General features: G+C 27.8%; 57 protein-coding genes (1 of these 57 only partly in view). 31 read left to right on the forward strand and 26 right to left on the reverse strand.

The window, feature by feature from the left end; genetic code table 11:
* Positions 1-775: 775 nt before the first annotated feature.
* The 7 genes from C4S76_RS08190 to hemG all read right to left on the reverse strand — a co-directional run bounded on the left by C4S76_RS08190 (position 776) and on the right by hemG (position 5,883).
* Positions 776-1,213 (reverse strand): putative signal transducing protein, encoded by a 438-nt coding sequence (locus tag C4S76_RS08190; protein ID WP_105193989.1) that lies wholly within the window; start codon positions 1,211-1,213, stop codon positions 776-778.
* Between the two features lie 57 nt (positions 1,214-1,270).
* Positions 1,271-1,843 carry a phosphoribosylglycinamide formyltransferase gene (purN, locus tag C4S76_RS08195; RefSeq protein WP_105193990.1) on the reverse strand — a complete coding sequence of 191 codons (573 nt, stop codon included), beginning with the start codon at positions 1,841-1,843 and terminating at the stop codon, positions 1,271-1,273.
* 7 nt (positions 1,844-1,850) lie between these two features.
* Positions 1,851-2,837 carry a phosphoribosylformylglycinamidine cyclo-ligase gene (gene purM / locus C4S76_RS08200; protein ID WP_105193991.1) on the reverse strand — a complete coding sequence of 329 codons (987 nt, stop codon included), beginning with the start codon at positions 2,835-2,837 and terminating at the stop codon, positions 1,851-1,853.
* A gap of 121 nt (positions 2,838-2,958) precedes the next feature.
* The gene (locus C4S76_RS08205) at positions 2,959-3,702 is read right to left on the reverse strand and encodes a uroporphyrinogen-III synthase (RefSeq protein ID WP_105193992.1); all 744 of its coding nucleotides are present in this window, start codon (positions 3,700-3,702) and stop codon (positions 2,959-2,961) included.
* Between the two features lie 20 nt (positions 3,703-3,722).
* Positions 3,723-4,352: a DUF4271 domain-containing protein gene (locus C4S76_RS12205; RefSeq protein ID WP_105193993.1), complete on the reverse strand. Its 630-nt coding sequence runs from the start codon at positions 4,350-4,352 to the stop codon at positions 3,723-3,725.
* A gap of 21 nt (positions 4,353-4,373) precedes the next feature.
* The gene (locus tag C4S76_RS08215; protein WP_105193994.1) at positions 4,374-5,249 is read right to left on the reverse strand and encodes a carbon-nitrogen hydrolase; all 876 of its coding nucleotides are present in this window, start codon (positions 5,247-5,249) and stop codon (positions 4,374-4,376) included.
* Between the two features lie 85 nt (positions 5,250-5,334).
* A complete protein-coding gene (gene hemG, locus C4S76_RS08220) occupies positions 5,335-5,883 on the reverse strand; it encodes a menaquinone-dependent protoporphyrinogen IX dehydrogenase (protein WP_105193995.1) in 549 nt (182 codons plus the stop codon).
* A gap of 209 nt (positions 5,884-6,092) precedes the next feature.
* Here hemG and trhA point away from each other — a divergent pair, with 209 nt between their 5' ends.
* The gene (gene trhA, locus C4S76_RS08225; protein ID WP_105193996.1) at positions 6,093-6,719 is read left to right on the forward strand and encodes a PAQR family membrane homeostasis protein TrhA; all 627 of its coding nucleotides are present in this window, start codon (positions 6,093-6,095) and stop codon (positions 6,717-6,719) included.
* Between the two features lie 7 nt (positions 6,720-6,726).
* Positions 6,727-7,314: a dephospho-CoA kinase gene (gene coaE / locus C4S76_RS08230; RefSeq protein ID WP_105193997.1), complete on the forward strand. Its 588-nt coding sequence runs from the start codon at positions 6,727-6,729 to the stop codon at positions 7,312-7,314.
* A gap of 252 nt (positions 7,315-7,566) precedes the next feature.
* Here the strand turns inward: coaE and C4S76_RS08235 are convergent, their stop codons facing one another.
* Positions 7,567-8,772, reverse strand: a complete 1,206-nt coding sequence (locus tag C4S76_RS08235) for an RsmB/NOP family class I SAM-dependent RNA methyltransferase (RefSeq protein ID WP_105193998.1) — start codon at positions 8,770-8,772, stop codon at positions 7,567-7,569.
* A 129-nt stretch (positions 8,773-8,901) separates the two neighbouring features.
* Between C4S76_RS08235 and C4S76_RS08240 the strand changes: the two genes are divergently transcribed.
* The 7 genes from C4S76_RS08240 to C4S76_RS08270 all read left to right on the forward strand — a co-directional run bounded on the left by C4S76_RS08240 (position 8,902) and on the right by C4S76_RS08270 (position 15,838).
* Complete coding sequence (locus C4S76_RS08240; protein WP_105193999.1) at positions 8,902-9,603, forward strand: alpha/beta hydrolase; 702 nt, start codon at positions 8,902-8,904, stop codon at positions 9,601-9,603.
* A gap of 206 nt (positions 9,604-9,809) precedes the next feature.
* Positions 9,810-10,766 carry a PorP/SprF family type IX secretion system membrane protein gene (locus C4S76_RS08245; RefSeq protein ID WP_105194000.1) on the forward strand — a complete coding sequence of 319 codons (957 nt, stop codon included), beginning with the start codon at positions 9,810-9,812 and terminating at the stop codon, positions 10,764-10,766.
* A 23-nt stretch (positions 10,767-10,789) separates the two neighbouring features.
* A complete protein-coding gene (idi, locus tag C4S76_RS08250) occupies positions 10,790-11,311 on the forward strand; it encodes an isopentenyl-diphosphate Delta-isomerase (protein ID WP_105194001.1) in 522 nt (173 codons plus the stop codon).
* Positions 11,312-11,411: 100 nt separating this feature from the next.
* A complete protein-coding gene (gene galU, locus C4S76_RS08255; protein ID WP_105194002.1) occupies positions 11,412-12,311 on the forward strand; it encodes a UTP--glucose-1-phosphate uridylyltransferase GalU in 900 nt (299 codons plus the stop codon).
* 71 nt (positions 12,312-12,382) lie between these two features.
* The gene (locus tag C4S76_RS08260; RefSeq protein WP_105194003.1) at positions 12,383-12,706 is read left to right on the forward strand and encodes a hypothetical protein; all 324 of its coding nucleotides are present in this window, start codon (positions 12,383-12,385) and stop codon (positions 12,704-12,706) included.
* A 90-nt stretch (positions 12,707-12,796) separates the two neighbouring features.
* On the forward strand, positions 12,797-15,217 hold the full coding sequence (locus tag C4S76_RS08265) for a TonB-dependent receptor (RefSeq protein ID WP_105194004.1): 2,421 nt from the start codon (positions 12,797-12,799) through the stop codon (positions 15,215-15,217).
* Positions 15,218-15,232: 15 nt separating this feature from the next.
* Positions 15,233-15,838: a hypothetical protein gene (locus C4S76_RS08270; protein WP_105194005.1), complete on the forward strand. Its 606-nt coding sequence runs from the start codon at positions 15,233-15,235 to the stop codon at positions 15,836-15,838.
* Positions 15,839-15,969: 131 nt separating this feature from the next.
* Here C4S76_RS08270 and C4S76_RS08275 read toward each other — a convergent pair whose 3' ends face one another.
* Entirely contained in the window at positions 15,970-17,214 is a 1,245-nt protein-coding gene (locus tag C4S76_RS08275) for a D-alanyl-D-alanine carboxypeptidase (RefSeq protein WP_105194006.1), read from the reverse strand.
* A 241-nt stretch (positions 17,215-17,455) separates the two neighbouring features.
* Positions 17,456-18,193 (reverse strand): hypothetical protein, encoded by a 738-nt coding sequence (locus C4S76_RS08280; RefSeq protein ID WP_105194007.1) that lies wholly within the window; start codon positions 18,191-18,193, stop codon positions 17,456-17,458.
* Positions 18,194-18,728: 535 nt separating this feature from the next.
* Between C4S76_RS08280 and C4S76_RS08285 the strand changes: the two genes are divergently transcribed.
* The 6 genes from C4S76_RS08285 to C4S76_RS08310 all read left to right on the forward strand — a co-directional run bounded on the left by C4S76_RS08285 (position 18,729) and on the right by C4S76_RS08310 (position 24,215).
* Positions 18,729-19,388: a CBS domain-containing protein gene (locus C4S76_RS08285; RefSeq protein WP_105194008.1), complete on the forward strand. Its 660-nt coding sequence runs from the start codon at positions 18,729-18,731 to the stop codon at positions 19,386-19,388.
* Between the two features lie 23 nt (positions 19,389-19,411).
* Positions 19,412-20,287, forward strand: a complete 876-nt coding sequence (locus tag C4S76_RS08290; protein WP_105194009.1) for an NAD kinase — start codon at positions 19,412-19,414, stop codon at positions 20,285-20,287.
* Between the two features lie 283 nt (positions 20,288-20,570).
* On the forward strand, positions 20,571-21,545 hold the full coding sequence (locus C4S76_RS08295; protein WP_105194010.1) for a ribonucleotide-diphosphate reductase subunit beta: 975 nt from the start codon (positions 20,571-20,573) through the stop codon (positions 21,543-21,545).
* Positions 21,545-21,838: a hypothetical protein gene (locus C4S76_RS08300; RefSeq protein WP_105194011.1), complete on the forward strand. Its 294-nt coding sequence runs from the start codon at positions 21,545-21,547 to the stop codon at positions 21,836-21,838. The genes C4S76_RS08295 and C4S76_RS08300 overlap by 1 nt, the downstream gene beginning before the upstream one ends.
* Positions 21,839-21,847: 9 nt before the next feature.
* Complete coding sequence (locus C4S76_RS08305) at positions 21,848-23,497, forward strand: ribonucleoside-diphosphate reductase subunit alpha (RefSeq protein WP_105194012.1); 1,650 nt, start codon at positions 21,848-21,850, stop codon at positions 23,495-23,497.
* Positions 23,498-23,594: 97 nt separating this feature from the next.
* Positions 23,595-24,215 carry a J domain-containing protein gene (locus C4S76_RS08310; RefSeq protein ID WP_105194013.1) on the forward strand — a complete coding sequence of 207 codons (621 nt, stop codon included), beginning with the start codon at positions 23,595-23,597 and terminating at the stop codon, positions 24,213-24,215.
* Here the strand turns inward: C4S76_RS08310 and C4S76_RS08315 are convergent.
* Entirely contained in the window at positions 24,212-25,027 is an 816-nt protein-coding gene (locus tag C4S76_RS08315; protein WP_105194014.1) for a galactosyltransferase-related protein, read from the reverse strand. The two genes, C4S76_RS08310 and C4S76_RS08315, sit on opposite strands and share 4 nt — an antisense overlap.
* A 210-nt stretch (positions 25,028-25,237) precedes the next feature.
* On the opposite strand from C4S76_RS08315, the gene C4S76_RS08320 reads away from it, so the two are divergent.
* From C4S76_RS08320 to C4S76_RS08340, 5 genes are all read left to right on the forward strand, one after another.
* Entirely contained in the window at positions 25,238-25,825 is a 588-nt protein-coding gene (locus C4S76_RS08320; RefSeq protein ID WP_105194015.1) for a hypothetical protein, read from the forward strand.
* A gap of 21 nt (positions 25,826-25,846) precedes the next feature.
* The gene (locus C4S76_RS08325; RefSeq protein WP_105194016.1) at positions 25,847-27,514 is read left to right on the forward strand and encodes a glycoside hydrolase family 3 protein; all 1,668 of its coding nucleotides are present in this window, start codon (positions 25,847-25,849) and stop codon (positions 27,512-27,514) included.
* 388 nt (positions 27,515-27,902) lie between these two features.
* A complete protein-coding gene (locus C4S76_RS08330) occupies positions 27,903-29,450 on the forward strand; it encodes a type I restriction-modification system subunit M (RefSeq protein WP_105194017.1) in 1,548 nt (515 codons plus the stop codon).
* Positions 29,447-30,649 (forward strand): restriction endonuclease subunit S, encoded by a 1,203-nt coding sequence (locus C4S76_RS08335; RefSeq protein WP_105194018.1) that lies wholly within the window; start codon positions 29,447-29,449, stop codon positions 30,647-30,649. Before C4S76_RS08330 ends, C4S76_RS08335 begins: the two co-directional genes overlap by 4 nt.
* Positions 30,646-33,786 carry a type I restriction endonuclease subunit R gene (locus tag C4S76_RS08340; protein WP_105194019.1) on the forward strand — a complete coding sequence of 1,047 codons (3,141 nt, stop codon included), beginning with the start codon at positions 30,646-30,648 and terminating at the stop codon, positions 33,784-33,786. The genes C4S76_RS08335 and C4S76_RS08340 overlap by 4 nt, the downstream gene beginning before the upstream one ends.
* Positions 33,787-34,041: 255 nt before the next feature.
* Here C4S76_RS08340 and C4S76_RS08345 read toward each other — a convergent pair whose 3' ends face one another.
* The 3 genes from C4S76_RS08345 to C4S76_RS08355 all read right to left on the reverse strand — a co-directional run bounded on the left by C4S76_RS08345 (position 34,042) and on the right by C4S76_RS08355 (position 36,876).
* Positions 34,042-34,533, reverse strand: coding sequence for a DUF7000 family protein (locus tag C4S76_RS08345; protein WP_221405000.1), 492 nt, complete (start codon positions 34,531-34,533; stop codon positions 34,042-34,044).
* A 144-nt stretch (positions 34,534-34,677) separates the two neighbouring features.
* On the reverse strand, positions 34,678-35,997 hold the full coding sequence (locus C4S76_RS08350) for a dihydrolipoamide acetyltransferase family protein (RefSeq protein ID WP_105194021.1): 1,320 nt from the start codon (positions 35,995-35,997) through the stop codon (positions 34,678-34,680).
* Positions 35,998-36,084: 87 nt separating this feature from the next.
* Entirely contained in the window at positions 36,085-36,876 is a 792-nt protein-coding gene (locus tag C4S76_RS08355; RefSeq protein ID WP_105194022.1) for a DUF2797 domain-containing protein, read from the reverse strand.
* 343 nt (positions 36,877-37,219) lie between these two features.
* Here C4S76_RS08355 and C4S76_RS08360 point away from each other — a divergent pair, with 343 nt between their 5' ends.
* Positions 37,220-37,636, forward strand: coding sequence for an META domain-containing protein (locus C4S76_RS08360; protein ID WP_181044090.1), 417 nt, complete (start codon positions 37,220-37,222; stop codon positions 37,634-37,636).
* A 375-nt stretch (positions 37,637-38,011) separates the two neighbouring features.
* Positions 38,012-38,527, forward strand: a complete 516-nt coding sequence (locus C4S76_RS08365) for an endonuclease V (protein WP_105194024.1) — start codon at positions 38,012-38,014, stop codon at positions 38,525-38,527.
* A gap of 196 nt (positions 38,528-38,723) precedes the next feature.
* Here C4S76_RS08365 and C4S76_RS08370 read toward each other — a convergent pair whose 3' ends face one another.
* Positions 38,724-39,431, reverse strand: coding sequence for a VanW family protein (locus C4S76_RS08370; RefSeq protein ID WP_105194025.1), 708 nt, complete (start codon positions 39,429-39,431; stop codon positions 38,724-38,726).
* Between the two features lie 110 nt (positions 39,432-39,541).
* Between C4S76_RS08370 and C4S76_RS08375 the strand changes: the two genes are divergently transcribed.
* The 3 genes from C4S76_RS08375 to C4S76_RS08385 are packed head-to-tail and all read left to right on the forward strand — an operon-like array spanning position 39,542 to position 42,362.
* Positions 39,542-40,543, forward strand: coding sequence for a hypothetical protein (locus C4S76_RS08375; protein ID WP_105194026.1), 1,002 nt, complete (start codon positions 39,542-39,544; stop codon positions 40,541-40,543).
* Complete coding sequence (locus C4S76_RS11925) at positions 40,536-41,447, forward strand: glycosyltransferase family 2 protein (RefSeq protein ID WP_221405001.1); 912 nt, start codon at positions 40,536-40,538, stop codon at positions 41,445-41,447. The genes C4S76_RS08375 and C4S76_RS11925 overlap by 8 nt, the downstream gene beginning before the upstream one ends.
* Entirely contained in the window at positions 41,448-42,362 is a 915-nt protein-coding gene (locus C4S76_RS08385; protein ID WP_221405002.1) for a glycosyltransferase family A protein, read from the forward strand.
* A 5-nt stretch (positions 42,363-42,367) separates the two neighbouring features.
* Here the strand turns inward: C4S76_RS08385 and C4S76_RS08390 are convergent, their stop codons facing one another.
* The 4 genes from C4S76_RS08390 to C4S76_RS08405 are packed head-to-tail and all read right to left on the reverse strand — an operon-like array spanning position 42,368 to position 47,444.
* Positions 42,368-43,654: a glycosyltransferase family protein gene (locus C4S76_RS08390; protein ID WP_105194027.1), complete on the reverse strand. Its 1,287-nt coding sequence runs from the start codon at positions 43,652-43,654 to the stop codon at positions 42,368-42,370.
* A 1-nt stretch (position 43,655) separates the two neighbouring features.
* On the reverse strand, positions 43,656-46,175 hold the full coding sequence (locus C4S76_RS08395) for a YfhO family protein (protein ID WP_105194028.1): 2,520 nt from the start codon (positions 46,173-46,175) through the stop codon (positions 43,656-43,658).
* Entirely contained in the window at positions 46,162-46,392 is a 231-nt protein-coding gene (locus C4S76_RS08400; RefSeq protein ID WP_105194029.1) for a hypothetical protein, read from the reverse strand. The genes C4S76_RS08395 and C4S76_RS08400 overlap by 14 nt, the downstream gene beginning before the upstream one ends.
* Positions 46,393-46,412: 20 nt before the next feature.
* Positions 46,413-47,444, reverse strand: coding sequence for a DUF6263 family protein (locus C4S76_RS08405; RefSeq protein WP_105194030.1), 1,032 nt, complete (start codon positions 47,442-47,444; stop codon positions 46,413-46,415).
* Between the two features lie 177 nt (positions 47,445-47,621).
* On the opposite strand from C4S76_RS08405, the gene C4S76_RS08410 reads away from it, so the two are divergent.
* Positions 47,622-48,188 (forward strand): RNA polymerase sigma factor, encoded by a 567-nt coding sequence (locus C4S76_RS08410; RefSeq protein ID WP_221405003.1) that lies wholly within the window; start codon positions 47,622-47,624, stop codon positions 48,186-48,188.
* Positions 48,185-49,351: a hypothetical protein gene (locus tag C4S76_RS08415; protein ID WP_105194032.1), complete on the forward strand. Its 1,167-nt coding sequence runs from the start codon at positions 48,185-48,187 to the stop codon at positions 49,349-49,351. Before C4S76_RS08410 ends, C4S76_RS08415 begins: the two co-directional genes overlap by 4 nt.
* A 13-nt stretch (positions 49,352-49,364) precedes the next feature.
* Here C4S76_RS08415 and C4S76_RS08420 read toward each other — a convergent pair whose 3' ends face one another.
* From C4S76_RS08420 to C4S76_RS08435, 4 genes are all read right to left on the reverse strand, one after another.
* A complete protein-coding gene (locus C4S76_RS08420) occupies positions 49,365-50,156 on the reverse strand; it encodes a DUF3108 domain-containing protein (RefSeq protein WP_105194033.1) in 792 nt (263 codons plus the stop codon).
* Positions 50,157-50,251: 95 nt separating this feature from the next.
* Positions 50,252-50,488, reverse strand: coding sequence for a NifU family protein (locus tag C4S76_RS08425; RefSeq protein ID WP_105194034.1), 237 nt, complete (start codon positions 50,486-50,488; stop codon positions 50,252-50,254).
* Between the two features lie 10 nt (positions 50,489-50,498).
* Positions 50,499-51,578 (reverse strand): Mrp/NBP35 family ATP-binding protein, encoded by a 1,080-nt coding sequence (locus tag C4S76_RS08430; protein WP_105194035.1) that lies wholly within the window; start codon positions 51,576-51,578, stop codon positions 50,499-50,501.
* Positions 51,579-51,747: 169 nt separating this feature from the next.
* Entirely contained in the window at positions 51,748-52,332 is a 585-nt protein-coding gene (locus C4S76_RS08435; protein ID WP_181042845.1) for a porin family protein, read from the reverse strand.
* 658 nt (positions 52,333-52,990) lie between these two features.
* On the opposite strand from C4S76_RS08435, the gene C4S76_RS08440 reads away from it, so the two are divergent.
* The 3 genes from C4S76_RS08440 to C4S76_RS08450 all read left to right on the forward strand — a co-directional run bounded on the left by C4S76_RS08440 (position 52,991) and on the right by C4S76_RS08450 (position 55,479).
* Positions 52,991-54,004, forward strand: coding sequence for an SDR family oxidoreductase (locus C4S76_RS08440; protein WP_105194037.1), 1,014 nt, complete (start codon positions 52,991-52,993; stop codon positions 54,002-54,004).
* Positions 53,997-55,052 carry a diphosphomevalonate/mevalonate 3,5-bisphosphate decarboxylase family protein gene (locus C4S76_RS08445; RefSeq protein WP_105194038.1) on the forward strand — a complete coding sequence of 352 codons (1,056 nt, stop codon included), beginning with the start codon at positions 53,997-53,999 and terminating at the stop codon, positions 55,050-55,052. The genes C4S76_RS08440 and C4S76_RS08445 overlap by 8 nt, the downstream gene beginning before the upstream one ends.
* A 154-nt stretch (positions 55,053-55,206) precedes the next feature.
* The gene (locus C4S76_RS08450) at positions 55,207-55,479 is read left to right on the forward strand and encodes an HU family DNA-binding protein (protein ID WP_105194039.1); all 273 of its coding nucleotides are present in this window, start codon (positions 55,207-55,209) and stop codon (positions 55,477-55,479) included.
* Positions 55,480-55,543: 64 nt separating this feature from the next.
* Here the strand turns inward: C4S76_RS08450 and C4S76_RS08455 are convergent, their stop codons facing one another.
* The 3 genes from C4S76_RS08455 to C4S76_RS08465 all read right to left on the reverse strand — a co-directional run bounded on the left by C4S76_RS08455 (position 55,544) and on the right by C4S76_RS08465 (position 56,587).
* Positions 55,544-55,915 carry a hypothetical protein gene (locus C4S76_RS08455; protein WP_146105717.1) on the reverse strand — a complete coding sequence of 124 codons (372 nt, stop codon included), beginning with the start codon at positions 55,913-55,915 and terminating at the stop codon, positions 55,544-55,546.
* A complete protein-coding gene (locus C4S76_RS08460) occupies positions 55,899-56,237 on the reverse strand; it encodes a phage holin family protein (RefSeq protein ID WP_105194041.1) in 339 nt (112 codons plus the stop codon). The genes C4S76_RS08455 and C4S76_RS08460 overlap by 17 nt, the downstream gene beginning before the upstream one ends.
* 68 nt (positions 56,238-56,305) lie before the next feature.
* Positions 56,306-56,587, reverse strand: a complete 282-nt coding sequence (locus tag C4S76_RS08465; protein ID WP_105194042.1) for a YtxH domain-containing protein — start codon at positions 56,585-56,587, stop codon at positions 56,306-56,308.
* A gap of 290 nt (positions 56,588-56,877) precedes the next feature.
* Between C4S76_RS08465 and murB the strand changes: the two genes are divergently transcribed.
* Positions 56,878-57,671, forward strand: the 5' portion of a protein-coding gene (murB, locus tag C4S76_RS08470; protein WP_105194128.1) for a UDP-N-acetylmuramate dehydrogenase. It continues 229 nt past the right edge of the window; 794 of the gene's 1,023 nt are visible here — the first part of the coding sequence; its start codon is at positions 56,878-56,880; the stop codon falls past the right edge of the window.

Consider the following 57,671-nt stretch of genomic DNA (forward strand, 5'->3'; position numbering starts at 1 on the left):
CAAATTTACTCTTTTTTGTGTGAATGTAAAAAGTACTAAATTATCAATAAATAATTATTTATGTAAATATTGTTATTTTTTTATTTCAATGATGATATAAAAATATTTAGGAGAGTAAATAACACAAATATTTATATTTAATTAGAATAGTATTAATTTAAAATACAATGAACGACAAATATTTATAATTATAAAGTTAACAATATGAGTATATCTTTTTTATTAAGATGTTTAATTAGTTTATTGTTCTAATAGAAATAAAAATTATTTTTAGAAAGATCTTATTAAGATTAAGGATAAAACAAAGTTATCCAAAAACAATATTTATTTAAATAAATGATACATGAATTAATTTGAAAATTATCATTTATTACAATTCAAAAAATGAAGGCTTATATTTTCTACGAAAAATATTTTTTTAAACAGTAAAGTTAGTGTGATAATATAATCATTCATTTGATTATTAATGTAGAATAAACTAGTTTGTATTTTATGTTAATGGGTAAGTTGATTATTGTTTTATTAATAAAATTTAATAAAATTTAAAATAATTGCGAAAAAATATATTTTTTTATTGTAATTACGGATTTCCGTAATGAAATTCTATCACTTAATCGTAATTTTATATCAGTTAATCAGAATAATAATTTCAAACATATTATTAAGCAACTAGTGTTAATTAAGCCTCTTTTTATAAGAGGCTTTTTCTTTTATAAATTAAATAGCTAAATTTTAGTATTTAATATTTTGTAATTAACTAATTATTAGATTTCAGTTAAATATCCTTCCATACATTTCCACAATAATAACAATGAAACTTAGAATTTTTTACTTTTATAGGAAAGCCTAAAAATAATATACTTAAACCAAAAATTCCGTTGAGGTTTTCATCTTGATATATATGATTTGAACCACACTTAGGACATGTTTTATCTCCATATTTAGAATTTTTAATTGTATATTCTACTTTTACATTATTTTCTGTAGTTTTTATTTGTTCTTCATGTAATTGAATAACAGATTTTGCTTTTTCCAAATCATTTTTAAATACCTGTAGTTCTATTCCCCCAATAGCTTGACTTAGCAACCAATCAGATTGTACGGTATATTCATTTGCTATATATCCGTAAATTCCATATTCTTCTAGTAATTGAAGGGTTTGAGAAGCTTCAATATAGTTATCATACTTCTTTAAGCTAACTAACTGATTCATATTTTTATGGTTTATACAAAAAAGAATTTTTTGGCAAAAACCTGTTACATATAGAATTTAATTTTTAATACCGGAAGAGATTTTGTTTATTGCTTCAATTAAAATTTTTTGTTCCGTATGCATAACCTTTTGTTGTAAATCTGTGACAGTATCTCCTTTTTCAACAGGGAAATTTCCCTGTACAATAATATCTCCTTCATCTACTTCGGGCGTTACGTAATGAACTGTAGCTCCGGACTCTGTTTCTCCTGCATCTAAAACAGCCTGATGAACTTTTGCTCCATACATTCCTTTTCCACCAAACTTAGGTAAAAGAGATGGGTGTATATTAATTATTTTTCCTTTCCATCTTTCACAAAAATTAGCAGATAATATAGATAAAAAACCAGCAAGTATTATTAAATCTATATTTTCAGAAGATAATAATATATCTATTTCGGAAGATAAGTCTTTGTTTCTTTCCACTAAGAACGTGTTTATATCCCTGTCTATAGATCTTTCTAGAGCATAACAATCCCTATCAGCAATTACAATACAAATTCTAGTATTTTGTAACTCCTTTGAATCTACAGCATCTATAATACTTTGTAAGTTTGTTCCATTTCCGGAAACTAAAACAGCTAGATTCATAGAATTATTAAATTAGTGCAATTTTTTCTTTTCCATGTTTAATAGAACCTAAAAACATACTACCCTCAATAAGTTGTAAAATATCTAAGACATTTTCAGGATTTACAATAATACACATACCTACTCCCATATTAAAAGTTCCAAACATTTCCATTTCTTTAATATTTCCTCTTCTTTGGAGTTCTTTCATTATAGGAGGTATATTTATTTTTGAAGTTTCTATTTTTGCACATAAACCTTCTGGAATAATTCGAGGAACATTTTCTAATAATCCACCACCGGTTATATGTGCAATTCCAAAAATAGGAAAATTTTCTTGTATTTTTAGAATGTCATTTTGATAAAGACGAGTAGGAGCGAGTAAAGTTTCATAAATAGGTTTATTGTCATAAATTTCATTAATATCGGTAAATATTTTTCTGATTAATGAAAATCCATTGCTGTGGAACCCGCTGGAAGGAAGACCTATGATAGCTTGGTCTTCAGTTATTTTTGAGCCATCAATAATTTCATTTCTTTCTACAACACCTACACAAAATCCAGCCAAATCGTAATCTCCTGTTTTATACATTCCTGGCATTTCGGCAGTTTCTCCTCCAATCAGAGCTGTTCCTGTTTCTTTACATGCTTTTACAATACCTAAAATTATTTCGGCGGCTATATCTGAATTTAATTTACCACATGCTAAATAATCCAGAAAAAAAAGAGGTTTTGCTCCATGGCAAAGAATATCATTAGCACACATAGCAAAACAATCAATTCCTACAGTATTATATATGTGAGAATCTAAAGCTATACGAAGCTTTGTACCTACTCCATCAGTCCCTGATACTAATATTGGATTTTTATAACCAGATAATTCATAAAAAGCACCAAAACTACCAATTTCATTTAGTACATGAGTATTGTAAGTTTGACTTACAGCATTTTTAATTTTAGATACAGTTTGGTATCCTTCTTCTTTATCTACTCCGGATTCTTTATACGTTACCATATAGTTTAATTTTTTAGTTGTATTACAAAAATATTAATTATAAATTATAATTATATATTTTTATGAAAAATGCCCAAAAATTTATATTAATTTTTGGGCATTTATCTATCTATAGTTTAATTTATTGATCGTTAAGAAAATCTTCCAAAGCTTTAGTCATAGAAGGTTTTTCTTTAGTCGGAGCAAAAAATTCTACTTTTAAACCGGCATCTTCAGCAGCTTGTTTAGTAGAATGTCCGAAAGTTCCTATAATCAAATTTTCCTGTTTTAATCCAGGATAATTATCCAATAAAGATTTTATGCCTAAAGGACTAAAGAAAACTAAAACATCATATGTATGTATATCTTTAATTTTAGCAGCAACATTACAACTTACGGTACTAAATAAAACAGCTCGAGTCCACGTAATTCCTGCTTTATTTAAAGCATCGGGAATGTCTTGATTTAAAACATCAGATGTGGGTAACAAATACTTTTCATTCAGATTTTTTTTGAAAAGAGGAATCATATCTTCAGCTTCTTTTTCTCCAAAATATATTTTACGTTTTCTATAAACAATATATCGTTGAAGGTAAAGTGCTATTGCTTCTGATTGACATACATATTTCATTGAATCAGGTACACTAAAACGCATTTCTTCAGCTAAACGAAAAAAATGGTCAATTGCATTTCTACTTGTAAAAATAATTGCAGTAAAATGGGAAAAATCAATTTTTTGTAACCTAACATCTTTGGCATCAGCCCCTTTTACTTGGAGAAAAGGATAGAAATCTATATTAATTTTATGCTTTTTCTCTATTTCAAAATAAGGAGAACTATCACCTATTGGTTTGGGTTGTGATACTAATATAGATTTAACTTTCATAATTTAAAATAAAATTTTTCTTATAAGAACACTAATTTTAATATACATAGTGCAGGTAATATTTCGAAAGTGCAAAGGTACAAAAATTCGTAATATGTTGAAATATTTATTCGTTTTTTGATGAAAAATATTAACCATATCCATTCTAATATTAACAGCGTAAATAGTGTTCCAATTGTTATATAGGTAAGATATTCTTTTGGAATATTTGAATAATAAATAGCAAAACAAAGAAATATAAATATAAATAATTTTAGAAATAAGAAGATGTAACGATTTTTATAATTTTCTTTATATTCTTTGTTTTTTCCGAGAATAAGAAAAAAGGCATTTCCTAAAATATAAGAAAATACATGATAGATTAAAAGTATAATAAATAAAATAATAAATTTTAAAATTTCTGATTGATAAAAGGGTATAACAATATCAAAAAAAGGAAACAAAACTAAAGCTAAAATTACAGTATATACAAAACTGCATATTGCAATATAAAGAGTAAAATTTTCACTTTCAAATGATAGAGAGGAAAACTTAAAAATAGGTTCACTTTTAGGAATAAGTATAAATCTAGATAAAACTAACAACAATAAACTACCTAAAAAGGTAAAATTAATTAAATCATCTCCTAAAGAGGATCGTAAAACTTCCAAAACTTAATAAATTATTTAAATTCAATCATTATCAATCCATCTATTTGTAATCGGTTGATAAGAATCTATTCTTCTGTCTCTTAAGAATGGCCAGTGTACTCTATAATTATCAGATTCTTGAGTGTCTATATCCACTACAATAATTTCTTCATCAGTATGGGAAGCTTGATATAAAATAGACCCTAAGGGATTAGAGACAAAAGAACCTCCCCAAAATTTCATAGCTCCGTCTTGTTCAAAACCTACACGATTTACACTTACAGTATGCACACCATTCGCTATTGCATGACTTCTTTGTATAGTTTGCCAAGCATTATATTGTTCCTGATTAGTAACCTCGTCTTGAGAAATAGCCCAGCCTATAGCTGTAGGATAAAATAAAATTTCAGCACCCATTAAAGAAGTAATTCTTGCAGCTTCAGGAAACCACTGATCCCAGCAAATGAGAACCCCTATTTTTGCATATTGGGTTTGAAATGTTTTATACCCTAAATCTCCGGGAGTAAAATAAAATTTCTCATAAAAAGCAGGGTCATCTGGAATATGCATTTTCCTATATTTACCCAGATAAGTCCCATCAGCATCTATTACAGCTGTAGTATTATGATAAATACCCAGTGAACGCTTTTCAAATAAAGAGGCAATAATAACTATATTGTTTTCTTTTGCAATTATAGAAAGTAGCTCAGTTGTAGGTCCAGGAATGGGTTCTGCAAGTTTAAAATTATTATAATCCTCTACATCACAGAAATACAATGAAGTAAATAATTCCTGTAAACATACAATTTGTGCCCCTTGCGAAGCGGCTTTTTTAATGCCTTCAATTGCTTTTTTTAAATTGTTATCTACATCTTTAGAACAACTGGATTGTACTAAACCAACTTTAATTTTTGCCATCTAATATTTTAAAAATTGTAATTAAATTTATTTGCAAAAATAAGTCTTTATTTTAATATATATATTTTTCAGCTATAAAAACTCATTATAATCCCTGATTAAAATCCAAAGCAAATTTTTTAACATCATTCCAATTTGTGTATTCTATCACACTACTTAAATCAGTAGGACCATGAGTTATATTCATAATAAATTTAATCATATACTTATCAAGAATCGAATATTCTGGATAATTTAACACTCCTCCGATAATAGACAGTTTTTGAGGTTTCCATTTAATAGATGATAAAAATTTTTTAACATATGGATTACATTCAATGGTTCTTCTTTCTTCTTTTCGAGCAATTAACGAAATTGAAAAAAAGGCATTTGGTTTAGACTGAATTTCTTTATAATGTGAATTTATATATTTTTTTACTAATGAATTATGTTTACCATAACGAATGCTTGCCCCAATAATAATTCCATCATAAAAATTTAAGTCTGGAATTGTCTCTTTTATAGATATAACATCTACATTAGCATTTAAATATTGTTTGATGAAATTTGATACTTTTAAACAATGACCATTTGTAGTTGAATATATAATTAATACTTTTTTCTTTTTAGGATTTAATTCATGTGTTTTTTGCATATTTTAGCATTAGTTCCTACAAAAGTACTGCGAATAATAAGGGAATTCTTATTCAGTTTGTCTGTTTTTTATCATGTAAATTTTTTTTCAATAAATTCTGCTAAGACAATATAAAGCTGCAATGATAATAAATAATTTTATTCTCTTGTTTATTTTAAGATAAAAAGGTAAATTTGTTAAAGACTTATTAAAATACAACTAAAATAAAAATGATAAAAATAGCAAAAGATAAGTATGAATTACTTAATACAGTTTCCCATGCTACAGGGATTGTATTAGGTATTGTTGGTCTTATTTTTTTATTAATTAAAAATAGAAGTATAACTGCGTATAGTACTTTAAGTATATGGATGTATGGAATATCAATAATAATTTTGTATACTTCTTCTACTATTTATCATTTATTTTCCAATGAAAAAATGAAAAGAAAAGCTCGAATTTTAGATCATATGAGTATTTATCTTTTAATTGCTGGAACATATACACCAATATGCTTGATTACTTTGGCTAATAATTCGGGGTGGACCTTATTTTTTATTGTATGGACTATAGCTACAATAGGTGTTATTATGAAAGTATTCTTAACGGGTAAGGTAGACAAACTTTCTTTATTTCTGTATTTAGCTATGGGATGGATGATCATTTTTGATATTAAAAATGTTATAGAGTTAATGGCCTCCTATGCTTTGTTGTATTTAGTAATTGGTGGAGTTTTTTATACTTTAGGAACGATTTTTTATGCTATTGAAAAAATTCCCTATTCACATTTTATTTGGCATTTATTTGTTTTAGGAGGAAGTACAGCTCATTATGTAATGGTATATTCTATTGTTTAAAATTTATATGGAAATATTAGGAGTGACCGGTGGAATAGGAGCTGGAAAGTCAACAGTTATTAAGATATTTAAAGAGAAAGGATACTCGGTATATAATTCAGATATAAGAGCTAAAAAACTTATGGAAGAAAACGATTCTTTAAAACAAGGGATTATAAATTTATTAGGGAAAAAGGCTTACCTTAATGGATCGTTAAACAGAAGTTTTATAGCCCAGAAAATTTTTACAAATCATGAGTTATTAAAACAACAAAATAAGTTAGTTCATGCAGAAGTTAAAAAAGATTTTAAAAATTGGGTATCTGAACAAAGTGGGAAGTTTTGTATTAAAGAAACTGCAATATTATTTGAAAGTGAATCCTATAAAGATTGTAATTATACACTCGTGGTAACAGCACCCGAAAGATTAAGAATAAAGAGAGTTATGAAAAGAGATAATATTCCGGAAGATAAAGTTAAATTAAGGATTAAAAATCAATGGCCTCAGGAAAAATTAATTAAATTATCTGATTTTCATATATCTAATGATTCAAGTATCGAAAACTTGAATAAGCAGGTAAAATCAATTATAAATATACTTGAGAATCAAATATAATTTAAAAAAAGTAGGGAAAATAATAAATAGAATAGCAAAATTTATTTCTAATAGAATAGTTTAGGGAATAATAATACTATTGATTATATTTTTCAATAAAATAAATATTCTGATAAAATTAAAGAATTGCTAATATGCATATTTTATTTTTATTCATAAAAATATAGGATAGAAGAATGCGAAAAATAGGAATTCAATTCCTGTTGAAATTAATAAATTATTTGAAAAATATATAAAAATATATAAAAAATATTAACTGATTCGTGCTAATTTTGCCATATAGAATCCGTCAAAATTACTGTTAGAAGGTAAAATAGATACTTCTTCTTCCAATTTAAAATTTTTATTATTCTCTAAAAAATTTAGAACTTGTTTTGTGTTTTCTGAAGGCATTATGGAACATGTAGCATAAACCATTATACCTCTATTTTTTACTAATTTTGAATTATTTTGCAAAATTTCCCGTTGTTCTTTATAAATTCTTTCCATAAATTCGGGGGTAAGTTTCCACTTAGCATCAGGATTTCTTCTTAGTACACCTATGCCACTACAAGGAGCATCAATTAAAACTCTATCTGCTGTATTTTCAAGTCTTTTAAGGGTTTTAGAATCCTCAATTACTTTTGTTTGAATATTGTGAGCCCCATTTCTTCGTGCTCTTTGTTTAAGAGTTTGTAGTTTCCATTCATGTATATCTAAAGCAATAATATGACCTTTGTTTTGCATTAATGCTGCTAACTGTAAAGTTTTTCCTCCAGCACCTGCACAAGAGTCAATAACCCTCATGCCTGGTTTTGGATTTAGAAACTGCCCGACAAGTTGAGAAGATGCATCTTGAATCTCAAAAAGCCCATCTTTAAAGGCTTGAGTTTTAAATACATTTTTTTTGTATTCAAGAATTAAAGCATCTTTATAACCCTTAATAAAATCTACAGATATTTGTTCTTCACTCAAAATATTTTTTAAATCCTCAGCGGTAGTTTTTAAAGTGTTAGCTCTTAAAATAGTAGAAGCAGGAATATTTAAAGCCTTCATTTCTTTATACCAATTTTCTCCTAATTCTTCTTTCATAAGTGTTTGCATCCAGTCAGGAATTGAATATTCAATAGCCTTAGAGGGGAAAGCAAGTTTAAAACGATCTTTTATTTTTTTTATATATATTTTTTCAAATTCCGGGAATAATGGGAGTTCTATTTTCTTTAATAATAAATAAGTGGCTATTATAGAATAAATATTATCGGGAGCCATTTTTTTATTTGCATAAAATTCAAGTTTTCTTTTCCATCTTATAATGTCATAAAACGACTCGGAAATAAAAGATCGGTCTTTACTTCCCCATTTCTTATTATGTTTAAGAGTTCGTTCAAGTACTTTATCTGCATATTTATTTGGCTCAAAAAAACTTTCTTTAAGAGCTTTTTCCAATCCTTGAATTAAATTTCTATGTAATATTTTCATGTGATTAATAAATGTAAATGGAGCAAAAAATAATTGCAAATATAAGTGTTATTGTATTAAATTTATTAATATAAAAAAAGAACGTTTTTTTAATAATTTTATCTTTGTTAAATTGTTAAATAATTGAATATGAAAGTATATTTTATTCCAGGATTAGGAGCGAATTGTAAGTGTTTTAAGCATATAAAATTACCTGATGGTTTTGAAAAAGTATATATAGAGTGGTTTACTCCTAAAGGTACTGAAACTATAGAAGAGTATACTCATAAAATGGCAGAAAAAATAGATACCACGGAACCTTTTATTTTAGTAGGATATTCATTTGGAGGAATAATTGTGCAGGAGATGAATAAATTTATGAATCCAGAAAAAACTATTCTTATAGCAAGTATGAAAAATGATATACAAACTCCGCAATTATTTAAAATATTAAAAAGAATAAAGTTTACACATTGGTTTCCTATGACATTTTTTACAAGTAAAAAATTTTTATCTTATGCTTTTTTAAGATCAGTTTATTTTAAAGTGCGACCTCCCCGGATAAAAGATAAAGAAGATTTAAAAATTGAAGAATATATGACTCAGATGAATCCCCAATATTTAAAATGGTCAATTAACCAGATTATAAATTGGAAATCTGAGAAAGAATGTAAAAATATATATCAAATACATGGTACAAAAGATATTATATTTCCATATAAAAAAATTTCAATAAAAACTAAAAAAGATGATATGCAAGATAATTTATATACAATTGATAAAGCTTCACATATTTTAGTTTTAGAATATCCACATAAAATAAATAAAGCTATTGAAAAAATATTATTATAATTGTAATATTTATTTCATTTAAAAGTGTAAATTTATAATAATTTAAAATAGATAATTAATGGATAAGAATTTATTTCTTTTGTTATTAAATGCATGTAATTTTAGTTATTTTCATATAAATAGTTTTTTAAAAATATACAGATGAATACTTTTTTTCTTAAGTTTGCATTTTCTATAAACAGTAACTATTAGATAATTAATTGCTAATGAATTATTTAAAAAAAATTTTATCGGTATTTATTTTAATTTATTATTGCGCTTACGGACAACAAAGTATTCCTTTTGATCAGCAATACTTATTATCTGATAAAGTTTTAATAAATCCTTCTTATACAGGATCAACAGATGAAATAGTATTAAAATCTACGTACCATCAACAATGGAATGATTTTAATGAGAGTCCTAATACTCAAACTATCAGTGCTCATTTTAATGCTTTTGATAGAGTAGGTTTAGGAGCCTATTTTTTCCGAGATGAGAATGGACCTATTACTTTAACCGGATTGAATATTTCTTCTGCTTATCATATACCTTTAGGAGATGAAGAATTTAGATCAGAAAGTCAATTCTCTTTCGGATGTTCTGTTAGCCTATTTTCTCAATCATTTGATTATAATAAATTAAGGCCAGAAGATCAGAATGATCCGTTATTATATGGTGATAAATCTATATTTTTGCCTTATTTCAATTTAGGCACATCAGTAGTTTATTCTGGTTTTTTTGCAGGTGTATCTGTTTTAGATATTCCATTAGGTAGGAATAGACCGGTTGTAAATTCAATAGAACCTTCTCCGACTTGGTATTATCTTAATTTGGGTTACAATTGGGAGTTGGTAGATAAAATTTCCCTTGAGCCCTCATTCCTTATGTCATTAAATACTAATTCGGAACGAATTATGGATTTTAATTTGAAAGCAAAATATAAAGATGATTTTAATGCATTTGCAGTAGGAGTTAGTTATAGAACAGCAAAAGATTCACAGCAAAGTGGTGGTCTTTCTTTTACTCCTTTTTTCCAGGCAGATTTAGGAAAACTTAATTTTACTTTTGGCTATAATTTTGGTATATCAGATATTTATAAAGAAGGAGGAGACGGTCTTATGGTAGGTTTAGGTTACAATTTAGATAATTTTATCAATCCTAACGGCTTTAGGTATAGATAATCATTTTATTATTTTTATTTAATATGGAATTTGTAGTTTTAGTAAGTGAACTTGATGAGGTTATTGGAGAGATGGAGAAACAGGAAGCTCATATAAAAGGATTACTTCATAGGGCTTTTTCAATTTTTATTTTTAATAAAAAAAAGCAATTACTTCTTCAGCAAAGAGCTGGAACTAAATATCATTCCCCTTTAAAATGGACTAATACTTGTTGTAGCCATCCCAGAAAAAATGAATCCTATTTAGATGCTACACATCGAAGGCTAAAAGAAGAATTAGGGTTTGATTGTCATCTCACTGAAAAATTTCATTTTATATATAAAGCAGAGGTAGGTGATGGTTTAATAGAACATGAATTTGATCGTGTTTTTATTGGAACATATGAAAATGAAGTATATATTAATGTACAAGAAGTGCATGCTGTGAGATGGGTTAGTATAGAAGATTTAAAAAACGAAATAAAAAATTATCCAGATAACTTTACTGAATGGTTTAAAATTATTTTTGATAAATATGAAAATGAAATAGAAAACTTATTTCAGTAAATTATTTAATAAAATTATAAAAAATAAAACAAATAGCCTTATATTATACTGAAATAATAACAATTAAAAAAAATTATTTTAGGTGAACAAAATTTAATTTATGAAAAAAGTTAAAAAAGCCGTAATACCTGCAGCAGGATTAGGAACTCGTTTTTTACCTGCAACAAAAGCTATGGCTAAAGAAATGCTGCCGATTGTAGACAAACCTACAATACAATTTATAGTAGAAGAAGCTATAAAGTCAGGAATTGAAGATATTCTTATAGTTACAGGAAAAGGAAAACGTCCGATTGAAGATCATTTTGATTCAAACCCTGAATTAGAAAATAATTTAAGAGAGAAGAACAAAACAGAATTATTAAAAGTTGTAGAAGAAACTACAGATATTAACTTACACTTTATACGTCAGTCTCATCCAAAAGGATTAGGGCATGCTGTATTACAGGCTAAAGCCTTTGTAGGTAATGAGCCTTTTATAGTGATGTTAGGAGATGATTTAATGGAAGATAAAATACCATTAACAAGGCAGTTGATACTAGACTATGAAAAGACTCATGCAGCAACTATTGCCGTAATGAAAGTACCTCATGAAGAAACTTATAAATACGGAATTATAGCTCCCGAAAGTATAGTAGAAAAAGGGTTGTATAATGTACATAGTTTTGTTGAAAAACCACAACCGGATGTTGCTCCAAGTGATTTAGCAATTATTGGAAGATACCTTTTGACACCTGAAATTTTTGAAATATTAGAAAATCAAAGTCCGGGTGCAGGAGATGAAATTCAACTAACAGATGCTATAGATACATTAAATAAAACCCAAAGGGTATTTGCGAGAGAATTTTGTGGAAAACGATATGATGTAGGAGATAAATTTGGCTTTTTAAAAACAAGTATTCAGTATGGATTATCTCATCCTGAAATAAAGGAAAGTTTACATAACTACATTATAGAATTAGGACAAGAACTTATTAAAAAAGATTCTTCTAAAAAGAAGTAAATCAATAAAAATAGATAGATGTAAAAATCTCCTTCATTTAAGGAGATTTTTTTATTTTTGCACAGATTTGCATGAAGTATTTATATAAACATAAAACAAAAATAAATTATATTCTTTTTATAGTAGCCTTTATTTTTAAGTTTGCTGTAATTCAGGAATATGTTCATATAGAGCAACATAATAAAGAACATTCACATCATGTAGATTGTCAGGTTTGCCATAATATTTATTTAATAAGTAAATATCAGGCATTTGAAATCCCTGAAATTTTTGATTTTGCTTTATTCAAACATTCAATTCAATTACATTTATTTACCTGTGCATACAGTAATATATTTTTTAAAAATATAATTAGTTCAGAGCTGTATAATCGCCCTCCTCCTCAAGGGGTTTAAAATAAATAATCATTTTTCAACTTTTTCTTTTTTAATAATGCATAAATCATTATTAAAAAAAGAAATCTATTTATCTTATAAACCCTTTTTATGTCTAAAATATTTATATTACTATCGCTAACTATAGTAATAGTTATACAAGCGCAAAATGTTTGTAATTATTCACTATCAGGAAAAATTAAAGATATACATTCAGGAGAAACCATAGAAAATGCCGAGGTCTTAGTATGCAATACTATGGGACAAAAAATATATTCAACATTCACAAATGAAAAAGGAGAATATTTAATTTCTAATGTTTGTGCAGAAACTTATAACGTTATTATTTCACATTTAGGATACATTTCTAAAACTTTTCCACTTTCTATTAATAAGAACATTATAAAAAATTATTCTTTAGAGCATCATGAAAAAGAGATTCAGGAAGTAATAACAATAAGTAAATCTCATAATAATACAAAAACTTCATTAGAAAATAAAATTTCTAAAAGTCAAATTAATTCCTATTCAGATACAAATTTAGGAATGGCTTTAACTTCCATAGCCGGAGTAAATTCATTAAGTACAGGAAATAATATTGTTAAACCGATTATACATGGTTTACATAGCAGCCGTGTGCCTATTTTGAATGAAGGAATTAGGCAGGAAGATCAACAATGGGGAATAGAACACGCTCCGGATATAGATGTAAATCTTGCCAATTCTATTTTTATTATTAAAAGTGCAGGAGCTTTGCAATATGCTGGAGATGCTATAGGAGGGATTATATTGGTGGAACCTAAAAAACTAACAAGGCAAGATACTTTGTTAGGAAATATACTAACTTCTAATATTTCAAATGGAAAAGGCGGGAATATGTCAGCCAATATAGAAAAAGGGTTTGGAAATGGTTTAGCTTTTCGTGTGCAAGGGACCTATAAAAAATTAGGAGATTTGTCTGCACCGAATTATAATCTTTCTAATACAGGTATTTTAGAAAATGATTTTTCTGTTCAGGCAGCCTACAATAAAAATAGTTTTGGAATGGAAATTTTTTATAGTTATTATGGTACAGATACGGGAATTTTAAAATCGGCACATATAGGAAATTTGGAAAATCTAGTAAATGCTATTAATAGTAAACAACCTCTAATTATAGAAGATTTTACTATGGATATTGATGCTCCTAAACAAAAAATACAACATAATCTGGCTAAAATTAATACTTTCTATAATTTTAATTTAGGTAAATTGAGTTTTACTTACGGCTATCAGTTTAATAACAGAAAAGAATATGATATAAGAAGATCAGCATTTAAAGGAAAACCATCATTAAATTTAGATTTGACAACACAGGATTTCCATTTAGATTTTGATCATAAAAATATTTTCGGTTTTAAAGGTAAGATGGGAGTATCTTATATTTTCCAGAAAAATATACCTAATGTAGACACAGGAATAAGTCCCATAATACCTTATTATGAAAAAAATAATGTTGGGACTTACTGGATAGAAAATTATTCATTGACTCCTAATCTGATTTTAGAAACAGGTTTTAGATATGATTATCAAAAAATAGATGCACTTAAATTTTTCAAAAAAACAAGATGGCAGGATTTAGGGTATGATAAAAAATATCCAAATCTTGTACTCAAAGATACAGGTTTAAGCTATCTTACCAATCCTGTTTTAGAATTTTATGGATTTGCAGCTACTTTAGGAGCAAATTATAAAATAGGAGCCTCAAATGATATCATAGTAAATTATTCACTAAGCAGTAGAACGCCTAACCCCAGTGAGTTGTTTAGCGATGGTCTACATCATTCCGCAGCAGCCATAGAATTAGGAGATTTAGATTTGAAAAATGAAAAATCTAATAAAATTATGGCTACTTTTAGAGGAAACTTATTGAATTATCGTATAAATCTGGAAATAACAACACATTATAATTATATTAAAGATTATATAAATCAAATTCCTACAGGAGTAGAATACTCTATTAGAGGAGCTTTCCCTGTGTGGAAATATATGCAGACTCATGCAGAAATTTATGGAATAGATGTAATGGCAGATTTTAATATAAATCCTAACATAAAAATAGAAACTAATTTCTCTTATTTACGAGGCAATGATAAAAAAAATGATATAGCTTTAATTAATATGCCACCAGCTAAATGGGTTAACTCTTTGCTATATGAAAATAAAAAATGGATGAATTTTTTTACAAAGCTATCTTCTATAAGTGTATTTAGACAAAATCATTATCCAGATTATAACTTTACAGTGAATATAGTAAACAACGGAATAATTACTCCTACCTTGTTAGATATAAGTACACCTCAGGCAGCTTATCAAATATTTGATTTTAATACAGGGTTTTCTTTACCAATTACGTATCACAATAAATTAAATATATCATTTACTATCAGAAATATATTTGATACTTCCTACAGAGATTATTTAAATAGATTAAGATTTTATTCGGATGAAGTAGGAAGGAACTTAATACTTAATTTACAATATAATTTTTAACACTAAATAAAAAAAATGAAAAACAAAATAACAATAAAAATAATTAGAAATTTACTAACATATTTTTCAGTATTTTTAATAATATTTATAGGGTTTATCTCCTGTTCATCAGATGATAAATATGATATTATCAATTCAATACCAGAACATGAACACGAGGAAATATCTAAAATAGTATTAAAATTTATAAATCTGACAGATCCTACATTAGTAAGAGAGTTTAGCTATCAAGTAAAAGAAGGGACTACAGAGTTGCCACTTACACTTGTTAATATTCCTACAGGGACTTATAATGTAGAAACTTATTTTTATTCTGCACATGGAGACCATATCCATGATGTGACAGATGAAATATTTATTGAAGATGCAGAGGATCATTTTGTATATTATCAGAAATTAAATAATTCTCAGATTAATATAAAATATGCAGCAGAGGATAGGGTAGATGCTCAAGGAAGAAAATTAGGACATAAAACCTTATGGAATGTTCCTAAAGAAGGTGGAATGGTTTATTTATATTTAATGCATCAATCGGCTGATAAGAATCCTGATGCGCCATCGGCAGGACAATTAGGTGGAGAAATAGATATTGAAGCTCATTTTGAAATAAAAACCGATTAATATTTAAAACTATAAATCCAAAAATATGTATTAATAATAAAATATATCACTTACTTTTAATAAAAAAAAGCCATATCGTATTTAGCGTATGGCTTTTTTATTTTATTAGTGAATTTTTATTTAAAATAATTTTAATAAGTATCTCTTACATATTCTAAAACTTTTTGAATTTGCATTTTAATTTCTCCATTAGAATGCTGGAAATTATTATTCATATAACTAAATATCAGTATTTTATTTGACTTTGTTTTTAAATATCCGCTTAAGTTGTACACTTGTCCCATAGACCCGGTTTTAGCAAAAATATAAGGTTCTTTAGACTTAAAGCTGTTTTTCAAAGTACCACTTACCCCACCAGTTGGAAATATATTAATTAATCTGTCAAAAGAAAACTCTTGATACATTTTATTAAGAACAAAAACAAAATCTTGAGGAGATATATTATTATATCGAGATAAACCTGAACCATCTACCCAAATAGGTTTTTGAGGTATTTTGTTTAAATGTTCATTAATCATATAATTAATAATTTTTTTACTGTTCATATTTTCATAAAGTATTCCACTAGAAATCATTAAAATTTGTTCTGCCAGAAAATTATCACTAACAAGCATCATACGTTTAAATAGGCTATCAGAAGGAATACTATATAATATGTTTACTTTTCCGGCAGGAAATTTATGAGTAAGAGTGACAGGCTTTTTAATTTCTATTTCCAGTAATTTTCGAGTTAAAGTATCAGAAGTTATAAAAGGTATTTCCAAATGCTTTTCTCCATTAGAGAAAAAAATATTTTCATTAAATAGTCTGGAATACTTATTTCCTTTCCTTACTATATTTCTTTCAAAATAGTTTGGATTTGATTTTAAATTTTGATATATGTTTACAATATTTCCATATATTGGAAATGCGCTTCGTTCTGCTGAATAATATTCAGCAAAATCATCCCACATCCATCCTTTGCCATTAGGATCATCTTTAAAATTATCTAAAAATAATGAAATTGGCTTTTTACTATTTTTTAAAAAATTTATTACCTTATTTTCTTTAAAATAAGATTCAAGCAAAGAAGGGTCTCCGGTGCCTGCAATATATAGAGTATCATTTTTAATTAGATATTTTAGAGCAGGAATAGAATCGGGAATAATTTTTAACCCTGTATAAAGGCTAAAAATTTTAGTGTTAGAGGCTGGGATAAAATACTTTTCACCTTGAAAATTATAGAGTTCTCTCTTTCCTACAGGATCATACAAATAAAATCCAACCCACTGTTTTTTATAAAAATCAGAATTAAAATGAGAGTCTAAAAAAGAATTTTGAGCCTTAGTAATCTCAAAAATAATAAATGCCCAAAAAATGAAATTATATTTTAACATTGAACAAAATTATATATATATTGAAAAAAAACAAATAAGAATGGGATCTTCTTTTTAAATTTATGTTTAATTCTTAGGAGGTTTAAATCTCACCTCTCTTTATTTAATATGAACTGTTTATTATCATAATAAAAAAGTGAACCTGCAACATTATTTTAGATAATTTTACGTGAAATCTATCAACTCTATATTATTTTTTCCGGCGATATTTCCCTAGCTCATCTATTTAAAAAATAGTTAGTTATTGGCATTTTTTTAATATTACAGGATTATTATAATCAGATTCTAAATTAAATTCACAATCCGGAAAAACAATTTTTCTTTCCTTTTCATCATAAAACCCTACCCAATAAAAGCGGATGATACCATTTTCTAATAAATCAATATTAGCAATAGCTCTATCTCTTGAAAAACTATTCCAATTCATATTCATTCCCCCAGGTCCTAGATCCTCAGGTTTTATAAGGAGTAACTCAAATTTATTTTTCTTTATTTTTTTGAGTTTTGCTTTGATATAAATTTGATTAGACAATACAGCAAAGAGGATGTTATTTTCATCAGTAATGGAAATATTTGCAGGACTATCACATGAATATCTCCAATTCCCATTAATTATAACACTTTTGCTTAGAGTATCAATCCCAATACATTCTTCTAGACTTCTACATTCAGTACAAGGTTGCTCTACAATTTTATATTTATTTATTTCATTAGTTGATAAAAAATTCACACCATTATATAGATACCAATGAACTAAGTTATTACTGATTATTTCATAAGAAATGGTTTCTGAATAAGAACAATCTTTTTCTAAAGAAATATAAGTTCTATTTCCTTTCTCAACAATACTTTGAATTTTACATCTTAAGTTTTCTTGTCCTTTATTATCAATTACAGAATCTTTAGTATAAGTAATACTTCTGTTATCAGCATCACATGGCAGAAATAAAATAGTGTCATTTTTTTGTATGGTAAGCATTTGCCATTTTCCAAACTTACCTATATTTTCAATATTCGATATAGGAATATTTTTTTGTTTTGAGAATTACATCTACAAAATAGTACACAAGTTACTAATGTTAATAAAATAATATTTTTCATTGATTAATCCTTATTTAAGTTATTAGATAAAAATTAATATTATATACTGTTTTTCCTTTTAATGAATAGTCAGAAATATTTAAATATAACTTATTATTTAGGCTAGTTCCCTTATTCTTATAACTTGTTCCAACATCTTAAAAATGATAAAAAACTTTTCCATTATCACAACCTCGTCCCACTATAACTAAGAAATGATCTGTTGTTCCTTCACTAATGCGTCCTTTATAATTTAAATCGTAATCTACTCCTACTTGTATAGGATTTCCCTTTTCAAGTTGAGAAACTAAATATGTTATACTTACATTTTGCTTGACCCGATTTTATTTCTAATTAATAAGTAAATTGTCAGCAAAATTAACTAAAAAACATAAAATTTTGGAAACTAAAAAATCTTATTATACCTTAGCGCAATGATAATTACAGATTATATTTTTAAAAATGTTTCCCCATTATATGAAGAAGACACTGTAGAAAAGGCTGAAGATATTATGTTAACCTATAAGCTTTCTCATTTGCCTGTAATCTCAGAAAAAAAGAAACTTTTAGGGAATATAAGTTTTGAAATTATTAAAAATCTTGAAAAAAAGGAAGTAATTATAAACCATTTAATAGAATTAGAAGAATTTTTTCTTTATCAAAGTTCAATTATATTTGATTCTATTAAAATTTTTAGTGATAATGCAACTAATATAATCCCGATTATAGATACAAAAGAAAATTATTTAGGAGTAGTATTAGAAGAAGACATAATTGAAGAATTTGCGACCTATGCTGTGATTAACGATTTTGGAGTTTATATGACACTTACTACTCCGATACAAAAATATTCAATTAGTGAAGTGGCAAATATAGTTGAAAGCAATAATGGAAAAATATTAGGTTTGATGGTTACTAAAATTGATGAGGAAACAACTAAAATAACATTAAAAATACAGTCAGAAAATATTAGTTCTATAGGAGATACATTTGAACGTTTTGGGTATCATATTTCAAATAAATATTTTGAGGATTCAAAACAAGAATTACTTAAAAACAGGTTTGATCATTTCCAAAGATTTTTAGAAGTATAGTAAATTATAAATATATAAGAATAATGAAGATAGGAGTTTATGGACAGGTAGTAAAAAAAGAAGATAAAAATTTATATGAGACTTTTTTTCAAAAGTTGGAAGAAAAAAAAATTACTATTTTAGTTTGTAATACTTATTTAAAAGAATTGTATAATGTATTAGGCTATAAAAATTCTAATTTATTATCTTTTGATAAAGAAAAAGGTTTGCCGGAAGATACCCGTTTGCTTTTTACCTTTGGTGGTGATGGAACTATACTAACTGCCTCAACTTTTATTAAAAATACTAATATTCCTATTGTGGGTATAAACACAGGAAGATTAGGATTTTTGGCAACTCTTCAAAAAACAGAAATTTTGAATGAATTACCCAGAATTTTAGAGGGTAATTGTAGTATCAGTGAACGATCTATTTTAGAAGTAAAAAGTAATAAAGAAATTTTTTATCCTTTTGCTATTAATGAAGTAGCTGTCATGAGAAAAGAAACTTCCTCTATGATAACTGTAGATACTTATGTAAATAATGTTTTTTTAAATTCTTTTTGGGCAGATGGACTTATTATCTCTACACCAACCGGCTCAACAGGATATTCACTAAGTTGTGGAGGGCCGATAATCTATCCACAAGCAGATATATTTGTTATAACACCTATTTCTCCTCATAATTTAAATGTTCGACCATTAATTTTAAAAGATGATGTAACCATTCAACTGAAAATCCGTGGCAGATCAAAGGAATATTCCTTATCATTAGATTCCAGGTATAATACAATGAATATTGAGGATGAAATCATTATAAAAAAGGCAGATTATAAAATAAATATTGTAAAATATAAAAACTACTCTTACTTTGAAAATTTAAGGCAAAAACTACAATGGGGAAGAGATTCAAGAAATTAAATATCTGATAATCAATTATTAAACCTAAGTTTGTTTATAAGTTTTTAATATCTTTTATTAATATCATTTTCCTTATCATATAAATATCTTTAATTTTATTTCATCAAAAATATTTGAAAAAAAGAGAGCAATTATTTAAAAAAATATTAACCTTATATTAATTTTATAGTTTTATAAGGTTTTTTGATAAAATATAGAGATAGATTTCAAATACAAGATTCCATTCTCTTTGTTTTAGTTTTTTTTTGTTGATTTTAATAAAAATGCTATAAAAAATAAAGATATGTCAATATTTGAGAGAAGAGTAAATTATAAACCTTTTGAATACCCGGAAATATTACAATTTACAGAAGCTATAAATCGGGCTTTTTGGGTTCACTCAGAAGTAGATTTTACGGCTGATATTCAAGATTTCCATTCCCACTTAGAAAATAGAGAAAGGAATGCTATAAAAAATAGCTTATTGGCAATTGCACAAATAGAAGTAGCTGTAAAAACTTTTTGGGGAAATATATATCAACATTTTCCTAAGCCGGAATTTAACGGATTGGGAAGTACTTTTGCCGAATGTGAATTCCGTCACTCGGAAGCCTATTCTCGTTTATTAGAAGTTTTAGGTTATAACAATGAATTTGAAAAATTATTAGAAATACCAATTATAAAACAACGAATAGAATATTTAGATAATGCCTTACAATATGCTAAATCTAGTGATCGTAAAAAATATGTAATTTCATTAATATTATTTTCCATTTTAATTGAAAATGTATCATTATTCAGTCAATTTGCCATAATACTTTCCTTTACTCGTTTTAATGGGCTAATGAAAAATGTTAGCAATATTATAGGATGGACCTCTGTAGATGAACAAGTACATGCAAATGCAGGAATTTATTTAATAAATAAAATAAAAGAAGAATATCCTGAATATTTTGATGAAGACACAATAAACCATATTAGGGAAACCGTAGAAAACTCCTTAAAAATAGAAGATAAAATTTTAGACTGGATTTTTGAAGAAGGTGAAATAAATAATTTACAAAAAGAAGATTTATTGAATTTTATGAAATTTAGGGTAGATGAAAGTCTTAAACAGATTGGAATAAAACAACTTTATAATATTTCGGCAGAGCAATATAAACCTATGGCATGGTTTGAAGAAGAAGTCTTTGCTAACAGTTTAGATGACTTCTTTGCTAAAAGACCAACAGAGTATACAAAACATGATAAAAGTATAACTGAAAATGATCTATTTTAATGAGAAATTTTTATACCATAAAAGCAAGTTTTTTACATAAAGAGTTTACAGCATCTATAGAAAAAGAAGTTTTGACAAGTTTGGATAATAGAGCCAGACATTTACAAATATTAGAAGAATTAGAAGACAAAATATCAGAATATTTAAAGGAATTTCAATTAACAGATTTTTATGAAATGCCTTTTATTGATGTAGAAGGAAAAGATAATGGATATTTCTTAAGAAAATTGGCAATAAATAAAAAATCCGGTTTAAAAGGAAAATTGGAATTAATGGTTAAAAGAATAGATTAATAATAAATTATGAGCGAAAAACTTTGGTGGAAAAATTCAGAAAGTGAACAAATTTTGAATAGAGGATATTTGTTGAAAGGGGAAACAGTAGAAGGAGCCATTGACAGGATTACAACATCTGCATCCCAGAGGCTTTACAAACCTGAACTCAAAGAAGCTTTTCAGGAAATGATAGAAAGAGGGTGGATGAGTTTAAGCTCACCTATTTGGGCTAATATGGGTACTCAGAGAGGATTACCTATTTCATGTTTTAATGTTTACATACCCGATAGTATAGAAGGCATTACCCATAAATTAGGAGAAGTAATCATGCAAACCAAAATAGGAGGGGGAACTTCCGGATATTTTGGAGCCCTAAGACCCAGAGGATCTGCTGTATCAGATAATGGTAAAAGTAGTGGGGCTGTAAGCTTTATGAAACTTTTTGATACTGCTATGGATACTATATCCCAAGGAGGAGTAAGAAGAGGGGCTTTTGCTGCTTATTTAGATATTGACCATCCTGATATTGACGAATTTTTAACTATCAAAGATATAGGTAATCCTGTACAAAATCTATTTTTCGGAGTTTGCGTTCCCGATTATTGGATGCAGGAAATGATTGATGGAGATACTGATAAAAGAAAAATTTGGGCTAAAGTTTTGGAAAGCAGGCAACAAAAAGGATTACCCTATATTTTCTTTTCAGATAACGTAAATAAAAATAAGCCACAGGTATATAAAGATCAAGGAATGGTAATTCATGCTTCTAACCTTTGTTCAGAAATTATGTTACCTTCTACAGAAGAAGAGTCTTTCATTTGTTGCTTATCCTCAATGAATTTGGAATTATATGATGAATGGAAAGATACCGATGCGGTAAAATTAGCAATTTTCTTTTTAGATGCTGTATTACAAGAATTTATTGTAAAAACTGAAGGGAATTATTACCTAGCTTCAGCAAATAATTTTGCCAAAAGGCATAGGGCTTTAGGGTTAGGAGTTTTAGGATGGCATTCTTACTTACAGAAAAATATGATTCCATTTGAAGGAATGGAAGCCAAACAAAAAACGGTAGAAATTTTTAAATATTTACAAGATAAATCTAACAAAGCAACAGAGGACTTAGCCAGAATATACGGAGAACCTGAATTATTAAAAGGATATGGCAAAAGAAATACAACGTTGTTAGCTATTGCTCCTACTACTTCTTCCTCTGCCATTTTAGGACAAACTTCTCCCGGTATAGAACCCTTTAGTTCAAATTATTATAAAGCAGGATTATCCAAAGGTAATTTTATGCGCAAAAATAAATACTTAGACATATTATTAACAGAAAAAGGTATTAATAATGAAGATACATGGAGAGGTATTATGTTAAACGGAGGAAGTGTTCAACATTTAAATGAGCTAAGTTATGAAGAAAAACAAGTCTTTAAAACATTTAAAGAAATAAGTCAGTTAGAAATAATACAACAAGCGGCTATACGACAAAAATATATAGATCAGTCGCAATCATTAAATTTAAATATACCCGCAGAATTGCCTGTAAAGGAAGTTAACCGATTAATTATAGAAGCATGGAAATTAGGAGTAAAAACATTGTATTATCAAAGAAGTCAAAGTGTAGCTAAAGAAATGGTAGTTAATTTGGTAAGCTGTAGTAGTTGTGAATCATAACAATTAAAATAAAAAAAAAGTCTGATACATTCAGACTTTTTTATTTTCCAATAATATATTCTTAATTTTACAGAAATGTACAGTTCATCTAAAAATAATGAGTACTGATTATTATAAAATTTTAAGAGTTAATTACAATGCTAAACCTTATGAAATAAAAAAAGCCTACAGAAAATTGGCCTTATTATATCATCCGGATAAAAATCCTTCAGATAAAAATAAATACCAAAAGATATTTACAGAGATAAATGAAGCTTATAACGTTTTATCTAAAAGTGAATCTCGAAAACGTTATGATTTAATTTATAAAACAAAAATTATTCAGAAAAAAACAACTATATCTCCTCATTTGTTTCTAGAAAAAATTAATAATATAAGAAAATTCATATACACAAAAGGAAGGAATAAAATTAGTGAAACAGCCTTATATAAAGCCTTATACAATTTATTATCAGATAACAATCTGAAATTTTTACTAATTAAAAACGAAAAAGAAATCAACGAAGAAATAATAAAAGAAGTTTTGAAATGTTGTAATTTTTTAACTTCACAAAATTTGAATAATATTACTGGTAGATTATTTATTTTAGCAAATGAAAATCCTAAATTAAATAATTTAATAAATGATTATATTAAACATTCAAATCAATTAATATTTTCAAATGTAATAGCTTTTTTTATAAAAGCCAAATATAAGATTACAAGATTATTCCGTTAATAAAAAGGAATTTTTTTATTTTTCTTAATTTTTTCCACTCCATTTATACATACTATAATCTTATATTTTTTTGTTTTTTTTAAGATCATAGTATTCAGCTTATCTGCATCATCAGTAGAGGGATTAGGCAAAAAATATAAAATCGCTAGATGACTTAGTTTTTTTCCCTTAATTCCACTAAATAATAAACGATAAAAAAAATCAATATCCTCCCCGGTTTGAGTCATAAAATCTTCATTATACCCATTTATATCCATAAAATCTTTTTTCCAAAAAGAAACATTATTTCCCGTCATTTCATTAGAAAAATAATTAATCGGGGAATTAAAATTTGACAAAAAAGGAATTCTTAAATTTTTATTGCTTCGTTTAATTTTTCCTGAGAAGTAACTGAATTTAATAATTTCATATTGTATTACTGTATGAATTGATTTAGAATGTACAGGTAGGCTGATTCCATACAGAAAAATATTAGATTTAGCTTTTATACTATGATCATAAACAAAATTTTTATGTAAAATACAATTTGCATTAATTTGTATTATATAATCCGATTTGCTTTTAAGAATCGCTTTATTTAATATTTTAGATTTACTTGGCTCTTCATTCTTTTCTAATTCCATATGTAGGATAGGAGTGGGTATATATTGAGCAAATTTTTGAATTATAGGTTTGTTTAATATGGAAGATCCACCATCGGCAATTAAAATTTCATCAGGAAATTTAGTTTGTTGTTGTATGCTTTTTAAAACTAGGTTAAGAGCTTCCGGCCAATTAAAAGTGTAAATAACTAAAGAAATAGTATGAGACATGGAGTTTAAATTCAATTTTAGTTTAAAAAAATAAAAAGAGTGATATATTTATTCAAAAATATGAAATAAATGGTTTTAATATACAAAATATTATAGAAATACAACAATTATTAAATATGATAAATTTCTGTAATAATGCTTGCATATTAAAAAAGAAAAGAATAAAAAATAATTTATTATATTTATGCTAAGCAAAATAAGAATGAAAAAATGCATAATAAATTATTAAGGCTGTCAATCATAGTTATCGCGATTATAAACATAGGAATGTTTCAGGCTCAAAATAAAAAAACTACACAACAGGAAAAAAGCTCTCAGTATAAAAAAAAACCATTAATTTACGGACCTAAATCCGCAGCTAAAATAAAAGAACTGTTCTTTCTTAATTCTCAATTTAAACTACCAGCCACAATATCTGCTATAAACAGTATTGCAGGATATACAAGTTCTGAATCTATAGAAGGAGCAGGAAATATATATACTTGGGATTTTACCAATGGATTTCAAATAAGTGCAATATCTGAGTCCGGAGGTACAGTAGGAGGAAATGATAATATAGTTCTGGTAAGTTTTAATTATGGAAATACAAATTCTTTAGAACTGGGAAATTCTATAAGTATTCACAAATCCACCTTAGCTTCTATTCAAAAATTATATCCCGGAAAATTAATCAAATATAAATCTTCAAAAATTCCAACTTATAAAATGGAAAACCAATCGAAGTATATAACCTTTTATTTTAATGAAAAAAATATACTTACAAGCTTATCCATCTCCAAATATGATTTAGAAATTTAAAAAAACAGGTAAAATTTATTTATGAAAAAAATACTGTGGGCTTTTATTATTTTCAGCTCTTTTTTTTGTAGAGTAGAATCTCAATTAAAGAGAAATATGACTAAAGAAGAACAAAAAAAAGCGGCTAAATGGGTTGATTCAGTTTATCATTCTTTGACAATAGAAGATAAAATTGCACAATTATTTATTGTGGCAGCCTATGTAAATAAAGGAGAAAAACATATACAGGAAGTTACGGATTTAGTAAACCGCGAGCATATTGGAGGTTTAATATTGATGCAAGACGACGCCCGAAAACAAACAAGATGGGTAAACCAATTACAACAACAATCCCTTGTCCCTATGTTAATAGGGATCGATGGCGAATGGGGGTTAGCACAACGGTTTGCAGAAACTCCCCGTTTTCCTTGGGCTATGACATTAGGTGCTATAACGCAAGACAGTCTTATTTTTGAAACGGCAAAGTTCATTGCGTTACATTGCAAAAGAATGGGAATTAATTGGGATTTTGCTCCGGTAGTAGATATTAATGTAAACCCCAATAACCCTATAATAGGAAACCGATCTTTTGGTTCCGACAAACATAATGTTGTAAAAAAAGCCTTAGCCTATATGCAAGGGTTGCAAAGTCAAAAGGTCCTTTCTTCGGCAAAACACTTTCCGGGTCATGGAGATACAGAGGTCGACAGCCATTTGGATCTTCCCACCTTAAATCATACCCAAGCCCGTTTTGAAACTTTAGAATTATTTCCTTTTAAAAAATTAATTAAAAATAAAGTAGACGGTATTATGGTCGCTCATTTAAATGTTCCGATTTATGAAAAAGACCCTAAAGTACCCGCTTCACTTTCCTATAATATAATTACAAAACTGTTGAAGAATGAATTAGGCTTTAAAGGTCTAATCATTACCGATGCATTGAATATGCAAGGAGTAGCTAAAAACTACCCTTATGGAGAAATGGATTATTTGGCATTTAAAGCAGGCAATGATGTTCTTTTATTCTCCCAAGGGGTTGTATTGGGAAAACAAAAAATAAAACAAGGCCTGGAAAGTGGAGATATTTCGGAAAAACGACTCGAAGAAAGTGTAAAAAAAATATTGTTTGCTAAATATAAGGTAGGTTTGTATAAAAAATTTACACCCGTAAATGAAGAGAATTTAATGAACGATTTGAATAATAAAGATTCGGATTTATTAATAGAAAAATTGTATAAAGCCGCAATTACTAACATAAAAACAACAAAAGGCTTTTTCCCTTTATCAAAAAGCAAAAAATATTTATTCTTGCCTTTGGAAGAAGGAAACCATGAAATATTTTATTCAGAACTACAAAACAAATTTCCGGATATACAAAAAGTGACCCTCTCACAACTAAACTCAGGCTCATTGAATCCCAAAGATTATCAGCTAATTATAGGCATCTTTAAAGATACGGAAAGTTCAGTGTATTACTCATATAAAATATCTCAAGAATCTAAAGACGCCCTTACACAATTATCAAAAAAATATGAGGTGACTTTATGCGATTTTATAAGTCCGTATAGTTTAAATTACTTAGATTTAACCTCAATAAAAAATATTATAATCACTTACCAGAATAATTCTTATACCCAAAAAAATATGATTGATATATTAACAGGAACAATAAAAGCAGAAGGTAAATTACCTGTAAAGATTGCCAATTAACCTATATAAATAATTAGGCTGAAGGATAAGTTATTTTCAAAAACATAGTTTATACCATTATTATTTTACTTATTTTTAACTATAAAAATAAACATAAACCACAAACCATCTAAAATAACTAAAACTACTCATCATGGAACAGTCTCACAATCCTCCTCAGGTTTTCCTTTACCCAACTCGGTTCTTTATAAGAAATAACTCCGCTAAAACAATATATACCTTCCAAATAAAGATACACAAAAGAGGTAATATTTTTTAGGGTTCAGTTGTAGGAAGGTACTGTAAATTAAATATAAAATAAGAGAATAAGCCCAATACGATAACAGAAAAATATTTTAGTAATTTTGAATACAAAGGAAAAACAAACTAATTATAGGAAATATAAAAGATGACAAGTATAAATCAGAGAGCTGAACTGCAAGCCAAAATATGGAAAATAGCTAACGAAGTGCGTGGGTCTGTAGATGGCTGGGATTTTAAACAATTTGTATTAGGAACCCTCTTCTATCGTTTCATTAGTGAAAATTTCACAGACTATATGGAAGGAGGAGACCGCAGCATTCACTATCCAAATATACCCGATGATGTAATAACTCCGGAAATAAAAAAAGATGCGGTCAAAACCAAAGGATATTTTATCTATCCAAGCCAGCTTTTTGTAAATATCGTTAAGACCGCCCATACCAACCCAAATCTTAATACAGATCTGAAAGCTATTTTCGAGGCTATTGAAAGTTCTGCAAATGGTTATCCATCCGAAGATGATATCAAAGGGTTGTTTGCCGATTTTGATACCACCAGCACCCGACTGGGTAACACCGTTGAAAACAAGAACAGTAGGTTAGCTGCTGTATTAAAAGGCGTAGCGGAACTGAATTTCGGCAATTTTGAAAATAACCATATAGACCTGTTTGGCGATGCCTATGAATTTCTTATCTCTAATTATGCGGCAAACGCAGGGAAATCAGGAGGAGAGTTTTTCACGCCACAACACGTTTCCAAGCTTATTGCACAGCTTGCCATGCATAAACAGACAAGCGTAAATAAGATTTATGACCCGGCAGCCGGCTCGGGTTCTTTGCTACTGCAGGCAAAAAAGCAATTTGAAGATCATATCATAGAAGAAGGTTTCTTTGGGCAGGAAATAAACCACACCACCTATAACCTGGCTCGTATGAATATGTTTTTGCACAACATCAACTACGACAAATTTGATATTGTGCTGGGGAATACGCTTACAAATCCGCAGTTTGGTGACGAAAAACCCTTCGATGCCATTGTTTCCAATCCTCCTTACTCGGTAAAATGGATAGGTGCAGATGACCCTACACTCATCAATGACGACCGTTTTGCCCCTGCCGGGGTACTGGCTCCCAAATCAAAAGCCGATTTTGCCTTTGTATTGCATGCACTAAGTTACCTGTCGGCTAAAGGAAGGGCTGCTATAGTTTGTTTTCCGGGGATTTTTTACCGTGGGGGAGCAGAGCAGAAGATCAGAAAATATCTGGTAGATAATAACTTTGTGGAAACCGTCATTTCTTTAGCCCCCAACCTGTTCTACGGCACTTCCATTGCCGTAAATATCCTGGTTCTTTCCAAGCATAAGACCGATAACCATACACAGTTTATAGACGCCAGTGGCGAAGGTTTCTTTAAAAAAGCCACCAATAACAATATACTTGAAGATAAGCATATTGATAAGATTATAGAGATATTCGACAAAAAACAAGAAGTTGAATATGTGGCAAAATCGATAGATAATCGGCAGATTGCCGAAAACGATTACAACCTTTCGGTTAGCTCCTATGTAGAAGCCAAGGATTTCAGGGAAGTAATAGATATTACAAAGCTGAATACGGAAATTACGGAAACAGTAAAAAAGATCGATGCCCTTCGTGCCGATATAGATGCAATTATAAAAGAAATTGAGGTATGAGGTATTTAGAGAAATTATTACAAGGCGTTAAGGTGGAATGGAAACCGTTGGCTTATTTAGAATCTGGAGTAGCTGAATTAAGTCGTGGTCGGGTAATGTCAAAAGAATATTTAGAAGATAATGTGGGTAAATTTCCTGTATATAGTTCCCAAACAGCTAATAATGGAGAAATTGGGAAAATAAGAACTTTTGACCAAGATGGAGAAGCTATTACTTGGACAACTGACGGAGCTAATGCTGGAACTGTATTTCATAGAATAGGTAAATTCTCAATAACAAATGTTTGTGGATTAATAAAGATAAAAAACATAGAAGAACTAAACTATAAATTTTTGTTTTATTGGCTTTCAATTGAATCTAAAAAACATGTTTATTCAGGGATGGGAAATCCTAAATTGATGAGTAATCAAATGGCTAAAATATTAATCCCGATACCACCTTTAGAAATACAACAAAAAATAGTTAATATTCTTGATACTTTTACAGAGCTTACAGCAGAGCTTACAGCAGAGCTTACAGCAGAGCTTACAGCTCGTAAAAAACAATATAACTTCTATCGTGACCGGCTGCTTAGTTTTGAAGGAGGTAAGGTGGAATGGAAGCCTTTGAGGGAAGTCGCTGTCAAAATATCTTCTGGTGGTACACCAAACACTAATATTGCAGAATATTGGGAAAATGGCACAATTCCTTGGATGAGTTCAGGTGAAGTTAATTTAGGAACTATTTATAATACTGAAAAATTTATAAGTGAAAATGGTTTAAAAAACTCAAGTGCTAAATATGTTCCTAAAAATTCTATAGTAATTGCTTTAGCAGGTCAGGGTAAAACGCGTGGAAAAGTTGCAAGGACAAGAATTGATCTAACAACTAATCAGTCTCTAGCATCATTAACATTTGATAAAAACACAATTAATCCTGACTATGTTTTTCACTTTATGAAAACTCAATATGAGAAATTACGTCAAATATCATCTGGTAGTGGTACTCGTGGCGGACTAAATCTGCAAATGATTTCAAACTACAAAATCCCCATTCCCTCACTCGAAGAACAAGCTCGCATCGTTGCGATCTTAGACAAATTCGATACCCTCACTGCTTCCATAACTGAAGGTCTGCCTAAGGAAATAGAACTCAGAAAAAAACAGTATGAATACTACCGAGATATGTTATTAACATTCCCTAAAGACGAACAAAAATGACACAATATACACCCATAGCAGAATCGAACAATTTCATAGTTCTCGATAATTACACCAAGTACTCATTGGTAAACGATACTCCGGCTGTTTATCAGACGGAGGCTGATCTGGAACGTGAATTTCTCCAGGACCTGATCAATCAGGGGTATGAAAACCCGTCTTATCTGACTACTGCCCAAGCTATGTTAGATAATGTGAGGGTGCAACTGCAGTCTCTAAACAATATGGTATTTACCGATAGCGAGTGGGCACGGTATGTAGAAGAATATTTAGACCGACCGGGAGATAATTTAGTAGATAAAACAAGGAAAATACAGGACAACTATATTTACGATTTTGTGTTTGACGATGGACATATCCAAAATATCTACTTAGTAGATAAAAAAAATATTGCCCGCAATAAAGTACAGGTAATCTCCCAATTTGCACAAAAAGGAACACATGCCAACCGCTATGATGTAACTATATTAGTCAATGGCTTACCTTTGGTAGAAATAGAACTCAAAAAACGCGGCGTGGCTATTCGCGAAGCCTTCAATCAGGTACACCGCTATACTAAAGAGAGTTTTAATGCTGAAAATTCACTCTTTAAATACCTGCAGATTTTTGTGATCTCTAATGGTACCGACAGCCGTTATTTTGCAAATACAGTAGAGCGAAACAAAAACAGTTTCGACTTTACCATGAACTGGGCTAAAGCTGATAATACCTTAATCAAAGACCTGAAAGACTTTACCGCAACCTTTTTTCAGAAACGCACACTCCTGAATGTATTATTCACCTATTCGGTTTTCGATACAAGCAATACCTTACTCATTATGCGGCCCTATCAAATTGCAGCCACAGAAAGGATCTTGCGTAAAATAGAAAGCTCGTATCTGTCAAAAAAATGGTCAAATACCGAAGGAGGCGGCTATATTTGGCACACTACTGGCTCGGGTAAAACCCTTACCAGTTTCAAGGCTGCCCGGTTGGCTACACAACTCGATTTTATTGATAAAGTATTCTTTGTGGTAGACCGTAAAGACCTGGATTACCAGACCATGAAAGAATACCAACGTTTCTCTCCCGACAGTGTGAACGGATCGGAAAGTACTGCGGGCTTAAAAAGAAATATAGAAAAAGAGGATAATAAAATTATTGTCACCACGATACAGAAGCTGAATAACCTGATGAAAAGTGAAAGTGACTTACCTATTTTTCAAAAGCAGGTCGTATTCATTTTCGATGAAGCCCATCGTTCCCAGTTTGGCGAAGCCCAGAAAAATCTGAAGAAGAAATTTAAAAAGTATTATCAATTCGGTTTTACCGGAACTCCCATATTTCCTATAAATGCTTTGGGGGCAGATACCACTGCAAGTGTATTTGGCAGAGAATTGCACTCTTATGTGATTACCGATGCTATTAGAGATGAGAAAGTGCTGAAATTTAAAGTCGATTACAATGATGTACGTCCACAATTTAAAGGAATAGAATCCGAACAAGATTTGGGAAAACTAAGTGCGGCAGAAAATAATAAAGCCTTGCTTCATCCTGCTCGTATCAATGAAATATCTCAATACATATTACAGAATTTCAGAATAAAAACCCACAGAAATCTAGGAGGCAACCAAGGATTTAATGCCATGTTTGCAGTAAGCAGTGTGGATGCCGCAAAATGTTATTATGATGAATTGAATCGTTTGCAAAAAGAGAGTGAAAAGCCATTGAAAATTGCGACCATCTTTTCCTTTGCAGCTAATGAAGAGCAAAATGCCATCGGTGGGATTGTAGATGAAACCTTTGAACCCTCTGCAATGGATAGCAGCGCCAAAGAATTTTTAACTAAGGCCATCTATGACTATAACGCTATGTTCAAAACCAGTTATGGCATCGATAGTAAAGAGTTTCAGAATTATTATAAAGACCTTGCTAAACGTGTAAAAGGAGTAGATAGTAGCAACAAAAAACTTCCACCTGAACAAAAAGTTGACCTTTTAATTGTAGTCGGGATGTTCCTTACAGGGTTTGATGCTCCTACGCTCAATACGCTATTTGTAGATAAGAATTTGCGTTATCATGGTCTTTTACAGGCATTTTCACGTACTAACCGAATTTATAATGCCACAAAGACTTTTGGAAACATTATAACTTTCAGAGATTTAGAGCAGGCAACCATTGATGCTATTACCTTATTTGGCGATAAAAACACGAAAAACGTGGTATTGGAAAAGAGTTACAAGGAATATTTAGAAGGTTTCACGGATATTGTCACAGGAAAAGCCCATAGAGGTTATATTGAGGTAGTGAAAGACTTAAATAAAAAATTTCCCGATACGGAAAAAATAGCTACAGACAAAGACAAAAAGGAATTTGTAAAATTATTTGGAGAATATTTGCGTGTAGAAAATATACTACAGAATTATGATGAATTTACCTATCTCAAAGCACTTCAAAAAATAGATATCAACGATCCTGAATCTATTGAAAGATTTAAAGAAACTTATTTTGTAACCGATGAGGAGATAGATACCATGCGAGGAATACAAATACTCCCGGAGCGAACCATCCAAGACTATCGATCTACTTATAATGATATTCGCGATTGGTTGAGAAGAGAGAAAAATGGTAAAGAGCCGGAAGAATCGAAAATTGACTGGGAGGATGTAGTCTTTGAAATAGATTTACTTAAATCTCAGGAAATAAATCTGGATTATATTCTCGAACTGATTTTTGAGCATAACAAAAAGACTAAAGATAAAGCCTCATTAATAGAAGAAATACGCAGGGTAATTCGTGCAAGTATAGGCAATAGGGCAAAAGAAAGTTTGGTTGTAGATTTTATTAATGAAACCAATTTAGATGCTATACAAGATAAAGCGAATATTATAGCTTCTTTCTTCGAATATGCACAGCAGAAACAAAAAATAGAAGCAGAAGATTTAATAACCGAAGAAGATTTAAACGAAGAAGAAGCCAAGCGTTATATCACCACTTCTTTGAAGCGAGAATATGCTACGGAAAACGGGACAGAGCTTAATGCGGTTTTACCGAAGATGAGCCCCTTAAACCCAGAGTATTTGACAAAAAAGCAAAGGGTTTTTAGAAAACTGACCTTATTTATTGATAAGTTTAAAGGAATAGGAGGGCAACTTTGATTAATTTCGGTGCCATGTACTTGTAAGTAAAATCAAAAACTTAAATCAGAAAAGAACCCTATGAAAATAATGAAAAATTAAGCTCTTCCGCTAACGAACTGACTGTTGAAAAGAATGAAATACTAATAGGTAATAAAACTCTGAATGGTTGGGCCGGGGGCAAAATGACCCTACAGACATGGAAGGATGGGTACCTTTGAGAAAGGTAAAATTTCTTAAGAAAGATTATCTCTATCTCTCCGTATACTCATAATTCTATTGGGTATTATTTTTCAAAAATTCTAATATTTCAGGAACAAGTTTGTCTATTTCTTTTTCTATACTCTGCGTTAGATTATTCAATTGGTCAAAATTAGGATGGTCCACCAAAATCACCTTTAATTCAGAATACCGAGGCTTGGTCGTTCTACCTTCATTCCATTCAGTAGATTTTAATAGCTCCCAGTATTCTTTTTGCACTTCTGTATTTTGTCCCATCAGCCACAGTTCAAACCTTACTTTTTTGTGGTTAAAAACAATTCCAAAACGAAGTTTGTGAGTTCTCAAATATTCGTTGAAGAAATAGAAATACGTATAATCCATATAACCGGAAAATACATTTCCGAAAGAAAATCTATCTGTATATGTTTTCGATAAATGAGTTTTTAAGTTAGAAACATATTTCAATAGACCCCTATAAGCTTTTTGGATATTGCCTTCTTCTAGAGCCTTCTTATATAAGGAAACCTGTTTATTAAAATCTTTCAAAATAAAACCTCTATTAATTGATATTTTATCTGTAATCTAATCTTTAAAAGATATTTTTTAGGCGCTTGGTCTCTAAATTCCTTATTAAAAATATATCTATATTCAGACTTATTTAATTTTCCGAATCTCTTTTTTTGAGAAAAGTTAAATAAGAGTATTTATATCAAAATTTTCAAGATATTCACAAACTCTTTTTACAAACATTCCACCTAGGGCTCCATCCACAACTCGGTGATCATACGTATGCGATAAAATCATTTTGTGTCTAATGCCCAGCAAATCCCCCTGAGGAGTTTCTATCACTGCTGGTTTTTTTACAATTGCTCCTATGGCTAAAATAGCTACTTCGGGTTGGTTAATTATAGGAGTACCGGCAATATTTCCAAAAGATCCCAAATTCGTAATTGTATAGGTACCACCTTTTATTTCTTCGGGTTTTAAATTGTTATTTCTTGCGCGTTTAGCTAGGTCATTGGTAGCTTTGGTAAGCCCTGTGAGGCTGAGTTGATCTGCATTTTTTATAACGGGAACAATTAAATTACCGTTAACAAGAGCCGTTGCAACGCCTATATTTATATTTTTTTTCTTAATAATATTATTTCCTTCTACGGAAATATTAATCATTGGATAATCTTTTATTGCTTTTACAATCGCTTGAATAAATAGGGGAGTAAAAGTTATTTTTTCGCCTTCTTTTTTAAAGAAAGCATCTTTTATTTTATTTCTCCATTGTACAATATTTGTTACATCTGCTTCTATAAAAGAAGTTACATGTGGAGATATTTGTTTGCTGGCAATCATATGCTCGGCAATTAATTTTCGCATTCTATCCATTTCTATTACCTCTTCAGTTTCGTATGAATGATTATTGGAAACTGAAGAAACATCGGAAATGATATTTTTTGTTGATGAAGTATGATTTAGATTATCATTTTTCCTATTTTTTAGATATAAAAACATATCATCTTTCGTAATACGATTATTAATTCCCGTACCCTTTATAGCAGATAATTCTTCTTGAGAAATATTTTCTTTTATGCATATAGCCTTTACTAAAGGTGAGTAGAATCGATCTTTACTAAAATGTATGTCTTTTTCTAAAGAAGTATTATGTAATAATGGTTTTTCAATTTCAGTAATGATTTCTTTTTCTAATGATTCTGAAGAATGATTTGAAATGATTACTTCTTCTTTATTTTCATTTAAATTATTATCTGCCTTTCCTTCTATTTCTAAAATAGCGAAAGGTTCGCCTATTTTGCAGATATCATTTATATTTTTTAATTTTTTGATTATTTTTCCTGAAACTGGAGATGGAACATCTGAGTCTACTTTATCCGTAGCAATTTCAATTATTACATCATCTTCCTGAACAAAATCGCCCTCATTTTTTGCCCAACCTGTCACGGTAGCTTCCATAACTCCCTCACCCATAGGAGGAAGTTTTAATTCGTATTCAATCATAATTAAAATTATTACACAAATTTACTAAAAAACGAGAAATTATTATCAGAAATACTAAAATTACCTTATGTATTTAGTTTTTAACTGTTATATATTTAAATCAATTACAAAACCTTCATGGTTTCTTACATTGAATACTAAATTATTGTCAAACAAGAGATATTGTCCTTTAATACCTATTAATTTTCCTCCAAAGGCTGTGGTTTTTTTTAGATTTACAGATTTAATTTTTAAGGGATATACACTTACGGGGTAGTTTATATGTAAGATTGTGGAATCTTCTGTAATGTATTTTACTAAATCTTGAGGTATAAATTGGCACAATTCCCTTTTTTTTTCTTCAAGGTTAACGTAAGGTACGGCTTCACTCAACATTTTCCTATAATTTGTTTTATCTGAAATATGTTTTTTTAATGCGACTTCAATTAAACCGGCTTCATATCTATTATCGGTTTCTGCTAACTTTATAGCATATTCTGCCCCTTGATCAATCCAACGTGTAGGAATTTGTGTTTTTCTTGTAACTCCTACTTTCAGCCCTCCGGAATTTGCAAGATATACAATATGAGGTTGCAGCTGAGCTTGTTCTTCAAAAGAAAGATCCCGGTCTGTTATTCCTAGATGAGCTTTTGAAAGTTCAGGTCTTATAATCCATTCTCCTGTATGCGGCGAAGTAAAATAACAATTTTTGCAATATCCCATAGCAAAAATTTCTTTATCTTCCCCGCAACCTAAACATTGGTTATGACTAAATGTAATGTGAATTTCTTTACCTATCAAAGAATTAAAAAAAATTATCTCATCTGTAAAATTTAGATAGTATTGTACCGGATTACTATTTTCAGCAATTAATTTAGTCAAAAGACCTGTGAATTTCATAAATAAAAAATATTTTTCTATTCAAATAGAGTTAAATTACAAATATAATTATAATCTTATTAAAAATAATTAATTAAATATTTGAGATAAATTTATGAGTTGAACATAAGAAAAATGAGGTTATATATCCATTGTTTTTCATATAAATCATTATAAATTGAATGTAGATTATGTAAAAAAATAAAACTAAAATTAAATAATAAAGTTATATTTTTTATAAATTTACCCATATAATTATAATGAAAAAAAATAAAAACATATGAGACAATATTTATTTAAGAGTCATTTTTTATTATTACATTTATTTTTATTACCCTTACTAATAAATTGTAAAAGTGCAAAGATGCAAAAACAAGAAAAAGTAATGGCTACAAAAACTCCAAATTCTTCTAATCATAAAATAAACAAAATATTAGTTTATTTAGGTGATAATAACGAAGAGAAATGGCAACTAGTTACTATTAATGATCAAAATGCTCAGGATCTTTATACCCATGTTCCTGTAATGAGATTTGATGAATCTTGGAAACAAATTTATGGATTAGCAGAATGCAATAAATTTACAGCATATTATAAAAGAGATAGCACTCAATTATCTATTACAAGATTATCTTCTACTGATCAAGTTTGCAGTAATACTAATGAATCTATGTTTTTAGATGTATTACAGAATATAAATGAAATTTCAGAAGATGTAAATTTACTTTATCTTTTAAATAATGGAAAAGTGATGTTAACATTCAAAAAAATTAATGAATAAAATTTTAGTTGGTCTTTAGCATTTATGCGTGTATTAATTCAGAATATTTATAATAGTGTTCTTAATATATAAATGGGAGGTTTGATTAAATCTTATAATAAATTATGGAGAATAGATAAAAACATAATTGAGAGACTTAATCTTAATTTCTAAAAAATGAAGCTCTTTATTTAAAAATATATCTGGTTTATACTAAAAATAAAAACATCCAATATAGAATATATAGGTCGTATTCTTTAAATTACAACAAAATAAAACATATTAAGGAGATTCTTAATGAGGGAAATTTTGATTGTTTCCAAAAATTTTATACCAATGATATAAAAACAAAAAATTGACCAGATAATGTAGAATTATTAAAATAAAAATAATAAAATGATTTTAGCAATCGATGTATATTATATAGAAAATCGAGCAAAAACTGTAGGCATTTTATTTGAGGATTGGACAGTAGCTAAAGCAGATATTAATGCAATTGTTACTGATTATATAGAAAATGTTGCTCCTTATCAATCTGGACAGTTTTATCAACGAGAATTACCTTGCATCATGTCACTACTTGCTAAGATTGATTTGAGTGAAGTAAATACTATCGTTATTGATGGTTATGTATATTTGAATGAAGGTAAATTAGGTTTAGGCGGACATCTTTATAATGAATTAAATCAAACAATCCCCATTATTGGAGTAGCTAAAAAGTCTTTTTCAGGCAATAGCCAATATTTAGTTGAGTTGTTGCGTGGGGAGAGCAAGCATCCTTTATATGTTACAGCAATAGGTATGCAATTAGAAACGGCTGCTGCAAATATAAAATTAATGGCAGGTAAATATCGTATGCCTGATATATTAACTTTTATGGATCAACAAACAAAGCTATTTAAATCAGAATAAATTTATCTTTTAGTTTTGATAGGGAGTGTAAATATGACATATGAAAATAATAATGCATCAATAGTAATACCTACAATAATTATAAATATATTCCTTTAATTTATATCATCTTGTTTTTATAAAAATAAATTGCAAAAACAAGACATATTATTATGCACTTTAGCGTCAATGTGGTTAATAATAAATTTTAAATAATTTATTTTAGATTATTATATTTTGAAAAAGCTACAGTTCTTCGATTAATTCGAGTTAATATTTCTTTGTAATTTTTATAATCAGTTCTTTTAAAATTAATTTTATTAGGGCATATTTTTTTTTCAGTAAATAAAGACCCTTTTATATGGTTGTTTTCTACAATAAATTTGAATCTAATAGCAAAGGTATAATTATTTTTAATCCTCAAATCTTTTTGAAAATACGAAATATAAGCATCAGATCCTAAAGGATATATGCGTTGTTCTTCAGAATAAATATCTGTAGGGTAATTGTACCTTTCAAGAATTTGTATCCCTCCTAACAACGACAGGTAATAAATAATTCCTGAAAGTTGTCTTAAATTTCCACCATGATCTTGAATTTTTTTATGATTTATATCTATTTTTTCAAATCCGTTTTTAGTTGCGGGTTTTCCTACAATTCTCCAGAAAGAGAAAACCTGATTAGGCAGAATAATATATTTTTCTATTTTATTTGCCGCTAATTTTAAATTTTGAATTTGACTTTGTTTAGTATAAGGTGAAATAAATTCTATGGGTTGAATAATAGATAATTCAAAAGGGCATTCCAATGTTTTTTTTAAATTTCGTTTTGCAAAAGAATATTTTGAATTAAAATCTTTATAAAATCTTTTGTAAATAGAAAAATATGAATTTACTAAAAGACAATATTTAGTAATAAAACTCATGTATTAATAAATATAAAAATGAAAAAATAACATTTTTTTAATTTATAAAATTAATAAGATATTTAAACACTATAAAATAATTAATTTATTTTTGTAACAGAATCAAATTAATGAAAACTGATTTTCTTTCTAAAATATATATTGTTTGTCCTGCTAATAGCACAACAGGAGGCCCGGAGGCATTACATCAGTTAAGTCATAAATTAAAAACGGTTTTAAATTATGATGTGAGAATGTTTTATACCAATAAAAAAAAAGGTCTAAATCCTAAACCAGAAATTTATAATATTTATTATACAAAAGAAACATCAGAAATTATAGATAAAGAAAATGATGTTCTAATTATTCCGGAATCGCTCACCTATTATATTTATAAATATACTCAGATCCAAAAAATTGTATGGTGGTTAAGTGTGGACTTTTATGCAATATGTATGAAAAACAGACATAGAGGATTAAATTTTTATGTAAGTAAATATATTTTGCGTAAAAAAGAAATAAAGGAATATTTGTTGGACGATCTTCCAAATGTTTATCATTGGGCACAATCATATAGATCTTATTTGTATTTATTAAAAAAAGGGATACCGGAAGAAAAAATTGCTCGAGTATGTGATTATATGAATCCTATTTTTATCAGTAAAGACAATCAAGAAGCAAACATTAATCATAAGGAAAATATTATTATATATAATCCCAAAAAAGGAAAAAAAGCAATAGATTCAATAAAAAAACAATCTAAGGGCTATCCTTGGATACCTATTCAGGGAATGACTCCGTTACAGGTTTCTAATTTGATGAAAAAGGCAAAGTTATATATTGATTTTGGTTATAATCCGGGTAGAGATAGAATGTTAAGAGAATCAGCATTAATGAATTGTATCATAATATCAGGAACCGGAGGTTCTTCTAAATTTATCCAAGATTTAAATATACCAGATAAGTATAAGTTTGAATATTCAAAAGCTAAAATTCTAGAGATTGTAGCTAAGATTAAGGAAGTATTAAATAATTATGATACCTGTATTTCAGATTTTAATACCTATAAAGAGGAAATAATAAGTGAAGAAAAACTATTTGAAAACCAATTAAGAAAATTTTTTAATGAATAAGATTATATCCGTAATAATTCCTGTATATAATGTAGAAAGATATTTAAGCCGATGTATAGAAAGTGTAATTAATCAGACTTATAGAGATTTAGAAATAATATTAATTGATGATGGTTCAACAGATTCTAGCGGTACTATTTGTGATGATTATGCACAAAAGGATTCTCGGATAATAGTTATCCATCAAAAAAATAGAGGTCTTTCAGCTGCTAGAAATTCAGGGTTAGATATTGCTAAGGGCGATTATATTGGATTTGTAGATTCTGATGATTTTATTTCTTTAAATTTTTACAAAATATTATATGATGCACTAAATGAAACTAATAGTGACCTTTCATTTTGTAAAGTAGAAAAATTTTTAAATATACAGGATATTAAAGAAGATTTAAATTCATATATACCCAAAGAATATAATAGTATTAATTTTATAGAAGAATTTACTTATGCAAAAGATACAGTATATTGTGTGGTTGTTTGGAATAAGCTTTATAAAAAATACTTGTGGAACACTTTAAGATTTCCTGAAGGAAAAATCTGTGAAGATGAATTTGTTTGGTATAAATGCATTTTCAATTCAAAAAAAATATGTGAAATAGATTTAGCTATGTATTATTATTTTATTAGAGAAGATAGTATAATAAATAAAAGCTATATTGAATTTCCTTTAAAAAAAGAAATAGCTTATTTAGAGGCATTGGAAGACAGAATAAAATTTAGTAAAGAAAATAAATTAAATAACTTTTTAAAGAGAACTATTGAATATAGAAATAAGCTATTAAGAAAAATTTATATTACTACTCCTAAAGATAAAGTACCTTTGTATATAAAAGAACAGTTAAAAAATAATATGAAAAATATTTCTTTTATAAAAAAAATAAAAATTTATTTAAAAAATATTTCTTAAATGTATTCATATTCTATAATCATTCCCCATAAAAATATACCGGATTTATTAAAAAGATGTTTGGAATCTATCCCTATGAGAGAGGATATTCAAATTCTAATAATTGATGATAATAGTGATTCAGATATAGTAAATTTTAATGAATTTCCCGGATTAAAAAGACAGAATACAGAAGTTTATTTTACAAAAGAAGGAAAAGGGGCAGGATATGCTAGAAACGTAGGTTTAACCCATGCAAAAGGTAGATGGATATTGTTTGCAGATGCAGATGATTTTTATAATCCGGGATTTTTAAATGCAATTGATAAATATAAAGATACAGATAATGATATAGTGTATTTTTTAGCCAATAGTGTTAATAACGATAATTTCAAGCCCGCTGAAAGGCATTTATATTTAGAAAAAACAAGAAATAAGTACTATAAAAAACTGAAATATAATAAGATAAAAGCAAAAGAAGAATTAGTTTATAAAAATTGGGAAGCCTGGGCTAAAATGTTTAGAAACGACTTTATAAAAAAAAATAAATTATCTTTTGAAGAAGTTAAAATAGGTGAAGATGCTCTCTTTGTCATTAAAGCAGGGGAATTATCAACTAAATATGTTGCAGATAATTTTCAACTTTATTGTATAACATATAGACCTAATAGTTTGAGTTTTAAATTAGATAATGAAAGCGATTTTGATGAAGGATTTTATGCTAAAATTAGAATAAATAACTATTTTAAAAAAGTAAAAAAATATAAGTTTATAAATGCTTTAGACAATGATATTTTAATGGCATATAACTATGGGGGAATAAAGAAAATGCGAAAGGTTATGAAAATAGCTAAAGAAAATGATAATAAAATACGTTCAAAAACATATAAAAAATATATGAGTTTATATTTTAAAAATTTATTCCGTAAAAATTAAATATATTATAAATTTTTGATTATCTCAGAAAGTTGTTTAGTTAATTTTTTTCTGTGAAATCTTTTGATATCTTGGGATGAAAAATAACAAATATTGTTTTTCCATTTTTCATATTCACTTAAAATAAAAAATTTCAATTTATCATAATCTTGGTAAGTGAAATGTTTACCAGCCTGTGTTTCGTTTAAAATTTTTTTAACATCTGCATTTTCAGGACCTATAGATATAATTTTTTTTCCTGTAGCCAAATACTCAAATAGTTTTCCCGGAATAATTCCTTTTGATTTTTTTCTATCAAAATTGGTAATAAGCAAAAGGGTAGAATTATTCATTTCTGAAATAGATTCTTGATGAGATAAATATCCTTTATTTATTATAATGTTTTTTAGAGGAGACACTTGTAATTCATCTAATATAGAATTTGCAATCTTACCCACAAATTTTAATTCAAAATCATTTTTAAAATCAGAATGTTGAGTAATTAGTTCATTTAATACTTTCCAAAGATTGTTAGGATTTCGTAAAGTTTCCAACATACCTATATAAGAAAGAGTAAATTTTGAGGTTTTAATACTTTCAGGAAGTATTTCTGAATCAAAGCCATTGGTAATACACACTACATTTTTAGCCCCTAATTTTATAAAATTTTCTTTGTCAGTATAACTGGTTGAAAGAATTATATCGGCTTGATTCATAACTTGCTTTTCTAACTTTTTATGTTTTTTGTCGGCAAAAGAAGTTAGTTTCAGCTCAGAATAATATGAAATATCAGTCCAAGGATCTCTAAAATCTGCAATCCATTTTAAATTAGGAATTTTGTTTTTTAGTTTCATTCCTATTAAGTGCATACTATGAGGAGGACCTGTAGTTATTAATATGTTAATTTTATTTTTTTGTAAATATTCTGATAGAAATTTAACAGAAGGAGCTATCCAAAATTTTCGGGCGTCAGGAATAAAAAAATTTCCGCGTATAAATACAGATGCTTTAGATAAAAAACTCTGTTTTTTATTAGTTTCAAATTGCCCTGCTTTAAAATCTTTGTTATTTTTAGTTAACTTTTCAGCTATTTTATAGGGTTCCCAAATAGGTTGTTTTACTATTTTTACTTTAGGGTTTATTTCTTTTTGTAAAGACAGATCTATTATGGGATAGGAGGGGTTTTCTGGAATGTATACATAAGGCTCATAACCAAAATCAGGTAAATATTTAGTAAATTTCAGCCATCTCTGTACTCCTGGTCCTCCTGCCGGAGGCCAGTAATAAGAAACAATTAAAACCCTATTTTGCATTTTAAAGAGATATTGATAATTTTTTAAGTTTCTTTTTATAATCCCAAACTAATAAGGCTACACTTAAAATAATGAAAATTGAAAAAGAAATAAGAGTAATAATTCGACCTTTATAAATAACAGGAGGATCAAAGGTAAAGTTAATAGTATGATTTCCAGCCGGTATCTTTAGTGCTCTTAAAATATAATTGGCCCTATAGATAGGTACTTCTTTTCCATCTATGGTTGCTTTCCATCCGTGAGGATAATATATTTCAGAAAAAACACCCAATTTTTCACTTTTGTTATGGGTAGCATAGATTAAATTATTAGGTTCATATTGTTTCAGTTCTATATAAGAAAGAGTGTCGGTGGATTTTGCAAATTGTAGGTCTTTTTGAAAATTTTTATTAAGTATTGCCTGTCTTTTAGTATTTATTTTTCCTATTTGGGAGATTTCTTCATTGGCGTTATTTGCAAAAAATATTTCATTTACAAACCAGGCATTTCCATTGTTATTGGGGTTAGGTAATGCATGGATTACAGAATCTGCGGTAATAATATATTTGGTATTTAACATGTCTAGAATAGGTAAATTAAGGCTATCAGAAAAATAAAAATCTATTAAATCCTGATAACGTCTTAATTTAGCTCCGTGATATCCACCTATAGATTGATGAAAATATGAAGTGTTAGTTTCATTAAATGGGCTTAAAAGTAGGTTAAATACTCTATATTGAGAAGGGTCTTTTTGTTTAATTTCATCTAAAACCTGATTAACAGGAACGGTATTAACTATTCTGGCCACCGCAGGGTCTGTTGCTGCCAACTGTAACTGGCTTTCACTTACTTCTGTAGGGAAAGGATTTTTATAAAGTTGGCGGTCTACGAAATTTTCATCATTTAAGTAACGTTTATCAACTCCCCAAAGGTCTACAAGGCATAAAAAAGTAATAGTGAAGATTATATATTGTGGACGAATTTGTGTTTTTTGAGGAATATATAAAATTATTGCAGTAAGTAAGACAAAAATAAAAGTTCTTAATGTGTCTGCCTGAAATAGAACAAAACGTTCTTTTCGTATTATTTCAAGAAATGTATTATTTATTTTTTCTCCTTCAATTTTTGTATGGAAATTAAATAAATTCATACCAAAAAAATAAAAGATTAGAAGAAGTCCAAGTATAATCGCAGAAGTAGTGAGTAAAACTTTCTTTTTATATTGCATACTCAGAGTTTCATCTTTAAAATAAGAATATATGCCCAATAATGCAAATAAAGGTATGGTAAATTCAGCAATAACTAAAGCTGAAGAAACGGCTCTGAATTTATTATATAAAGGAAAATGTTCTATCATGAAATTAGTAAATATTCCAAAATTTTTTCCCCAGGCAAGTAAAAAACTTAATATAGTAGCTCCAATTAGCCACCATTTATACCTTCCTTTATAATAGAATAAAGCTAAAATTGCTAAAAAAACCACTATAGCCCCTTCATAAGCAGGTCCGGATGTACCAGGTTGTTCTCCCCAATATGAGCCACTAAAGGAACTAGCTAAAGATTGTTGCAATTCTCTAGAATCCTTTTCAGAATTTATATTTTGCTGTAATTCTGTTTGTAAATGTTCTTGATTAAAAGCTTTTTCATTATTTCCTCCTCCCATAAAATTAGGAATAAATAAATTAGCTGTTTCTAGTATTCCATAGCTCCAATGGGTTATATAGTCATTATCTAAACCATGATTGATTTCTTTATTATTTTTATTTATTGTTAATTCTGATTTACCACGGGTTGTTTCTTTAGAATATTCGTAGGTAGAAAGCAGTCGTGAAGAATTCATCCCTACTGATAGTAAAATGGAAATTATAAAAAAACAAGTAGAGATAAAAAAGGATTTAATTGTTTTTTTTCTAATAGCATGTATAAGTTCTACTATTCCAAAAATGCCTAAAGCAAGAAATAAATAATAGGTCATTTGGGGATGATTGGCAGCTATTTGAAGGGAGAGAAATATGGTAGTAAGAATAAATCCCCATATATATTTTTTTTGATATAAAAGATATACACCGGCTATAAAAGGAGCAAAATAGGCTATAGTATGTACTTTTGCGTTATGCCCTGCTCCGATGATAATAAAGAAATAAGTAGAAAAAGAAAACATGATACTCCCCAATAAAGCATATTTCCAATTCTTTAACCATACCATACCTAATAAAAAGAAACCACTCAGAAGTAAAAATAAATAACATGCAGGAGCCGGGAAATACCTTAAAATTTTGTCAATATTTTTTATCACATCAGAAGGATACGCGGCTCCCATCTGATATGTAGGCATACCTCCAAACATGGAATTACTCCAATAGGTATCTTTACCGTGAGCTTTTCGATATTCTTCTAATTCATGAGCTCCTCCTTTATAATGAATAATATCTGGTTGTGAAATATATTTACCGGATAATAATGGGGTAAAATAAGCAAAAGAGATGATGATAAATAATATCAAACATCCTAACACAGGCAATAAATATTTATTCTTTTTCATTGTCTTTTTTATCTACTTCTTCGTAATCTATAGTTTCTGCATCCCAGTTTATTTTTTTTTTAATTGAAGATGAAGAGTTATTTTTTTGTGAAGGGTTATTTTTATTGTTTATATTGGTATTATTAACATTAGTGGAATTACTAAATAATTGATTTAAAAATTTAAATATAAAATATGCTACTATTGCAAATAATATAAATTCTAATAATTTTCCCATATCAAAAATATATTAGAGAATTAGTTAATGTAAGTATTATTTTCTGTTTTTTGTATTACCTGTTCAGATTCATTTCCTTTTTTTGCTGATCTTGTTTCAGTTACAGTTATATTAAAATTAGCATTAGAAATCCAACCGGAGTTTTTATTCATAATAATTTTCCCGTTTTGACTTCCTTTAACAGAAATTTTATAGGTTACTCCATCTATAACTTTCGAATCTGATTTAGAAGGAATGATACCTTGTACTTTAACTTCAGCACTTTGATCATTAACTTGAATCAATTGATTATATCCCTGATTCTTCCTTGAAGGATCATTATTCCACTTTTCGCCAATTTTTAATCCTTTAGTTGGAAACTTCATCATAGAATTTTCAAATTGGGTTTTAAAAGTTTCCGCGTTAAATCCCTTTTTAAAAGCTAAAACAAAATCATCCAGTTGCTTTCCTTTTAAGTCTCCTGATAAAGAATTTTTTGCTTTTGTATAGATAGCATCTAATCCTTTAATATTTGATAAATTTCCATAAACATCCATATCTACAGTAAAACTTACCTCACTTATAGCCTTATAAATTTTCCACATTCTTGCCTGGTTAGGATCTGTAGGCTGTTTTCCATGAGTATCAAAAGTAAATTCTTTTCCTTCTGCTTTAGTAATAATTTTTTTACCTCCCATTTTAACCTCTAATGTATATTTATTGTCTTTGGTATCTGTAACCTTGAAATTTATGGGATCATACGTCTCTTGAGTCATAGATTGACTTTTACCTCTAAAAGTTATTGTTTGTTTGTTTATTTCTTTAGAATTAAAAGAATAAGTTTTACCTACTTCTAAATTATATTTTAAGTGATATAAACTATCTTTGTCCTGATATATTCCTGTTTCTATTATTTTAGAGGATGAATTTTTATCAGATGTGGATATTTGAGATTGATTTTTATTTTTTTGAGTATTTTTAATATTTGAATTATCTATAAGTTTAGACTTTTCTTCATTTTTACAAGCAGTTAAAAATAGTAATAATGAATATGCAAAAATTATTTTTCTCATTTATAAATTTTTCCGCAATTTACTAAAGATAATTTTCATTTAAATAAAAATGAATAAAAAGGTTAAATATTTAACAGCCTGTTAGGAAAATACTAATTATTTACTGATTATAATTTGTAATAAGATTATATAACCCAAAAACAAATTCTTAATTTTACACTTTTAATTTGTAAATTGTTGAAAATTCGTTTTAAAATATCTCAATTAAGTGATGAAGAACTTTTAAGAAAATATAAAGAAACATTAAATTCTGAGTATTTTGGAGTACTTTATAATAAATATATACCCTTAATTTATGGTCTTTGTCTTAAATATTTAAAAGATGATGAAAAAGCACAAGATGCTGTAATGCAAATATTTGAAAACTTAGTTACTAAAATTATAAATTATTCAATTTCCAATTTTAAAACTTGGATATATTCGGTAGCAAGAAATCATTGTTTGCAAGAAATTAGAGCTATAAAAAAAGAAATTTTCACAGATTTTAATGAAGAATCTATGGAATCTGTAGAAATTTTGTATCTATTAGATGAACAAAATGAAGATCAAAAGTTTTCTATATTAAAACAATGTATAGAAAAGTTACCGGAACCTCAGCGAATTAGTATAGAAAAGTTTTTTTTTAAAGAAAAGTCATATGCAGAAATTGTTATAGAAACTAAATATCATTTGAAAAGTGTAAAAAGTTATATCCAAAATGGAAAAAGAAATTTAAAAATTTGCATGGAAAAAAATTCAAAGTGAAAAATCTAAAAGATTACATACAAGGAAATAGAAAAGGAAAAAAAGCTCATGATTTGGAAAGAGAAGCTATGCAGGATCCTTTTTTGCAAGATGCTTTAGAAGGATATGACTTAGTAGAGGGAAATCATATTAATACTATAGATAAATTAAAAAGCCAAATTTTAAAAAAAACAGAAAAGAAAAAAATATATACTTATTATTATTATATAGCAGCCAGTATTATAATTTTATTTTTTATTGGAGCTTATTTCTTTATGAATAATACAAATAAAGAAAACAAAGTGTTTGCTAATCATACAACGTCTAAAAATGAAGTAATAACAAATGAAATTCAAGAAAATAAAAAAAATGAAAATCTAGATACCAAAGGTTCTTTCGAAAAGGAAAATAAAGTGTATAATAAGTTATTTATATCTAAAAATAAAAAAAATTTAAAAATAGATGAGGAGAAAAAAGATAATAATTTAGAAACTCTTAGTTTAGCCTTGCAAAATAATTCTATCTATTTGGAGCAATCGTTATCTGATTATAGAATGAAACATGCAGATAATGCTATAACTTTTCCTTCTAATATTGATAATAATGAGAAGAATAAAATTCAAAATTTAGACACTCTAAGTATAGCTTATCATAATAATTCGGTATATTTTGACCATCCATTATCTGCTCAGGGAATGATACAGATAGACAAAACTATAAGAACTTCTCCCTCTTTATCAAAAAATTTAGAAAATGAGAAATATGATAATAAAAAAGATTCAAACTTAGATTTAGATTCTAAAAAAATAAATCGACTGTCATTAATAGGTAAAAACACCTCAAAAAGTGAGAAAGGTAATAGTCAAAATAATAAAGATCAATTATTAGGATCAATAAATGTCGATAGATTTTCGGAACTTCAGGAGTATGACGCAGTTCCGGTTATAGGAGACAAACTTTATAAACTATATTTAAAAGATCACATGCACTTATTTAAAAATAATAAATGTAAATCTGATAAAGGAGATATTGTTATTAGTTTTTCAGTTTCGGAACAAAGGAGACCTTATAATTTCATTATAAATAAATCACTATGCTCTGAAATAGATGAAAAATTAATAGATTTAATAAAAAATGGTGCAGATTGGAAAGGTAAAAAAGGAAAAGTATATTTTACCAAGTGAGATAACAATGTGATTATTTAATAAAATTAATGGGACTTTGTAGATTTTTGTAATTACTTAAATCTGCTTTTAAGGAACCCACTGCAAGTTCCGCTTTTATTTGTATCGGTATATGATTAACATCATCTGTAACCCACATAGTAACACTTTCTTTTTCTTTAAAAACGCGTCCAGAAAGTACATATGGTCTTAATTTAATACACTTAACTTTTCCAAAATTTGATTTTATAGTTTCTCGTGATAAAATTTTTAATTTAAAATTTAATATTTCATAATCTAAAAAAATATTAAGACTTATAAAGTCTCCAGATTTATAACCATCTGTATTCATATTTCTTAAATAATAAAAAGCTGAAAGCATATCGTGAATCTCTCCTGTATATGTATAATATTTGGATGTTTTATCACTCTCGTTCGTATATGTAATTTTTTTATTGATATGGTCAATTGTCATAGATTGATTTCTTACGTAGGAACTTTCTCTTATTTTCCTGATAAATTTGGAAGAAAGAAGAGTGACTTTATCCATGTAAGTTTCATATCTATCTTCAACCTTAAAAAATAATTTAGCTGATCCGGTAGAATAACCTTCTCCTACTACATGATAGTGGGGCTTTCCGTTATAATTAGTTTCACTGGTAGTTAACGTAGCATATCCTGCATTTATTAACATATAATGAACTCTGTATCTTAAATATTCTCCATTATTTAATTCCGAAGCAGGAAAAAGTGTTTCAGTAGAACTAGCTGTTACAAGTAAAAAAGTTGAAAATAAAAAAATAAAAATTATAAAAAACTTTTTCATGAACGAAATTTAATAACAGACAAATGTAATAATTTAAATAAAATAGAAAAAATTAAAATCTAAACTAAACTTCTATCTCTAATTAAAATATTATTTTAAGCAGATATATTAACTACTTCAGTTATTTCAGGCGCATATTTTTTTATGGTTGCTTCTATTCCTAATTTAAGAGTGCTTTGATTCACAAAACAACCATTGCAAGCCCCTGTAAGTTTTACTTTTACAATATGATCTTTTACCTCAATAAGTTCCACATTTCCACCATCGGAAATTAAAAATGGACGTATTTCTTCCAGTGCTTTATTTACCTTATTTAAAATCGTATTTGACATAATTAATGCTTTATTGAGTTGAACATCCGGCCATAGTTGTTATTCTTACCGCTTCTGTAGGAGGTAAATTTTCATTTCTTTTAACTAAACTTTGTACCATTTTTTTACAAATATTTGAATATATATTAGAAATTATTTCATTGTCTTGTAAAACAGCAGGTCTTCCATAATCAGAAGCTTCTCTAATAGATTGTATAATAGGTATTTCTCCTAAAAAAGGTATTTCAAGACTTTCTGATAGTTTTTGTACACCTTTTTTTCCAAACAAGTAATATTTGTTATCTGGTAATTCTTTAGGAGTGAAATAAGCCATATTTTCAATTAATCCTAATACAGGTACATTAATTTCAGGCATTTGGAACATACCAAGACCTTTTTTTACATCAGCTAATGCAATGTGCTGAGGGGTGCTTACAATAACAGCCCCTGTTACTGGTACTTCTTGCACTATGGAAAGATGAATATCTCCGGTTCCGGGAGGTAAATCGATTAAAAGAAAATCTAACTCTCCCCAATTGGAATCATGTAATAACTGATGTATAGCTTTAGAGGCCATTGCTCCACGCCAAACTACAGCCTGATTAGAACCCGCAAAAAAACCAAGAGAAAGCAATTTTACCCCATAACTTTCTATAGGTTCGATTTTATTTTCTTTTGATATAGGCTTTTCATTAACAGCATCAAACATAGTAGGGATCGAAGGCCCATATATATCAGCATCTAATAACCCTACTTTAAATCCCATTTTAACTAAAGCTATTGAAAGATTTGAAGCGACTGTGGATTTTCCTACTCCACCTTTACCTGAAGCTATAGCTATGATATTTTTAATTTTTGGAATATTTTTTCCTTTTTTAGTTTCCTTTTCAGGAACTTCTACTATTATATTTAATTTTAAATGAATATCTTTTCCAAACTTTTCTTCAAATGCTGCCTGCATAGCCACTTCCATTCTCTTTTTTTCGTGCATTGCAGGAGAGTGGGAGAGCATATCTATCATTACAGTGTCTCCCATAATTTGTATATTTCTAATTAGATCATCAACTTCTATTTCCTTTAGATATTTCTTGATTTCGTCTTTACTAATCATCACTATGTCTTTATAAAATTATAAATAAATGTATTTTACAAATTTACAAATCTTATAGGATTAATAAAAACTCTTTTAGAAAGAAAATAAATAATATAATAAAGAAATTCTATATTCTTAAGTATTACAAACTAAAATAGAAGTAAAGTATTAAACATTAATGAATTAATTAAAATATATAAGATAAAGAAAAAGCAAAATTTGATGTATTATTAAATTTAGAATAATCTTTATATACATCTGTAAGTCCGTAATTATATCGGAAATTTATTTCAAATGTCCTATAAAAAGCAACACCGGCTCCTAGTCCTATAGAAATATCTGTATTCCCAGCCTTTGCATATCTTAGATGATCTTTTTCTTTGTTTTTTTCATGAATTAAATACCCTATTTGAGGACCTATTTCCGCAAAAAGCTCACTATTTCCATAATTGCTTATCGGAATAAGTTCAGATAAATAATATTTAATCATTATAGGAATATTAATATAATCCTGAAAATATTTGTCATCCCCATCATATTCACCTTGTTGTGAATATAAAATTTCAGGTTTTATAAACAAATTTTCATTGTATTTATTAAAAGGAATTTGTAAAAATCCTCCAAAAGCTATTCCACAGTCTCGTGTATCAGAATGCGCATGTATGTCTATAACGTTAGTGAACTGTAAACTCCCTTTTAAACCAAAACGTACTTGTGATTTAACTGAAATAATTATACTTAAATGTAGTATAATAAAAAATAGTTTTTTCAATGTGTTGTTCTTTTTATCTGTTAATCGTGCAAATTTAGAGTTTTGTATTAAAAAAATGTAATTAATATGTGTTTTTTTTGTTAATAATTTTAATATTTTTGATTAATATAATATATTATTAAAAAATAATAATAAAATATTGTTAAATATGTATTTTTAAATAAATGAACAAAAATTAATTTAAATTAATAAAAATACATATAGTAATGTTTGTGATTTTAATTTAGTTTATGAAGGAAAAATTGAAATTATATAATATGAAGTCTATTCGTATTTGGAATTTCAGTTTTATTATAATCAATATATATTATAAAATATTATATATCTATTTTAATATAATATTAATTTGTGATATTATAGTAAATTGATAGTCTGATATCTGGTAATAATTTTGATTGATCATTTTTAATTATTATCTATTATCCATAAATACACAATAGCAATTAAAGATTTTTAAACATAAATGACTATTTTAGCAAAATACAATTTAATCATTTGAATGAATGTTTAATGCAGAAATTTATTTTCATTTCGTCAAGTAAAGTCTAGATATATATTTTTGTATGAGATATAGATTTTAGATGTTAATTAGTGATTTTGGTTGGTTTATTTAAAAATATAATTATATTTTGAAAGAACTTTAATTTAAGGTTAGAAAATGGTATTAGTAACAGGAGGTACAGGACTATTGGGCACTTATTTTTTATTGCAATTAGTACGATTAAATAAGAAAGTTAGAGTATTGTTACGTCATAATGCCCCTAAGCATGAAGTTTTAGAATTGTTTAAAATTTATGAACCTGAAAAATATTTACAATTTTATAATTCATTGCAATGGGTAGAAGGTGATTTATTAGATATATCATCATTAATAATTGCATTAGAAGGAGTTACACATGTATATCATATTGCAGGAAAGGTTTCTTTTGATGAAAATCAAAAAGATGAATTATATAAAGTAAACGTAGAAGGAACAAAAAATATAATTAATATTAGTATTGAAAAGCAAATAGAAAAATTTTGTTTTATCAGTTCAATCGCTACATTAGACATAATACCAGGGCAACCCTATATTGATGAAAAAGCTGAATGGAATTTTAAAAATATACATTCCTCTTACGCAAGTTCCAAATATGCTGCAGAAATGGAAGTTTGGAGAGGTTCTCAAGAAGGTTTAAAAGTAATAGTAGTAAATCCGGGAATAATCCTTGGATCCGGAAATTGGGAGAGAAGCAGTGGTTTTTTATACGATATGGCAATGACTAAAAATGCATTTTATCCATCAGGACTTTCAGCTTATATTGATGCAGAAGATGTAAGTAAAATAAGCATACAATTAATGGATAATAATTCTATTTTTAATGAAAAATATATATTAGTTAGTGAAAATGCCACTTATCAAAAAGTTTTTCAGATTTTAAGAAAATACTTTAATAAAAAACCGCCAATTAAAATTTCAGATTTTTGGTTATCTAAAATTGCATTATTTTCTCGCATATTACCGATTAAGAAAAAATTAAATAAAGCTACATTTTTAGCTTTAACTTCTAAAACGGAATATTGCAATAAAAAAATTAATGAAACATTAGGCTTTACATTTACACCATTAAAAAAATCATTAGAGTTTCACGCAAATAATTACTTACACTATAAAAAAATAAAAAATGACTGAAAAAGACTTTATTTCTGATTATAAGTATAATCTTGTAGATAAAGGAAAAATAGAATCAAAATGTGGTTCAAATATAGCATTGATAAAGTATTGGGGGAAATATTATCCACAATTACCAGCCAATCCGTCTATTAGTTACACACTTTCTGAAAGTTTTACCCAAACAACGATAAATTTTGAAAAAACTGCAAAGTTTTCTGTTCAGGTTTTTTTAGGGAAGCATTTTAACGAAAAATTTAGTAAGAAAATTGAAAAATATTTTTTGTCAATAAAACCATATCTACCATTTATTGATAAGTATAAATATATAATTAACACTACAAATTCTTTTCCTCACAGTAGTGGTATAGCATCTTCAGCATCAGGTTTTGGAGCTATAGCCGATTGTTTAGTTAGAATGAGTACACTTTTAGGAGAAAAAAATAATGAAGAATTTAATAAAGTTAAAATTTCATTTTTAGCAAGATTAGGTTCTGGAAGTGCTTGCCGTTCTGTTTATAAAGGATTGGTAGTTTGGGGAAAACATAAAACAATTCCGGGAAGTTCGGATTTATATGCTATACCTTTTCCGTTTGAAATATCTCCTGTTTTTAAAACTATTCAGGATACCGTATTACTAATTCATGAAGGAGTAAAAGAAATTAGCAGTACATTAGGACACGATTTAATGAAAGATCATCCATATGCAAAGACAAGATTTACGGAAGCAAGAAAAAATCTTTCTGAATTAACAATGGTGTTACAAAAAGGAGATTTAGAAACTTTTGGCAGAATTGTGGAGCATGAAGCTCTTAGTCTTCATGCGATGATGATGACTTCATTTCCGGCATTTATTTTAATGAAACCGGAAACATTAGCCGCAATAAAAAAAATATGGGAGTTTAGAAAGGATACAAGACATCATCTTTATTTTACATTAGATGCAGGGGCTAATATACATTTGCTATATCCAGAGGAGGAAAAAAATGAGATATTTCCATTTATAAATAATGAACTAATAATATATTCAGAAAATAATAAATTAATAAAGGATAAGGCTTATTTTTAAAAATTTAAAAAATAAGAAATCATAAAAATTAGATAGTAAGAATGATTAGCTTTCTTTGATATAACGAAAAAATATTCAAAATCACTTGCATATATAAAACAAAGTATTACCTTTGTTACATTAAGATAAATAACCTTATTAAAATAAAAAAAATATGAACAAGTCAGAATTAATTGATGCAATTGCAGCTGATGCAGATATTACTAAAGCAGCAGCAAAAAAAGCTTTAGATTCATTTTTAGCAAATGTAACTAAATCACTAAAAAAAGGAGATAAAGTTACTTTAGTTGGATTTGGAACTTTTTCAGTTTCTGAAAGAAGCGCAAGAGAAGGTATTAATCCTCAAACTAAAGCTAAAATTAAAATCCCAGCTAAAAAAGTTGCTAAATTTAAAGCCGGAGCAGAATTATCTTCAGCAGTAAACTAATTTTATTAATGAAAAAATAAAGGATTATTTTGTTATAATCCTTTATTTTATTTAATAAATATTCTTAACTGTTGGAAATTTGTGAGTTTTTCTTTTTATTGGTTAGATATTTTTTTGTTTTATTAATGGTCAAAGGAACTAAATAACTTAATGCAATTAAGGCAATTTTGCCAGGAATGCTTTTTTTATTTATAAATTTTGATAAAATTTTTTCGGAAATAAAACCTATTCCCGTATTTACTGATAAATTTAAAAAATTAGGGTTTTGAATAAGTCCCCATGTTTTATCTTTAATATTATTTGCCAACATCCCTAATGTATTAGGCAAATTTTCTAAAGATACAGATTTTTCAATATCATTAATTTCTTGCTTTAAAATTCTTTTTCTTAGCAAAAAATCTTCATAACTATATTTTTCATTAGTCTTTGTCATCATTTGCATTTTCTTTGTAATTTAACTGAAACTCTAAAATTTTACGCATAGTATATTTTCTTAGTCTGTTGTAATTTAAAAGTAAAACAAAGAATGCAATTAAATAGAATAAAGAAAAAATTAGTATACCTAAACCTGTATTTCCCAATAGTTCCCCTATAAGTAGTCCTATAGCAAAGCTAAAAAGAAAGAAAAACATCATGACAAGGGTGAGAATAATAAAAACATAGATTAATATACTAACTAAATTAGAAGTTTGCTCCATTAATTCAAGCTTTAATAATTCAATTCTTTTTGCAATATAATTTTTTATAATTCCCACCATAGTTTAAAGGATTTAAATAAATAAAAAAGAGTCAGAATAATTATTTGACCCTCTTTATAAAAATATATTTATTTTTTAGCTAAATCGTTATACTCTTCTGTAAGATTATCTACAACATCATCTTTTCTCTTTTGAAACTCTTTTTTATATTTATCATAGCCTCCTTTCAATTCATGTTTATATTTATCATAGGTGTCTTTAAGGTTATCACTTAAATCTTCTACTTTTCGTTTTAATTTTTTACGTGTATTTTTACCTTTATCTGGAGCCATAAGAACTCCTGCTAAAAGACCTGCAGCAGCACCTAATATTATACCTGTTAGAATGTTTTGTGCGTTTTTATTTCCCATGATAATATGATTTTATTAATTTACAAAATTTTATTTTTTTCTTGTTACTAACAAATTTAGTCAATAAATTTGTCAACACCAAGAATAATATAAAAAATTATGCCAAGTTTTCTTTTTAATTGTTTAGTATTAAAATCTTAATTAATTACCTATGCATAATTAAAAATAAATTTATTTTTTAAAATAAAAGTCCAATAATACTTAAATTTTACAAAATTTAAGATCCATTACCTGCATTTAATTCTTGTTTTTTTAAATTAAGTTATGAAAAATTCACAAATAAAATCATGATAATTATCCAAGAAAATATAAACATAGAATCATTTACCACATTTAAGGTTCCTGCATTTTGTAAATATTTTGTTAAAGTAAATACAGTAGAAGAATTAAATGAAGCGTTGGATTTTTGTGATGAAAAGAAAATTTCTTTATTAGTTTTAGGTGGGGGAAGTAATGTTTTATTTACAAAAAAATTTAATGGTTTAGTCGTACAATTAAATTTGAAGGGATTAAAAATAAATGAAGAATCTCATCAACATATCATAATATCTGCAATGGCAGGAGAATACTGGCATAGTTTTGTGAAATATTGTGTAAATCACAATTATGGTGGTTTGGAAAATTTATCACTTATCCCAGGGAATGTGGGTACTTCTCCGGTACAAAATATTGGAGCCTATGGAGTAGAAATAAAAGATACGTTTAATTCCCTTTTAGCTCTTAATATATCTACAAGGAAAATAGAATCTTTTAGCAATAATCAATGTGAGTTTGGTTATAGGGATTCTATTTTTAAAAATATAGCAAAAAATAAATATATAATATTAGAAGTAAGGTTTAAATTAACAACAAAAAATCATATTCTTAATTATTCATATGGAGCTATAAAAGAAGAATTAAATAAACATAAAATAGTAGAACCGACTATAAAAGATATTAGTAAAGCAATAGTTAATATACGTAGGAGCAAACTACCTGATCCTATGGTATTAGGAAATGCAGGGAGTTTTTTTAAAAATCCTACAATACCTCTGTATAAATTTAAAAACATACAGAAAATATATTCCGAAATTCCACATTATAT

Origin of the sequence: Apibacter adventoris (assembly GCF_002964965.1) — a bacterium.
Taxonomy (GTDB): domain Bacteria; phylum Bacteroidota; class Bacteroidia; order Flavobacteriales; family Weeksellaceae; genus Apibacter; species Apibacter adventoris.

Excerpts from the sequence above, each read along its gene's own strand:
- trhA (WP_105193996.1), top strand. The coding sequence starts at position 6,093 with ATGATAAAAATAGCAAAAGATAAGTATGAATTACTTAATACAGTTTCC.
- C4S76_RS08285 (WP_105194008.1), top strand. The coding sequence starts at position 18,729 with ATGATAATTACAGATTATATTTTTAAAAATGTTTCCCCATTATATGAA.
- C4S76_RS08370 (WP_105194025.1), bottom strand. The coding sequence starts at position 39,431 with ATGAGTTTTATTACTAAATATTGTCTTTTAGTAAATTCATATTTTTCT.
- C4S76_RS08395 (WP_105194028.1), bottom strand. The coding sequence starts at position 46,175 with ATGAAAAAGAATAAATATTTATTGCCTGTGTTAGGATGTTTGATATTA.
- C4S76_RS08260 (WP_105194003.1), top strand. The coding sequence starts at position 12,383 with ATGAAGTATTTATATAAACATAAAACAAAAATAAATTATATTCTTTTT.
- C4S76_RS08455 (WP_146105717.1), bottom strand. The coding sequence starts at position 55,915 with ATGATGACAAAGACTAATGAAAAATATAGTTATGAAGATTTTTTGCTA.
- idi (WP_105194001.1), top strand. The coding sequence starts at position 10,790 with ATGGAATTTGTAGTTTTAGTAAGTGAACTTGATGAGGTTATTGGAGAG.
- C4S76_RS08355 (WP_105194022.1), bottom strand. The coding sequence starts at position 36,876 with ATGAAATTCACAGGTCTTTTGACTAAATTAATTGCTGAAAATAGTAAT.
- C4S76_RS08215 (WP_105193994.1), bottom strand. The coding sequence starts at position 5,249 with ATGGCAAAAATTAAAGTTGGTTTAGTACAATCCAGTTGTTCTAAAGAT.
- C4S76_RS08325 (WP_105194016.1), top strand. The coding sequence starts at position 25,847 with ATGAAAAAAATACTGTGGGCTTTTATTATTTTCAGCTCTTTTTTTTGT.
- C4S76_RS08425 (WP_105194034.1), bottom strand. The coding sequence starts at position 50,488 with ATGTCAAATACGATTTTAAATAAGGTAAATAAAGCACTGGAAGAAATA.
- C4S76_RS08275 (WP_105194006.1), bottom strand. The coding sequence starts at position 17,214 with ATGTTAAAATATAATTTCATTTTTTGGGCATTTATTATTTTTGAGATT.
- galU (WP_105194002.1), top strand. The coding sequence starts at position 11,412 with ATGAAAAAAGTTAAAAAAGCCGTAATACCTGCAGCAGGATTAGGAACT.
- C4S76_RS08340 (WP_105194019.1), top strand. The coding sequence starts at position 30,646 with ATGACACAATATACACCCATAGCAGAATCGAACAATTTCATAGTTCTC.
- C4S76_RS08420 (WP_105194033.1), bottom strand. The coding sequence starts at position 50,156 with ATGAAAAAGTTTTTTATAATTTTTATTTTTTTATTTTCAACTTTTTTA.
- C4S76_RS08295 (WP_105194010.1), top strand. The coding sequence starts at position 20,571 with ATGTCAATATTTGAGAGAAGAGTAAATTATAAACCTTTTGAATACCCG.
- C4S76_RS08235 (WP_105193998.1), bottom strand. The coding sequence starts at position 8,772 with ATGAAAATATTACATAGAAATTTAATTCAAGGATTGGAAAAAGCTCTT.
- C4S76_RS08360 (WP_181044090.1), top strand. The coding sequence starts at position 37,220 with ATGCAAAAACAAGAAAAAGTAATGGCTACAAAAACTCCAAATTCTTCT.
- C4S76_RS08305 (WP_105194012.1), top strand. The coding sequence starts at position 21,848 with ATGAGCGAAAAACTTTGGTGGAAAAATTCAGAAAGTGAACAAATTTTG.
- C4S76_RS08450 (WP_105194039.1), top strand. The coding sequence starts at position 55,207 with ATGAACAAGTCAGAATTAATTGATGCAATTGCAGCTGATGCAGATATT.
- purN (WP_105193990.1), bottom strand. The coding sequence starts at position 1,843 with ATGAATCTAGCTGTTTTAGTTTCCGGAAATGGAACAAACTTACAAAGT.
- hemG (WP_105193995.1), bottom strand. The coding sequence starts at position 5,883 with ATGCAAAAAACACATGAATTAAATCCTAAAAAGAAAAAAGTATTAATT.
- C4S76_RS08365 (WP_105194024.1), top strand. The coding sequence starts at position 38,012 with ATGATTTTAGCAATCGATGTATATTATATAGAAAATCGAGCAAAAACT.
- C4S76_RS08290 (WP_105194009.1), top strand. The coding sequence starts at position 19,412 with ATGAAGATAGGAGTTTATGGACAGGTAGTAAAAAAAGAAGATAAAAAT.
- C4S76_RS08205 (WP_105193992.1), bottom strand. The coding sequence starts at position 3,702 with ATGAAAGTTAAATCTATATTAGTATCACAACCCAAACCAATAGGTGAT.
- C4S76_RS08385 (WP_221405002.1), top strand. The coding sequence starts at position 41,448 with ATGTATTCATATTCTATAATCATTCCCCATAAAAATATACCGGATTTA.
- C4S76_RS11925 (WP_221405001.1), top strand. The coding sequence starts at position 40,536 with ATGAATAAGATTATATCCGTAATAATTCCTGTATATAATGTAGAAAGA.
- C4S76_RS08335 (WP_105194018.1), top strand. The coding sequence starts at position 29,447 with ATGAGGTATTTAGAGAAATTATTACAAGGCGTTAAGGTGGAATGGAAA.
- C4S76_RS08375 (WP_105194026.1), top strand. The coding sequence starts at position 39,542 with ATGAAAACTGATTTTCTTTCTAAAATATATATTGTTTGTCCTGCTAAT.
- C4S76_RS08430 (WP_105194035.1), bottom strand. The coding sequence starts at position 51,578 with ATGATTAGTAAAGACGAAATCAAGAAATATCTAAAGGAAATAGAAGTT.
- C4S76_RS08270 (WP_105194005.1), top strand. The coding sequence starts at position 15,233 with ATGAAAAACAAAATAACAATAAAAATAATTAGAAATTTACTAACATAT.
- C4S76_RS08310 (WP_105194013.1), top strand. The coding sequence starts at position 23,595 with ATGAGTACTGATTATTATAAAATTTTAAGAGTTAATTACAATGCTAAA.
- C4S76_RS08405 (WP_105194030.1), bottom strand. The coding sequence starts at position 47,444 with ATGAGAAAAATAATTTTTGCATATTCATTATTACTATTTTTAACTGCT.
- C4S76_RS08440 (WP_105194037.1), top strand. The coding sequence starts at position 52,991 with ATGGTATTAGTAACAGGAGGTACAGGACTATTGGGCACTTATTTTTTA.
- C4S76_RS08315 (WP_105194014.1), bottom strand. The coding sequence starts at position 25,027 with ATGTCTCATACTATTTCTTTAGTTATTTACACTTTTAATTGGCCGGAA.
- C4S76_RS08190 (WP_105193989.1), bottom strand. The coding sequence starts at position 1,213 with ATGAATCAGTTAGTTAGCTTAAAGAAGTATGATAACTATATTGAAGCT.
- C4S76_RS08245 (WP_105194000.1), top strand. The coding sequence starts at position 9,810 with ATGAATTATTTAAAAAAAATTTTATCGGTATTTATTTTAATTTATTAT.
- C4S76_RS08390 (WP_105194027.1), bottom strand. The coding sequence starts at position 43,654 with ATGCAAAATAGGGTTTTAATTGTTTCTTATTACTGGCCTCCGGCAGGA.
- C4S76_RS08280 (WP_105194007.1), bottom strand. The coding sequence starts at position 18,193 with ATGCTTACCATACAAAAAAATGACACTATTTTATTTCTGCCATGTGAT.
- C4S76_RS08350 (WP_105194021.1), bottom strand. The coding sequence starts at position 35,997 with ATGATTGAATACGAATTAAAACTTCCTCCTATGGGTGAGGGAGTTATG.
- C4S76_RS08265 (WP_105194004.1), top strand. The coding sequence starts at position 12,797 with ATGTCTAAAATATTTATATTACTATCGCTAACTATAGTAATAGTTATA.
- C4S76_RS08320 (WP_105194015.1), top strand. The coding sequence starts at position 25,238 with ATGCATAATAAATTATTAAGGCTGTCAATCATAGTTATCGCGATTATA.
- C4S76_RS08240 (WP_105193999.1), top strand. The coding sequence starts at position 8,902 with ATGAAAGTATATTTTATTCCAGGATTAGGAGCGAATTGTAAGTGTTTT.
- C4S76_RS08300 (WP_105194011.1), top strand. The coding sequence starts at position 21,545 with ATGAGAAATTTTTATACCATAAAAGCAAGTTTTTTACATAAAGAGTTT.
- C4S76_RS08460 (WP_105194041.1), bottom strand. The coding sequence starts at position 56,237 with ATGGTGGGAATTATAAAAAATTATATTGCAAAAAGAATTGAATTATTA.
- C4S76_RS08330 (WP_105194017.1), top strand. The coding sequence starts at position 27,903 with ATGACAAGTATAAATCAGAGAGCTGAACTGCAAGCCAAAATATGGAAA.
- C4S76_RS08400 (WP_105194029.1), bottom strand. The coding sequence starts at position 46,392 with ATGGGAAAATTATTAGAATTTATATTATTTGCAATAGTAGCATATTTT.
- C4S76_RS08465 (WP_105194042.1), bottom strand. The coding sequence starts at position 56,587 with ATGGGAAATAAAAACGCACAAAACATTCTAACAGGTATAATATTAGGT.
- purM (WP_105193991.1), bottom strand. The coding sequence starts at position 2,837 with ATGGTAACGTATAAAGAATCCGGAGTAGATAAAGAAGAAGGATACCAA.
- C4S76_RS08445 (WP_105194038.1), top strand. The coding sequence starts at position 53,997 with ATGACTGAAAAAGACTTTATTTCTGATTATAAGTATAATCTTGTAGAT.
- coaE (WP_105193997.1), top strand. The coding sequence starts at position 6,727 with ATGGAAATATTAGGAGTGACCGGTGGAATAGGAGCTGGAAAGTCAACA.